The organism is Pseudomonas sp. 67(2021), from assembly GCF_017491835.1.
In the GTDB taxonomy this organism is placed as follows: Bacteria; Pseudomonadota; Gammaproteobacteria; order Pseudomonadales; family Pseudomonadaceae; genus Aquipseudomonas; species Aquipseudomonas atacamensis.
Genome location: NZ_JAFGYL010000014.1, coordinates 57,672 through 113,764 on the forward strand (window position 1 = coordinate 57,672; position 56,093 = coordinate 113,764).

Sequence of the window (56,093 nt, forward strand, 5' to 3'; positions counted from 1 at the left end):
TTGCAATTCGCCCAGCCGCGCCCGCGTGGTGGGCAGATCGTCCGGGAGAATTCCGCCATCAATCACTTCACAACTCAGACGCTGCAGCCAACTGCACAGAAGTACGCGATTGCTGTTGTAGATCTGGCCCGGCCCCAATGCCTGGCCGGGTTCAACCAGCTCGTCGCCGGTGGACAAAACAGCGACGCGAGGTTTGCGCACGACATTGAGGCCGGCACAGCCAAGCGAAGCAGCCAGGCCTTGCTCAATCGGTCCGAGCCGGGTTCCAGCTTGCAGTACCAATTCGCCGACCGTGGTTTCCTGCCCTTGCGGACGAATGTTCTGCCCGGCCTTCAAAGGCTCAAGAAAGCGCACTCGGCCATCGGCCTGGACTTTAGCATTTTCCTGCATCTCGACACAGTCGGCGCCCGGCGGCAGCGGTGCCCCGGTGAAGATGCGTGCGCAGGTGCCTGGTTCCAAAGGAAGTGGAGATTGCCCGGCGAAGACCTTTTGACTGACCGGCAGCGGCTCGCCTTGCCAATCCGCCAGGTTCAAGGCGTAGCCGTCCATGGCGCTGTTCGGCCATGGCGGCAGATCCAGCGTCGAGATCAAATCTTCCGCCAGCACCCGCCCTTCGACTTGAGCCAGCGGCAAGTGCTCGCGCTCGACAATGCGCGACGCATCGGCCATGGCCAGCAAACGCTCGAGCGCCGTTTCGACAGGCAGCAAACTGCCGGTCTTGCCCGGCTTACCCACGGGATTCACAAGGCGCCGCCTGCTTGAGATGGGTGACGAAGTTGCACGGACGATGACGGGCGTCCAGTTGCTCAGCGAGAATGCCGTCCCAACCGGTGCGCACTGCATTGGTCGAACCCGGCAGGCAGCACACCAGCGTGCCGTTGGCCAGACCTGCCAAGGCCCGAGACTGCACAGTCGAAGTGCCGATATCAGCCACGGAAATCTGGCGGAACAGTTCGCCGAATCCGTCGACCTGTTTGTCGAGCAGGCAGGCCACCGCTTCCGGTGTGCTGTCACGCCCGGTAAAGCCGGTGCCGCCGGTGATCAGCACGACTTGAACCACATCGTCGGCAATCCAATTGGCGACTTGCGCGCGAATTTTGTAGAGATCATCTTTAAGCAAAACACGCTCGGCCAGCGCGTGACCGGCCGCGATCAAGCGATCGACGAAGACCTGGCCGGAGGTATCGGTTTCCAGGGTTCGGGTGTCGCTGACAGTCAGCACCGCAATATTGAGCGGCACGAAAGGTACATCAGCCTTGGCTTTCATAGGCTCTTCCAGTTGTAGGGGAAACAGCCCGGTGTTATATCACAGCGGCTCATTTTTCCGCCGCCCCTCTGGAGAGTCGTCATGCCCTCGAACAACCCGTTGCCACCCTGCTCCGTCCTGCTTCTGGCCGGTGGACGCGGTCAACGCATGGGCGGTCAGGACAAGGGGCTTATCGAGTGGCTGGGCGAGCCGTTGATAGCGCATTTGCAGCGCAAGGTGCGGCCGCTGACCGACGATCTGATCATCTCTTGCAACCGCAATCGCGAGCGTTATGCCACGTTTGCCGATCAACTGGTCATCGATGACGAGGGCGATTTTCCGGGCCCGCTGGCCGGTATTCGCGCAGGGCTGAAAGCGGCACGCCATGCGCATTTGCTGGTGTTGCCATGCGATGTGCCGCGAATCGACAAGGCCTTGCTGCAAGACATGCTGACCACTGCCGATCTGCAACGTGACAAACCTTTAATGCTGCGCCACGGCGAACATTGGGAACCGCTGCTGTGCGTGATTCCGGTGGCGCTGTTGCCGGCATTCGAAGCAGCCTGGAATGCAGGCGAGCGCAGCCCGGGGCGGGTGATGCGCAGTCTCGGCGCCGTCGCGTTGCAATGCCCTGACAACGACCCGCGACTGGCCAACCTCAACACCCCCGAATTGTTACATCTGCACAACACTGTGTCAGACTGACACTATCCAAGGAACTCTCACGCCTTGTTTACGTCTCAAGCTCAGTAACCAGAAGATTTCCCATTCGGAGACACACTCATGACTCAACGGACCCTCGCCACTTTCATGCTCGCACTGGGCCTGGCAACCCTCGCCGGTTGCTCCTCGCCGACAGTGATCACCTTGAATGACGGTCGCGAAATCCAGGCCGTCGACACCCCGAAATACGATGATGATTCGGGCTTCTACGAGTTCCAGCAGCTGGACGGCAAAGAGACCCGCATCAACAAGGATCAGGTTCGTACCGTTAAAGAGCTGTAAGGCTCCGCGTCGTTACCGGATACAGAAAAGCCCGCATTGTCATGCGGGCTTTTTCATGGGCACTCGGAAAGCAGTTTCAGCATTACCACTGCAAGGTGATTTGACTCTCGAACTCCCGCAACTCACCGGTCACCGGGTCGATGAAGCGCAGGCCTTGCGCAAGCAGCTTCAACGGGTTGGCGTAGTCGTCCTCGACATCTTTCAACACCGTCGGATAAAACGGGTCGTTGCAAATACTCGCTCCCAGCGCCGTCATGTGCACCCGCAACTGATGCTTTTTGCCGGTCACGGGATACAGACCATAGCGCCACAGATCACCATTTTTCTCACGCACTTCGACCGCCGTTTCGGTATTGCAGGCGCCAGGCCCTTCTTGCATACGGAAAAACGGCTCGCCATCGATCAAACGGCTCTTGTGCACCAAAGGGAAATCCAGCTCGGGCAGCGCCGGGGCGATCGCTTCGTAGCGCTTGTCGATCTGCCGGGTCGGGAACAATGACTGATAGGCCGAGCGGGTTTGCGGGTTAGCCGAGAAGATCACCAGCCCTGCGGTGTGCCGGTCGATGCGGTGCAGCGGCACCAGATGCGGATTGTCCAGCCGACGGATCAGCCGGCGCAGCAGGGTTTGTTCGACATATTCCCCGGCCGGAGTTACTGGCAGAAAATGAGGTTTGTCGGCCACTACCAGATGTTCGTCAGCGTAGAGAATCGACTCGAGCACCGGGATCGGCTTTTCGTCCGGCACCTCACGAAAGTAATGAATGCGCAGCCCTTCCTTGTAGGGCAAGTCCAGCGCAATCGGCTGACCCTGCGCATCCAGCACCCGTCCGCGAGCAATCCGGTCGAGCCATTGTTCGCGGCCGATGGCACTGAAGTGTTCGCACAGGCAATCGAGTACCGTCAGCCAGGGACCGGGCGGCAAATACAAGGTGCTGGCCTGATTGTGCGCAGCGGAAAATACGGGGCTGGTCATACGAAACAGAAATCCTCAATGCAGGCCGGCATTATCCAACAGTGAGGCAAAGCCACCTAGCGCAGTTTGATCAGGCCGGAATCGACTTGAGGGCCGCCGCTTCGGTGAACTCCTTCAGCCAGCGCAACACATCGACCGCTTCCCAACGCCCAGGATCGTACAACGCGTACAACAGTCCCTGATAACCGACCACATCCAGCTGCTTGTGATAACCGGCGCGTTGAAAAAGGGCTTCGATTTCGGCAAAGCAGGTATTGAAATGCAGCTTGTTGAATGGCGTCTTGCCTTCCGTGACCAGCCCGTCCAGGCGCAATTCGAGGACGGCCTCGCGCACCACGTCCACCGACATCCGGTTAACGCTGCTCTTCAACTGTTCGACATTGACCACGGTTCATCCCTCTGACTCGATTGCTGTATGGACATACAGTAACCGAAGAATTCAGCGAGCGCCAACGCAAGGATGTATCGCTGCGACCAGCGGAAAGGATCAAGGCAAAATCAGCAGCCTAAAAATGCCACTACCTGGTCGCCACTGAACGGCCAATCCAGCTCAGCGCCGGTGTCAACCCGCCGCAGTACCGGGATGCGCAAGCTGTATTTTTCGAACCACGATTCGTCTTCGGCGATGTCCACCAATTCAACCAGCAGACCATGCTCGACGAAGGGCATCAGCTCGGCTTCGGCAACTTCACACAGATGACACCCGAGGGTGCCGAACAGCTGACATTCTGGAGACATGACGGCATTACCGGAAAACAAGTGAGCCCATTCTAGGACGCCACTAAACCCTCGTCGACCCGGCGCCGCCCAAAGGACCCAGCGCTCCCGGCGCAAAATCCTGACGCAAATCATTCAGCGCAAATTGCAAATGCGTCATCCTCGCGGACTTTTTGCCTCTACGCTTCAGAGGCCAACGCCCTGACAGCGGAGTGTCCCGTGTTTGCAAATCTGTTGATCATCCTCGCCTCATCCCTGGTGGTGATTGCCCTGTTCCGGCGCCTGCGACTGCCGCCGGTGCTGGGTTACCTGTGCGTGGGATTACTGGTCGGGCCGAACGCATTCGACTGGGTCAACGAGAGCGAACATCTGCCCGATGTCGCCGAGCTGGGCGTGGTGTTTCTGCTGTTTTCGCTGGGTCTGGAGTTCTCCCTGTCGAAGATGATTGCGCTGCGTCAGGTGGTGTTTCGTCTCGGCAGTCAGCAAGTGCTGATCAGCACAGCGCTGCTCGGCACACTGTTGATGGGCCTGGGCATGCCGCTGATGCCGGCGCTGTTGCTCGGCGCAGGGTTATCGCTGTCATCCACGGCGATCGTGACCAAGGAGCTGGGCAGTCTTGGTGAAGTATTCAGCAGCCACGGCCAGAACGCGGTCGGCGTGTTGCTGTTTCAGGACGTTGTCGCGGTATTGCTGCTGACACTGGTTCCGGTCTTCGCCGGCACCAGCGAGCAGGCCTGGTACTGGGCCTTGCCGTTGACCCTGGGCAAAACCGTGGTGCTGTTCTTCGGCCTGCTGCTCGCCAGTCGCTGGTTATTGCCACGGCTGTTTCATGAGGTGGCGGCTTCGCGCTCTGCGGAGCTGTTCGTCCTGCTGGCGCTGGTGATCGTGCTGCTGACTGCCTGGCTCACGCACTTGCTGGGGCTGTCGCCTGCACTCGGCGCTTTCCTCGCCGGCATGTTGCTCGGGGAAAGCCATTACCGGCACCAGATCGAAGCCGACATCCGGCCCTTTCGCGACATTCTGCTCGGCGTGTTCTTCGTCAGCATCGGCATGCTGATCGACCTGCAACTGTTCGTCAGTCACAGCCTGTTGATCATCGGCCTGACGCTCGGCCTGATGCTGATCAAAGGCATCGTGGTCGCGCTGCTGGTGAAGTGGCGCGGCAGTGACAGCGAAACCGCATGGCGCAGCGGCCTGGCCCTGGCCCAGGGTGGCGAATTCTGTTTTGCCTTGATGGCGCAGATGCAGCAAAACAGCCTGTTGCCGGCCGAACCGGGCGCCCTGCTGCTCGCGGCGACGTTCTGTTCGATGCTGCTCACGCCACTGCTGTTGCGCGCGGCGCCGCGCATCGCCGCCGTGCTGCACCGCAAGCCCAATCAGGAAGCGCAGATCGAACAGATCAGCGCGCTCAACGCCGACCTCGACCAGCACGTGGTGATCTGCGGCTACGGACGCGTCGGCCAATCCATCGGCCGCTTCATGGGCAACGCCGGGCAAGCCTATGTTGCGCTGGACAACGATCCGGTACGGGTGCAGGAAGCCGCATCCGCGGAAAGCGACGTGCATTACGGCGACTCGGCGCGTGGCGATCTGCTTACTGCGGTTGGCCTGTTGCGCGCCAGGCTGCTGGTAATTGCCGTGGATCAGAGCGACGTGGCGTTGCGCATTCTGCGCGAAGCCCGGCGACTCAACCGACAGGTGCCGATTCTGGTACGCACCCGTGACGACAGCCAATCGGCGGAACTCAGAGCCGCCGGCGCCACCGAGGTGGTGCCGGAGCTTCTGGAGTCGAGCCTGATGCTCGCTTCACACGCGCTGATCATGCTTGGCCTGCCCGCGCACAAAGTGCAGGAGAAGGTCGATCAAGTGCGTATCGATCGCTATCGCCTGCTCCACGGTTTCTATCCCGGAGCCAATGATGAGGAAATCTAGTCCTGACTCACCGCGCCGATCTTGTGCAGTGACAGGTCGGCGCCGTAATACTCTTGTTCCTGACTCAGGCGCAGCCCATGCAATGCCTTGATCGCGCCGTAGACGACGAAGCCGCCGACCAGCGCGACCGCGACGCCAAGCGCAGTGCCGATCAACTGGCTGATCAGGCTGACGCCGCCCAGGCCACCCAGCGCAGACTGACCGAAGATGCCGCAGGCAATCCCGCCCCACACGCCACACAAACCATGCAGCGGCCATACGCCCAGCACATCGTCGATGCGCCATTTGACTTGGGCAGCGGTAAAGCACCAGACAAACAAGGCTCCGGCGATCGCGCCGGTTACCAGCGCACCGACCGGATGCATCAGGTCGGATCCGGCGCAAATCGCCACCAGCCCGGCCAGCGGGCCGTTGTGCAGAAAGCCAGGGTCGTTGCGCCCAACGATCAACGCCGCGACGGTACCGCCAACCATGGCCATCAGCGAGTTGACCGCGACCAGGCCACTGACACCTTGCAGGGTTTGCGCGCTCATCACGTTGAAGCCGAACCAGCCGACAATCAGGATCCACGAGCCCAGCGCCAGAAACGGAATGCTCGACGGCGCGAACGCGACAAGGCGCCCATCGCGGTAGCGACCATTGCGCGGGCCGAGCAGCAGAACAGCGGCCAACGCCAGCCAACCGCCCACGGCATGCACCACCACCGAGCCGGCGAAATCATGGAATGCCGCGCCAAACTGCGCCGCCAGCCAGCCTTGCAAGCCGAAGTTGCCGTTCCAGATCAGCCCTTCGAAAAACGGATAGATAAACGCTACGATCAGCGCCGTCGCGCACAACTGCGGGACGAACCGCGCGCGTTCGGCAATGCCGCCGGAAATGATCGCCGGGATGGCGGCAGCGAAGGTCAGCAGGAAGAAAAACTTCACCAGGCCATAGCCGTGGTCAGCCGTGAGCACCGCCGCCGGTTGCATGAAGGTGACGCCATAGGAGATCCAATAGCCTATAAAGAAATAGGCCAGGGTCGAGACGGCGAAGTCGCTGAGGATTTTCGCCAGCGCGTTGACCTGGTTCTTCTGCCGGACCGTGCCGACCTCCAGAAAGGCGAAACCGGCGTGCATCGCCAGTACCATCACCGCACCGATCAGAATGAACAACGTGTTGGAGCTGTGAACCAGCGTGTCCACAGCGCTTTGCAGATTTTCCATGAGGAGGCAGACCCAAGGCTAAAAGGCACCAAAGCGGTTCATGCGGGCATTTCATGCACCAAATTACGACTCACCAGTCATTTAACGGCAGGGTCGATGAACTGATTTGGCGCATGAATCGATGTCCGAACACGAACCGCCGGCAAATGAATTAGAGTTTTTCTGCTTGGACGCCCGGCAACAGCGCACCTACGCCGAGCGACGCACCACGACACAGCAAAAGTTGTACCAGGCATTTGCACTGAACCTTCGCGCAAGGCTCATACTCGAACGCTTCAAAGCCACCTACGGAGATCCACCCATGGCCAGCATCAAGGCAAAGACTGCTCAAGAAATCCTGATGAACGACTTCCAGACTCTGGTCGCCGACACCGAACGCCTGCTCGAGCACACCAAGACCCTCGCTGGTGATCAGGCCGATGAGCTGCGTGCCCAGATTCACGACAGCCTGCTGCGTGCCCGGGAAACCCTGAAAGTGACTGAAGACACCCTGCGCGAACGCGGTCAGGCGGCGGTCACCGCTACTGAAGACTATGTATCGGCCAACCCATGGCAATCGGTGGGCATCGCTGCCGGCGTCGGCTTTCTGATCGGCCTGCTGGCAACTCGGCGCTGATCATGTCGATCGGTGAATCCGGCCCGACTGCGGGCACCGCCTCCTCCACACGTCGCCTCGGCGCTGCCGTTCTGGGCCTGCTGCACAGTCATGTCGAACTGTTCGGCATCGAACTGCAGGAGCAGAAATCACGCACTGTCAGCCTGCTGCTGTTCGCCGGCCTGGCGCTGGTGTTTGCCCTGCTGTTGCTGGTAGGTCTGTCGACGCTGGTGATGATCATCTTCTGGGACACCTACCGCCTGGCAGCGATCATCGGCCTGTGCGTGTTTTACACGCTGGCGTCGATCTTCTGCGGCCTGCGCCTCAAAGCGGCGATTTTCGATGAGTCCTCGCCTTTCCACGGCACGCTCGAAGAGCTGGCCAACGACCGGGAGCGCCTGCTGCCATGAGCCTGCCTGAACTTCCGCACAACAGCTCACGCCGGGAAATGCGCAAGGCGCTGATCCGCCTGCGCATGGAAATGCACCGTCAGGAAATCCGCCACGAAACCGCGCAAGTGTTGCAACCGTTGCAGCGCATGCGTGGCATGAAGCAGAACGTGCAGGACGGTTTCGGCATCAAGCACGCGCCGTTGTGGGGCGTGGCGGCGGTGACGCTGCTGGGTTTCCTCACCGGCAAAGGCTCGAAACGGAGCAGTGGTGGCGGTTTGACGCGACTGCTGCGTCTGGGCACGACGCTTGGGCCGCTGATCAGACTGGTCATGCACAGCTCGGGCAAACGCTGAAGCGCCCTTCTGGCTACATTCTTGCAATAGCGCCGGGATGAATCTCCTTATCGGGAGATTCCATCCCGCGTGCCTATCCGGCAAGCGCGGCCAAACCAAAAACAAGATTAAGGACTTGCCGTGATCGACGGGCAACCGCTCGCCTGTTTTCAGCCTTTTATCGATACCGCCACCGGCCGCATCGCTGGTGTCGAAGCACTCGGTCGCTTGCGCCAGAGCGATGGTCAACTGACCTCGGTCGGGCCATTGTTCGCCGACCCACGGACACCGGCCACTGCCTTGCGCCGTCTCGATCGGCAGATCCGTGACCACGCCCTCAGCCGCCTTCATGAAGCGCCGGCGGAGTGGTTCCTCAGCCTGAACATGTCGCCACGCTGGATCAGTCGCCTGCGCGCCGATCAAGCGCTGCCAAGCCTCAAGCAATTGGCGCGACACCAGGTTGATCCGCAGCGCATCGTTTTCGAAATCACCGAACTGGGCGGTAACAGCGAACGCCTGGCCCACGTGGTCGGGCGCTACCGTGGCGCAGGGGCGAGAATCGCCATTGATGATTTTGGCGCAGGCTATTCGCAGCTGGATCGGGTACTGGCCCTGCAACCGGACATTCTCAAGCTCGACATGCGCCTGTTTCAGGCTGCGGCCCTCGGCGGACCGAGCAGCGATGTGGTCAAGGCCCTCGCGCAAATGGCCGAGAAAACCGGCTGCTGGATCATCGCCGAAGGCGTCGAAACCGAAGCGCAGCTGAATTTTGCTCTGGAATGCGGTTCGCGCTACGTGCAGGGTTTTCTCTTCGCCCGGGCGCAGGAAGAGTTCTTCGCTACGGATGCTTTCGTCGCGCATTTCGCGCAATTGCGGCAACGCTACGTGAAGCAGAAACTCAGCGAGCGCGGGCGGTTGATGCAAATGCGTCAGCAGCTCAGCGAACTGATGGCGATTCTGCAGCAATGGGCGCAGGCCCGCGCCCCGCTCAGTGCATTGCCGCAATTGCAGGCGTTTCCCTGGCTGCTGCGCTTTTATCAGTGCGACCGCCACGGCACGCAACTGACGCCCAACCTCGAATGGCGCCATGACGGCTGGTTTGCCGATGATCGCTATCTGGGGCACAACTGGTCGTGGCGACCGTACTTCTATCATCTGCTGGCCGAAGGCTGGGAAGAACGCCGCCTGACCCTGTCGAACACCTATCGCGATGCCACCAGCAACCAGTATTGCCTGACTGCGGGGCAGTTTTTCGATAACGGCGAACGGCTGTTGCTGATTGATATCGATGCGGCGGGTCTGTAGTTCCGCTTGCAGGCGCGCAGCCGAACCGGGAAGCTAGGGCGATCAGTCACCAGACGGAGAGAATCAGCCTTGGATTGGCCAACCCTGCTCAACCGCGAACGCCTCGGCAAGCCGCTGCACAGCCCGCAAGAACTCGGCCGCAGCCCTTTTCACAAAGACCATGACCGCATCATTTTCTCCGGTGCCTTCCGCCGCCTCGGGCGCAAGACCCAAGTGCACCCGGTCACCAGCAACGATCACATTCATACCCGCCTGACCCACTCGCTGGAAGTCAGCTGTGTCGGCCGTTCGCTGGGCATGCGTGTCGGTGAAACCTTGCGCAGCGCGCTGCCAGACTGGTGCGACCCGGCCGACCTCGGCATGGTCGTGCAATCGGCTTGCCTGGCGCATGACATCGGCAATCCGCCGTTCGGCCATTCCGGCGAAGACGCCATCCGCCACTGGTTCCAGCAAGCCGCTGGGCGTGGCTGGCTGGACGGCATGAGCGAGGCCGAGCGCGGTGACTTTCTCAACTTCGAAGGCAACGCCCAGGGCTTTCGCGTGCTGACGCAGCTGGAATATCACCAGTTCGACGGCGGCACGCGCCTGACCTACGCGACGCTGGGCACCTATCTGAAGTACCCGTGGACCGCGCGCCACGCCGACTCCCTCGGCTACAAGAAACACAAGTTCGGCTGCTATCAGAGCGAGCTGCCGCTGCTCGAACAGATCGCTCACAAGCTCGGCCTGCCGCAAATCGAAGACCAGCGCTGGGCACGCCATCCATTGGTGTACTTGATGGAGGCGGCCGATGACATCTGCTATGCGCTGATCGATCTCGAAGACGGTCTGGAAATGGAGTTGCTCGAATATGCCGAAGTCGAGTCACTGCTGCTCGGTCTGGTCGGCGACGATTTGCCGGAAACCTATCGCCAGCTCGGCCCGCAGGATTCCCGCCGGCGTAAGCTGGCGATCCTGCGCGGCAAGGCCATCGAGCACCTGACCAACGCGGCGGCGCGGGCATTTGTCGAACAGCAGGATGCTCTGCTCGCCGGCACGCTGCACGGCGATCTGGTCGAACACATGCACGGGCCGGCGAAGCGCTGCGTGTTGAACGCCAAGGACATCGCGCGCAAGAAGATCTTCCAGGACAAGCGCAAGACGCTGCATGAGATCGGCGCGTATACCACGCTGGAGATTCTGCTCAATTCGTTCTGCGGCGCCGCGCTGGAGCAGCACAACGGGCGCACGCCGTCGTTCAAGAGCCGGCGCATCCTCGATTTGCTTGGCAACAATGCGCCGGATCCGCAGGGTTCGTTGCACAGCTCGTTTCTGCGCATGATCGATTTCATCGCCGGTATGACCGACAGTTACGCCAGTGACATGGCACTGGAAATGACCGGGCGTTCAAGTCACTGAGTCTTGAGGGGGCAGCCGGTCACTGATCTGACCGGCTGACCACCATGAGAGTTTTGCTGAATGCCCCTGTGAACCAGCTGAGATTCAACTACGTTTGACCCATTAACCCGATCAAATAAACACCGCTGATTAAACACAACTTTAAACATCGACAAATAATTGAATATCAATATTGACCTTCGGATCATTTCAATCTTCGGCCAATTGATTGCTCGCCCTTCCTTACGCCGAACCTAATTTCAACGTAGTCTCTTTCCTCATTACGCGTAGGATTAATCCGATAACGTAGTCGCGACACTACCAGTCCATGCGAGTGCTCATGCATCTGAGCTAAGGTGCGCGCTTTATTCATGCTTGCATGGGACTCTATTTATGAACTCCGTTTTTATTGTGGACGATCATCCAGTCATCCGCCTCGCCGTGCGAATGCTCCTGGAACATGAAGGCTACAAGGTCGTCGGCGAGACCGATAACGGTGTCGATGCCATGCAGATGGTCCGTGAATGCATGCCCGACCTGGTCATTCTCGATATCAGCATCCCCAAGCTGGACGGCCTCGAAGTACTGGCCCGCTTCAACACCATGGGTTCCAATTTCAAGATTCTGATTCTGACGGCGCAGTGTCCTACGCTGTTCGGCATTCGTTGCATGCAATCCGGCGCATCGGGATATGTCTGCAAGCAGGAAGACTTGAGCGAATTGGTCAGCGCAATCAAAGCGGTACTTTCCGGTTATAACTATTTCCCCAGTCAAGCGCTTAATCCGGTGCGCGCCGACGACACTCGATACGCTGAACTTGAACTGTTCAAATCCGTCAATGACCGCGAACTGATGGTATTGCAGTTATTTGCTCAGGGACGTACCAACAAGGAAATAGCCAAGGGCATGTTTCTGAGCAACAAAACCGTCAGCACTTATAAGCAACAATTCATTATGTTCACTTCACTACGGAGGCTAGCGAGCCTGAAAGCAGTGCTGCTAAATGGTAATCGCTTACTAACTCGCGGTAAGGCTACCGCAGTTCCAGCATGTGAGTGACTGATCAACTGACCACCGCTATCATCGCTGGCTATCCGCCACGAATGGATCGCGGCTGTATGCGAGAGGGTTAGTGATGACGGGGATATGGGAGCCAGTGAATGGCGTGTTTTGGAGTACAGCTCCGCTACTGCCCGGCCTTGACTGGGTAGGAAGTCTTGGCAATTCAGCATTCTTCACGACAGTTTTCGGAGCACTTGCAGGGGCATTCGCTGGTGCTTGGGCAGCTCAACGCACCGCAGAGCGGAATAAACTACGAGAAGAGCTACAAAAAGAGCTTAGCAACACAAACGCTGCAATCATGTTGGCTTATACGACATCGAATCTAGCAATGTCTCTGAAGAAACAGCACATCAGCAAAATGAAAAAATCGTACGATGCTGACTGTGAAAGACACGAGAAACACGTACAAAAAGCCCGCTCTGGACAAGCCGTAAGTGCGTTCGAGCTCGTCGGTAACTTTCTAAAGTTACAGGCTCTGTCCCCCCCACTAATACACCTTGAGAACATCGTGATGGGGCGACTGTCTACAGCAGGGCGTACACTTGTTTCTATGTCGGCCCTTTCCGACGCTATTGGAAATTTGAACTACGCCATTTCCAAGCGCAATGATCTGATGGAAAAAATGCAGCATAGCCTTCCAGAAGGAGCTCGCATTGAGCATTTCTACTTGGGCATACCCTACTCAGAAGGGAAGACCAATGGTGAATATGGCGGCTATATAAAGGCGATGGCGGCTTACAATGACGACGCTATATTTTTCGGCTGCAAGCTCTGCGAAGACTTGCAAGCTCACGGTGCCCGCTTGTCCAGCAAATACAAGAAAAGATTCGGCGGCGACGCTCCGAGAATCGTCAAGACGGATCTGACACAAGCTGAAAACGAAGGCTTGATCCCGAAAGATGATACCTATGAAAGCTGGCTGTCAGGCTACCGAGCACCGGAAGAAGCAACACTTCGTTGGTGGCAGTGGTTCAAAAAGGTCTCGCGATACATGGCACGCCGAGGAGAAAAATAAAAGCACTCTCCGTGGGCGCCGTTATCGTAGTGGCGCGTGCCGCTCACTTCCCCCTTGCCTTTCGTCTGTTTGCTTGGGTTCGCCTTCTAGAGGTAATCCTGCATATTAACCGGTTCTTGCTCACAACTTCACGTTTGTCGATAATTTCATCAACACGTCTTCATTGCCGGATTCGCAAAGTTCGTTTTCTTCGTAAGCGCTGCCCCGGCAAGCAGTGCCCAACCTGCTCAGCCCGCAATGCCTGTGCAATCCCATAAGGGCTGGACGGTCAACGATCATCGATGACTAGGGGGCCGTGTTAGAAATGTCACTGCCCCGCTGAAAAATTTCCGATGCACTTCGATAAACGGCGAGTTTTCCAGTGGGAAAATAATCTGGTGGTTTTGTCGGAGGTGCTTAACAAAGAGCGTAGTAGGCAGGCGACGGGGGACGTAATCTGAAAATAACCTGTTGCTCCTGGCTCTAGATTTCCAGCACAGCATGTCTAGAGCACTCCCCCCTTACGACAAAGTCGAGCACCAGAGAATCAGACGTTGCTTGAGCGAGCATCACGAAGCTGACCGCAAAACTACGCCGACACTTGTGTATGCCTACGGAGCTGACGAAAAGACGTGACGGCGAACGAGAAAATAGCCGTCGCAGGGCATGATTTTTTTATGATAGGGTTCGCGCCCCCAAAAATCCGCTAAAGCATTCTTCCCAGCGAAAAAAGAGTGACAAACGGTCTGACTCAGTAAGCTCGCGGCCTACACGGGAATTCCGTGTTTCTCACACAATTTACGCACAGGGTTATCCACAGGCAGTACGTTGTAAGCCCCCCTGAAACGCATTATCTTGTAGCCGGCAGCAAAAAAAACCCTACATTTAGGGTTTGCGGCTATTTCGGGCCTCAAATCTGAGGCTGGGGAAGGGAGTAAAGCTTGCAGGTGAATACGGTATCGGTCGCCACAACTAAAGCCGTATCCACCCGCACCAATCCAGAACCTAAAACCGAAATGAATCGTCGGCCCTGACGGTTGATCATTGAGCCAAAGATGAATGTGTTTAGCAACCACTCATTCGGCCCGTTGGTCTCCTAGGGAACGACAAACCTAACGTTGTACCAATGGAGATCTCGGGTTATGCCGACTCTACTCATCACCTGCAACGCAGGTAAATTGGGCGTTAAGCGCCAGCAAATGATCGCTGAAATCTATAAATTTTCGGCGACAAGGCTTACGCCGTCTGTTTACGTAATTCAGACGGACTGTTCGCCGAGGGAGGTTTTCAAACGGCTCAAACCGTACATTGAGCACGACGAGAGCCTATACGTTTCGAAGATTGATAGCACCGTTGGTCACGGGGATTCAGACGTGAACAAATGGCTTGAGATGAATCTCAACGGTGGAACCCTCCACTAAACGACGAAGCCCCGGAAACGGGGCTTTTTGTTACCCACACCTATGAGCCCGAGGTACAGATAAGCGTACCTGGCCCAATGTGTGACGTGATGGCACGGATATGGCGACATCGGTAAGCTAACCTTTCATGTAGCCGGAGAGCACTCAGGAATGGATAGGACCAACGAAAGGATCGAGCAACTGACGACCTTGCATAAGGAGTCGGCGAACAAGCTCGATTATTTCATTCTCGGTGCAACGCTAGCGATCTGTGCCTACCTCGCTCAAACAAACCCGTATGGCCGCATCGGCATAAATTCGGAAACCTTTCTGCTGGGATCACTTCTGGTCTTTGCTGCTAGCGCTATCTGCGGATTCAAGCGCATCGAATCGACTGTAACGTCGATAGGACTCAACATCTTCGCGCTCCAGCACGAAGACCCGGCCCTCCGGCAATACTTCCTCGGCCTGCTGAAAGAACGCAAGGCTCCCTCGCACTACTATGTCGCACGTAACTATCTACTGATGCTGGGATTACTCGTCTACCTCATTACGAAGGTGTGGTCTGCCTACCAGAGCCACGGTTGGATAATGACGAACTAAGCTGCATTCAAATCTACCGAGGGGGGCATCATGAAAGCAGGGACAGCAGCAGCGATATCACTGGCAGGGCTGATACAGTGCGGCGGCGCCATGGCTGATGGTAATGACCTACTCGCGGACTGTTCGGAGGCAATACGCTTTCAAGAAACGAGAGTGAGTGATCCTTCTGCCTCCAGCTACTGTAACGGTGAAGTCAGCGGCGTAATGAACACGATGTATTTGCTGAATGAATTTTTACCGAAAGACATGAAGACCTGTTTTCCTCCCGACATAAAGACAAAACAAGCCGTGCGTATTGTCGTTAAGCACTTGCAAGACAATCCAACCATCCTTCATCTACCAGCCTCACATCTAATCTTGGGCGCATTACACGGCGCCTACGCTTGCAAGTGACAAGGGTAGATATTTCCAGAAACTGGCCCGCCCACCGAGACAAGTGCAACTCTTGCAGCGCTTCGAATTCATGGTGAGAAAATAAGGCTGGTGTGACTTTCTCATTGTTGCCCGCGCTGCTTAACGGCGTGCGATGGGGGCTCGTCTGATCTTGAGCTTTCTCAAAATAAGCTCTCCACCAGAGCCGCTACAGCGCTCTCATTGCGCTCGTGCAATTCACCTCAACGCAGACCATCCAGATGCAACAAAGCCCGTACTGGGCGGGCTTATGGACAGCGTCAGCAAGGCTAGTTCTTCATGGCACGTTGCACGCTGCTCAGGCTTACGCCAAGGGCCTTTGCCACCTTGCGGAATGAGGCACCCTCTTCTGCCATTGCCTTGCGAATGGCTTCGTCATCAACAGTCTTCACACGCCCCTTGTAGACGCCTGCTGCCTTGGCCTTCTGGATGCCCTCTGCCTGACGCTCACGGATCAATGCACGCTCGAACTGAGCAACGCTACCTAGCAGGCCCAGCATGAGTTCCTGCATAGGACTGGCTTCACCAGTGAAGTGGAGTCCCTCCTTGTGGAACTGCACTGCAACACCCTTTGCAGTCATGCCTTTAACCAGAGACAGCAAGTCTTCCAATGAACGAGCCAGACGGTCGATGCTGTGGACGTGAAGAACATCACCTTTGCGGATGTGACGGAGCATCGCCTGCAACTCTGGACGGTCTGTTGTAGCGCCTGACACCTTGTCAGTGAACACTTCATCCAGTGCAACGCCGTCCAACTGACGATCTGTGTTTTGTTCAGTAGATGAAACCCGTACATAGCCAATGTTCGACATACCGCCCTCTGTATTCATTTGCCTCTAGAGGTTCAGAGTATTGCCGTATTCACAACATAAATCAAACCCTATTGAATACACATTCTGTATTCACCGACGAGTGGTCGATAGGGTGTACCCAAATGAATGCGATGGACATCTGGAGACGTCCCTTTACCGAATTCACTTGCCGTCGAGGGATTCGAGCAGCTTCTTCCCATCGAATATATAAGTCAGTGTCTGAGCAAACTTGATAGTGCGACCCAAGCGAACACAGATATCTTTTGCAGACACCGGCTTTTCGAGCCGAACAAAGCCATCAAGTCGCTGGAATCTAGTTTTGCCGGGGACACCAAAATGATCACGCTCCTCGGTCTCACCATTGGCCTTACCGTAGCCCACGATGCCCTTGCCGGACTCATAAAGAAACACGACGTCATCTTTCTTAATACGGTCAATCTTTTCCTTATAACCATCCTCGAACGCCGCCGCGATGCCGTCTGTGATCATCCATTCATGGTCTTCAGAGCTGTTTGCTTTGTTCGTGTTCAATACGTAATGGAACAGCCTTCCATCATCCCTAGGCGGCGGCGGAGCCATCTGATTGGCAGCATCTGACTCAACCTTCTTCCACGCTGGAAGTACGTACTCGACGATCAAGTCGTGTATCAAATCTTGCCGTGTAAGGTCGTAGACATTCGCCAGCTCCTTGATTGCCGCATCCTCTTCCACAGTGACTCGTATGGTCATCGACTCAGTCAAAGCAGCCCTTTTCCGCTTGGCTTCCAACTTCGAGAAAAAATCGCTCATAAAAATACTCCACATAGATTATCCAAAGACCCAGAATAGGCCCAGATCGCATTCTATGCAGAGTCTGTATAGAATCTAAACAGATTCTTTCAAGATTTTTTGATGATTTCCTACTCGCGGTTAAACGCATATTGACCTTATTCATGCCCCTCACCGATTGATTCCCCCGTCGCCGAACAGCCTACATAAGTCCTGGGGCTTCTATTGCTTTGATAGCGGCGATTGGCGGAGCTTGAGAATCCCAGCGGCGATGGCGGATGCATTCGCATCGAGCGTCTGTAATGCAGTGACAGCGTTCTCATGGACTTCGCTTGAGCAACTGGCTTTAGCCCACAAGGCCACCTCTTCGATTGCAGCAGCCAGAGCGTGCTGATTGTGCAGCAGGAGGGTTAGGACGTCTGCTATCGCTATATGGGCGTCTGTGCTGTCTGGCATGACCATCATCCTTGATTGTGGAAGTCACAGAGTAGGCCAAGAGCGTAGTCACTTCTTGCTGGCATGAGCAACAGGAGAACTGGGCTGGTCATCCTCAAACGTCTGGGCTAGAAGACAGCGGAGGTGATCCTCGCCCAACGGCATGATTTGCACACCCAAGAAATGACGCTCACCCAAGGCTTCACTTTCCAGCGCCATGACATGACCTTGTCACAGTAGCTCGTCGATTAGGATGACATCATCGGGTCTCGAAGTGGTTGTCGCACCAGCAGCAGTCTTCTGCCAACTGGTGCTTTCGTTGATCGTCCAATGTTTACACCTTATGGGAGGGCTGAGAACTGGATGACCATTTGCTGGCTGGATCATCAAAGCCCTTCAAGCAACTCGGATAACGTCATCCCCAACCCTTCAGCAAGCACCTTGGCCGCATCAAGGCTGGGGTTGGCGGTGCCAGTTTCAATTCGTGACATGTACGTCCTTACGAACCCGCACCGATCAGCAAAAGCTTCCTGACTGAAGCCCTGAGTGGTGCGTAGTTCTCGGATTCGTTGGCCGAAGCCCTTTCTCAGATTCTGGTTTGGCTGCATGCCCGAATGATGGTCGGATGCATTCCAATCGTGAACACATCAATTGATGACACACCAACTGATACATTGATATTCTCGTTGCTTACCTAGCTAGCACCTGACAGGGATGCCCCATGAACGATCGACTGTATTACCTGACCAGCCAAAAGAAGAATACAAATCACATCTTGCACCTGTTGCTGTGCATACCGACCTGTGGCTTCTGGTTGTTGGTGTGGGGTATCACGATGCGGAGCAACGACAGACACAACAGAAAGATTGACTGGCAAATCAGTCAGATCATGGAGAGTAAGGTACAAAGTGGGAAACAACACAGTTGGGTTGAAGCTGATCTAACATCCAAATGGTAATCCTGATCAGTAGCGGATTCATCTAAGCGACGCATCGAGGATTTCAACTACTGTGGCTCTGCCAGTGTGTTTGCACCGAAAACGAGAGTTTTCAACGAAACTCAGCCATGGCGTTACCGCCGACAATCCTCCGGATGTACTCCAGCAACAAACAACATTCCACAAATCCAGCTCTTCGCTTTTGATCTTGATCTTGCTCTTGTCTGTTGGTGCAAAATCGAATCGGGACGTATTCGGTAGTATTCCCGTCAACGTTCGCTGAAAGTTATCGCGCGTTACCTTCAGTGCAGCAGATCAAGAGCAAGAGCCAGGGTATGTGTTAATCCTTTTATTTTACTGATGTACTGATCCGGAATCGGAACGATGCAACTTCAGTCTTCAAAGCAGGTTATCCCACTCAGACGTCAACGTCTGGAGTAGTTCTTAATATCTGTCGTTAACTTGGTTTACTGACCCCCCCATAGTTGTCCGGAGGGGGCTTATCTCAACTGTCCATCTGCTCCATCTGCCATTTCCGGATAGTGGTTCTCGATACGCCTGTCTGTCGTACGATCGACTTTATGTGCTCACCATGTTCGAGAAGTCGTAGCACCTCTTGTCGTTTCGGGTGCTCCTTTCGTCCTCGCGGTCTTGCTTCAGTGGAGTCGGTCAACCAGAGCAGATTGAAATCAAGCTTCAAATCTAGCCGTTCGAGTATTGCTGGATGACGCTCCAAATACAGTGCGATTCCCCTCATTGCCACCCTTGCAGCTTCGACAACTCGTTGCAACTGCCTGGTGCTCATCGGTTCGTGATCGTGATTCAGCAGGTGTTGTGAAGCGCTTGCAACTGAAATCTCAGGTTGGTGGAGCAGTCTGGCGACATCAGTAGGAGATACGCTGTATTTGCCGTTGATCACTCCTGGCCCTGTATTAATCGCACCTTGGACGTAGTCGTCCAGCCAAGGAGTCGGCACTCCTTCCATCTTTGCAGCACGGATAATTTCGTACAGGGGGTTTCTTAGTACCGATGGCGCTCTACCTTTCCCCGTTGTTATCTCGGCAGCCACCGACTCACGAGCGGTGGGCAAGGTGGTAACTGTTGGAGCATGATTGGCGTTTGTGGATACGTAAACAATGGCGATTGGACTTCCGCATTCATCCACAACAAACTTGATTGTATCTTCCTTGGATGGGGTGAGATAGTCGAATGGTTCGGGAGCGTATTCAGAGCGAGTGTAGCTGCATAATACCTCGCCTGTAATTTTGTCGCAGACAAAGTCATCAATAACGCTGGTACGATGATTTGTAAGTGTGGAACGGATTTCGGAAGTTTTAACTCCGATATGAATTACTTTATTGCGGGCGATACTGGTCATCGTCTTTTCTCCTGTTCAAGATCATTTCATAGGCTTTACCTCGGGTATTGCCGGTTTTGGTTTGGTAAATGGCACGCACAAAAAAGCCCCAATCTAAAACACTGTTGTAAAAGTGTTCGAGTGAGGCTCTTCGAGGTGTCGATCTGTCATTCGAGACAGGTGAAGAATATTACACAACCCGCCATCCCCTGTCAATCTAAAAAGTTGACGCGGCGTGAACTAGTTGATCTAGGAGATGGGTCTTGCACTATCAGTCTCAATCGATTTCTCGCCCATCGGTGTGCAAATCTTTGATGAAACCGATTTCCGGTGAGGAATCCCCCCTTTGCTTGGTTCGAAGGCTCGTTCAGCCCCGTAAATACGGGATGAAACTGATGTTGGGGATTGAAATCTGGCAAAAGTAGGCGACGTTTTTAACGAGTTCTGGAAGGTTTTGAAGGGGTTTTCGAGCCCCCCCTTCGCCTGACCTACCATCCATTTCACTCTGGTGTTTCGTACAGGCGTCGCAGGTCTTCATAATCCGCCTCATCCCACATCGATGCCCCCGCCACTTCCTCAAACGGCTCCCAGTACGGGTAATCTTCCTCTGGCCCTTTCTGGATTAACATGAGCTTGTCACCCTGAATCAGCCTGTATCGGTTTTTCTTTCGATCAACACCAGCGTATCGATATGCACCAGAGCCCGAAACGAGGCGACCGTCAGGATGAATCGTGATTGTGTAACCGACTCTCCTGAGCATAGCGGAGAGGCGCTGAGGATCGTTTCGCTCAAGCTCCCACACTTTGCCCTGCTGGATCCATCCTTTGGCTGACGGAACTACAGTGGCTTTGAGCACTGCTAATTCTCGCTCGGTGGCTTCCCGTGCTCCCTGCACTTGCTGGAGCTGGGACAACACTTCGGGAATGGCACCTACCGTGAGAATTGCAGAGGATAGCTCCTGCATCTGCTTTGAGATTTCAAGTAACTTGACCTCGGCCGCAATGATCGCCTTCTCATTCACGCCGCTGTGGCCACGATTCACAACTTCTAAGGCAGCAGTGACAGATGTGTATTTGTACACCGAATCAATGATTTCCTTCGGAATCACTTTCTTGTTGTCGCAACCTTTAAGTTCCTGCCGCTTCCTGCACCTCATGGAAACCTGAACGCCTCCGATGGTGCGCATGATGAAATTGTGGCCGCAGCATCCACACTTCACCAACCCCACAAGAAAATGAGCTGCTGTCTTTGCCCGCGGCGTCGTCTTGCGTTTCTCGCCCTCAATCTGCGCGAGCTGAAACAGCGAGATGTCTACGATTGGCTCGTACACGTGAGACCCATTCCAGCGCCCTATCGCAGCCTCATTGCGAAGCCAGCCCTCTACACCTGGCCCAGACGTTTTAGCCAGTGCAGCGATACCAGACTCACGCATCCGTTTCGCGATGACAGCCTTACCAAGCCCTGAGGCATACAACTCGAAGGCCTGTTTCACCTGAGCTGCAATCTCTTGGATCACGACACCATGTGAAGTAAGCCATACGGGCGTAATACGTTTTGGCGTCTTGCCTTCGGCCGCAAGCTTACGGCGAGAGTCATAGGAGGCCGTGAGACGACGACTCAAGTTATCGCTGTACTGGCGGGCAGCTTGGATTTTACCCAACAGAATGTAGATGGAACCGCCGTCCAGGCTCTGGCGTGTGTAAACAACGTTATCGTCAAGGGTAATGATGGATACGCCAGCGTTCAGAATCGGAGCGATCACTCTTGTAAGCATATCCAGAGTGTCTAGACGTCCCGCCCTATCGATCGACTCAACTAAGACAGCATCCCCCGTTTGAATCACACCAGCCTTTACAGCTGTCAGCAACTCAGCAAAGCCACCACCATCCTTGATGTGATCTCCCTTCCACCCGCTCTTGCCCAAATCTTGGAACGTCACGTTACCTAGAGCGTACTCAGGGTGCCGAAGAATCCAGCTACCAACCATTGCTTGCTGACGCTCAAGGCTTGAACCCTTCTTTTGAATGGCACTGGAGAATCGTGCGTAGCTGAATGCTGCAGGCATGGCGCTCTCTGGTTAATGCATGACTCTTGAGTATACATATGAAGATCTTACAAAAAGCGTCTGATGCAAAAACTCAAAGCCAGATCCCTTGTAGAACTTATCGAGATGGCCAAACGTAACGCACTCGTGTGAGACTCCGCATGCCCAGCCGTGTAAAGGACTACCTGATTGCCTTGAGCGCTGTTCTGTACCTGAGCGCCAATGCCCTCGCCGCGCCAAGCGCTTCACCGGACTATGCATTGCTCAGCCGCTCGGCCACCGAGGCCGTGCAAACTGTCCTGCAGCCGTCACAACGGCAATGGCTGCAGACTCGCAGCGAACTGAAACTGGGTACCTCCGCACCTGATTACCCGCCATTCGACATGACCGTCAGTGGCCAGGACTACGAGGGACTGACCGCCGATTACGCAGGGATTCTCGGTCAGGCCACCGGTTTGCCGATTCGCGTGCAACGCTTTCCCTCGCGCGAGGCTGCAATTCGCGCCTTGATCGATGGCCAGATCGACCTGCTTGGCACAGCCAACGGCTACGAAGCAGGCAATGCCAACCTCGCGCTTTCCAGACCCTATGCGGTCGATCAGCCGGTACTGGTAACCCGCGAGGACGAAACCCGCTCGCTGACCGAAGGCCTCGCCGGCCTGCGCCTGAGCATGGTGTATCACTACCTGCCGGTGCCCGAGATCAAAGCGCTGTATCCCAAAGCGCTGATCACCTGCTATCCGTCCTACCAGAACGCTATCAACGCGGTGGCCTTCGACCAGGCCGATGTGTTTCTCGGCGACACCCTCTCCACCCATTACATGATCAACAAGGGCTATCTCAACAACGTCCGTATGGCCAACTTCGGCAAGCAGGAAGCCCATGGCTTCAGCTTCGCCGTGCGGCGCAGCAATCCGCAGCTGCTGGGCATCATCGACACGGTGCTCGCAGCGATCCCGAGCAGTCAGCGCGACGACATCGCCAAGCGCTGGAGCGCCGGCAGCGACCTGCTGCTCACTGACAGAAAACTGCAGCTGACAGATCGTGAGGAAAACTGGCTCAAGCAGCATCCCGTCGTCAGCGTGGTGGTCAATGAAGCTTACGCACCGTTGACCTTCTTCGACAGCGCCGGCAATTTCCGCGGCATCAGCGCCGACCTGCTCGAGCTGATCCGCTTGCGTACCGGCCTGCGTTTCGAGGTTCAGCGCAGCCGCAACGATGCGGAAATGATCAGGCAGATCGACAACCACAAAGCCGATCTGATTGCCGCCCTGCTGCCCAGCGCCGAACGTGAAAAAAACCTGAGCTTCAGTCGCCCGTATCTGGAAAATTCCTACGTGCTGCTGACCCGCAAAAGCGCCGACAGCCCGACCAATCTGGGCCAACTCAAAGGCAAGCGTCTGGCGATCGCCCAAGGCAATCCGCTGGTCGCCTACTTGCATGAGAATTTCCCGGGCATCGAACTGATCGAAACCCCCGACACGTTCAGCGCCGTGTCGATGCTCGCCGAGAACCATGTCGCCGGTGCGGTGAACTCGCTGGTGATCGCCAACTATTTCATCTCCTCGCGCATATTCGATCGGCCACTGCAAATCACCACCACGATCGGCACCAGTCAGGCAGCCTTCTCGCTGGCGACCGCACGTGACAACACCGAACTGGCCTCGATCATCAACAAGGCGCTGCTGAGCATCGCTCCCGAGGAGCTCGGCGTGATCAACGGCCGCTGGCGCGGTTACTCCACGGCATCACAGAACATCTGGCAAAACTACCAGCGCCTGTTCTACCAAGTGGTCGCAGCCGCCGGCCTGATCCTGCTGCTGTTGTTGACCTGGAACGCCTACATGCGCCACCAGATCAAACAACGCCAGGCTGCCGAACGTGCACTGAACGATCAACTGGAGTTCATGCGCTCGCTGGTCAACGGCACGCCGCACCCGATCTACGTGCGAGATCGCCAGGGTCTGCTGCAAAGTTGCAACGACAGTTATCTCGAAGCGTTCAACGCCAGTCGCGAGGACATCATCGGCAAAGGCGTGATGCAGGGCACCCTGAGCAACGCTTGCGAGGCCGAGGCATTCCAGGCCGATTACCAGAGAGTCATTGCCGAAGGCATTCCGTTGATCCTCGACCGGCCTCTGCACATCGGCAGCCGCCGTTTGACGATTTACCACTGGATTCTTCCCTACCGCGACTCCAGCGGTGACGTTCAAGGGATTATCGGCGGCTGGATAGACATCAGTGAACGCCGCCAATTGTTTGAAAAACTGCGTGCAGCCAAAGAACAGGCGGACGAGGCGAACCGGGCCAAAAGTACCTTCCTGGCAACCATGAGCCATGAGATCCGTACGCCAATGAACGCCGTGATCGGCATGCTCGAACTGACCCTGCGACGCATCGATCCGCAACACCCCGATCGCGCTTCGATCGACACGGCCTACCATTCGGCCAAGGATCTGCTCGGGCTGATCGGCGATATTCTCGACATTGCCCGCATCGAATCCGGGCGTCTGAGCCTGTCCCCGGAGTGGATCAATCTGGTCGACACAGTGACCTCCGTTGCACGCATCTTCGACGGCCTCGCGCGGCAGAAAAACCTTGCCTTGCAAGTCGTCTTCAACCCGCCGCACCCGGCTGTGGATGTGCATCTGGATCCGCTGCGCTTCAAGCAGGTGCTGTCCAACCTGGTCAGCAATGCCATCAAGTTCACCGACAGTGGCCACGTGCGGATCACCCTCGACCTGATCCCGGCAGACGCTGCTGGTCGAACATTGATGCAGCTGACCGTGCAGGACAGCGGCTCAGGCATCAGCGCCGAAGATCAACAGCGCTTGTTCGAGCCATTCTCGCAGGCGGAAAACGGCAGTCGGCAGGCAAAAAACGGCGCCGGACTGGGGCTGGTCATCAGTCGCAACCTGTGCGAAATGATGGGCGGACAACTGCAGTTGAGCAGCCAGCCCGGCATCGGCACTCAGGTGTGCATATCGCTGCCGCTGGACAGCCTGCCGGCAAAGGCGAATCCGCCGAAAAGCGAACCGTTGATCAAGCCCGCGACCATGCCGTTACATGTCCTGGTTGTCGACGACCATCCGGCCAACCGTCTGCTCATGTGTCAGCAACTGGAATTTCTCGGACATCGCTTCAGCATTGCCGAAGATGGCTGCAGCGGCCTTGAGCGGTGGAAGGCCGATCATTTCGATCTGGTGATCGTCGACTGCAACATGCCCTTGATGAACGGCTACGAGATGACCCGTGGGATTCGCCAGCTTGAACTGCAAAACCATCGCCCGCCGTGCACCGTGCTGGGTTTCACCGCCAATGCCCAGCCGGAAGAAGTCCAGCGCTGCAAGCTCGCCGGCATGGACGACTGCCTGTTCAAACCGTTGAGTCTGACCCTGCTCGGACAGTGGATCGACGGCATCACGCCGGCTTCACCGGCCTCGGTGTTCGACCTGCAAAGTCTGAGCTTGCTGACCGGTAACAACCCGGCGCAAACCCGACGCATGCTGGTGGAGCTGCTCAAGAGCAGCCGCCTCGACCGCGAGGAACTGCTCAGGCTGTCGCCCGAGGATGATCGCGAAGCGCTGGCGGTGGTTGCGCACAAGATCAAGGGCGCAGCACGCATCGCGCAGGCCTCGCGGCTGATTGAATGTTGTGACGAGCTTGAGACCGCTTGCGAGCAAGCGCTCGCGCCACAGGAGATTGCCCGTCGCTGGGCGGCAACCAGCCAGGCGATGCTCGAACTGGCGCAGGCCCTGCAGCAGCAATTGACCCTGGCCGATCAAGGCACAGTCAGCGAGTCTTAACTATGCTTGGACGCTGAGCAGTGAGTTAAACATTCATGGAGAGCCTGCAATGCACAGCCCACTGCGCCCCGAGCAACGCCGGTTGCCGCTGCACGTGCACATCAGCGTCATGTTCACCTTTCTTTTATTGCTTACGGGCGTGGTGCTGGGCCTGTTCAATTACCACCAGACCACGCAGATCATCCTGTCGAGCAGCGAAAAGCTGTTTGACCGCATCGAGCAGGATGTACGCCTCGATCTGCAGGCAACCTATCAACCGATCCGCAACCTGCTGAGCCTGCTGGCGGACACCCCGGCGGCCCACGCGAGCGATCTGCAACAACGCCTGCCGTTGCTCAAACCCTTCAGCCAGTCGCTCACCGATAACCCGGCGCTGGCGTCGTTGTATCTGGGTTACGCCAATGGTGATTTCTTCATGGTGCGCGCGCTGCGCACGGCGGAACTCAAGGCACAGCTTCAGGCGCCGGAAGCGGCGGCCTATCAGGTCTGGAGCATCGAGCACGAGCCGCAAGGCACTGTACGCTCGCAATCACTGTTCTTTGATCAGGCGCTGACGCCGCTCAGCCGCCGCGATCATCCGGACGAGCCGTACGATCCGCGCAGCCGCACCTGGTTCAGCGACGCCCTGCAACAGGCCGGGCAAATCACCACCGAGCCCTATGTATTTTTCTCGACCCACAATGTCGGCACCACGCTGGCACGGCGCAGCGGCGAGAACGCGGTGATCGGCGCCGACCTGACCCTCGCTTCGCTGTCGACCGCCCTGGGCAAGCACCGTGTCACGCCTTCGACAGAGATCGCACTGTACGACACCGATGGCAACGCCGTGGCCTATCACGACAGCCATCGCCTGATCGTCGATGACCGCACTGCGCGTCTGGCCAGAGCGGCCGATCTCAGCCCTGAGCTGAACGCGCTGCTCAGCTCCGACACTATCGGCAAGCGTCTGCAAGTAAACGACCGGCAATGGATCGTCGCGCGCACCAGCATTGAGGAAGGCGGGCCGAAAGGTCTGCAACTGGCGCTGCTGGTGCCGGAAGACGAATTGCTGGTTGATGCGTTCCGGATGCGCTGGCAAGGCGCGCTGATCACCCTGGCCATCCTGTTGCTGTGCCTGCCATTGGGCTGGGTGATTTCGCGGATTCTGGTCAAGCCGCTGCATGCGCTGGTCAAGGAAGCCGACGCGATCCGCAGCTTCGACTTCAGTTCTCCGCTGGCGCGCCGCTCGCCCGTACTGGAAGTCGATCAATTGAGCCTGTCGATGGCGCGGATGAAAGAAACCCTCGGCAGTTTCTTCCGCATCACCGACAGCCTTTGCGCCGAAACCCGTTTTGCCCCGCTACTCGAACGCGTGCTGTTCGAAACCGTGCAGATCGCTCAGGCGCAGGCCGGTCTGATCTACCTGCGCGAGGCCGACGGCGCGCGCATGGAACCTTATGGACTGGTCATCGATGGCGTGCCGCAGAAGCTGGAGGCGTTCGACATTGAGGGACGCGAGCTGCATAAGAACACCGGCCCGGCGTGGTTCGAGCAACTGGCCAGCGCCAACAATACCGTCAGCCATCTGGGCTTCGATCAGGCCGGCGACTTGCAGAAAATCCTCTTGGCCATGGAATCACCGCGCATTCACTTGATCGGTATCCGCCTGCACAACCAGCACGACGAAACCATCGGCCTGCTGATTCTGCTGGTCAATGACAGCGGTGCGCCGGGCGATCTGGAAAAGCTGCGCCCCGATCGTATCGCCTTCTTGCAGGCGGTGTCCGGCGCGGCGGCGGTGAGCATCGAAAGTCAGCGTCTGCAAGCGCGGCAAAAACAACTGCTCGATGCCTTCATCCAACTGCTCGCCAGCGCGATCGATGCCAAGAGCCCCTACACCGGCGGCCATTGCCAGCGGGTGCCGGAATTGACGCTGATGCTCGCCCAGGCTGCTGCGGCAAGCCAGGACCCGGCGTTCAGCGCTTACCAACCGAGCGAGGATGAATGGGAGGCGTTGCACATCGCAGCGTGGCTGCACGATTGCGGCAAGGTCACGACGCCGGAATACGTAGTCGACAAGGCCACCAAACTCGAAACCATCAACGACCGCATCCACGAAATCCGCACCCGCTTCGAAGTGCTCAAGCGTGACGTGTGGATCAACTACTGGCAGACGCTGGCAAGCGGTGCAGACGAAGCGGCGCTGGCCCGCGCCCGTGATAGTGAGTTGCTGATGCTCGACGACGACTTCGCCTTTGTCGCCCGCTGCAATCTCGGTGGCGAGGCCATGGCCGAGGCCGATCTGCTGCGCCTTGAGCAAGTCGCGCAACGCAGATGGCTGCGCACACTTGATGATCGCCTCGGTGTGTCCTGGGAAGAAAACCGCCGCCAGGCAAAAACATCGGCGCCGACACTGCCCGTCAGTGAAAGACTGCTTGCCGACAAACCCGAGCATCTGATCGAACGCGACAAGAACGAGCTGATCCCCGAGGACAACCCCTGGGGCTTCAAACTCGATGTACCCGCGTACAAGTACAACCGCGGCGAGTTGCACAACCTGAAGATCGCCCGTGGCACGCTGACCCGCGAAGAGCGCTACATCATCAACCATCACATGGTGCAGACGATCATGATGCTCAGCCACCTGCCCTTCCCCGGTCACTTGGACAGCATTGCCGAGATCGCCGGCGGCCATCATGAAAAAATGGACGGCACCGGGTATCCGAAACGGCTGAAGCGCGAGGAAATGAGCCTGCCGGCGAGGATGATGGCGATTGCCGATATTTTCGAAGCGCTGACTGCCGCCGATCGCCCTTACAAGAAAGCCAAGTCGTTGAGCGAGGCGCTGGGGATCATGGCGACCATGTGCCGTGAAGCGCACATCGATGCGCCGTTGTTCGGCCTGTTCATCAATGAGGGTGTGTACATGCAGTACGCGACGCGGTTTCTCGATCCCGCGCAAATCGACAGCGTGGATACGGCCAGCCTGCTGCACAAGGCTGGCCTCAGCGGTTGATCAGCAGTCGGTCAGGCGCAGGAAAATCGCCGCCAGTTGCTCGATGCCGGCCTGATCTTCGGCGCCGAAACGCGCCAGCTTCGGGCTGTCGAGGTCGAGCACACCGATCAGGCGTCCGTCCTTGACCAAGGGCACTACCAGTTCGCTGTTGGACGCGCTGTCGCAGGCGATGTGGCCCGGGAAGGCATGTACATCCTCGACGCGCTGGGTTTGCAGGCTGGCAGCAGCAGCGCCGCACACACCGCGCCCGAACGGGATGCGCACGCAAGCGATCTGGCCCTGAAACGGGCCGAGCACCAGCTCTTCGTTGCGATTGAGGTAGAAACCGGCCCAGTTCAGATCATCGAGCTGGTTGAACAGGAACGCGGAAAACTGCGCGGCATTGGCGATGAAGTCGCGTTCGTCCGCCAGTAGCGATTCCAGTTGCGCGGCCAACATACCGTAGCCTTCGAGGCCCTGGCCGCTTTGTTGCAAATCAATCATGCCTTGTGCTCCAGCAATTTCAGTCCCACCCAGTAGCGGGCGAATTGATACGCGCAACGTCCGTTGCGATTACCGCGGCCGGTGGCCCAGCGCACGGCGAGGATGTCCAGTGCTTCGTCGCGCTGCCAGCTCAGGTTGGCCTTGGCGGCCAACTGGCCGATCCAGTGCTCGACGACGTTGAGAAAATGTTCCTGGGTAAACGGGTAGAACGACAGCCACAGACCGAAACGATCAGACAGGGCGATCTTGTCTTCCACCGCTTCGCTCGGGTGCAACTCGCCGTCGACGCGCTTCCAGTTTTCGTTGTCGCTTTCCTTTTCCGGCACCAGGTGGCGGCGGTTGGAAGTGGCGTACAGCAAGACGTTGTCGGGTGCCTGCTCGAGCGAACCGTCGAGCACGCTTTTCAGCACGCGGTAGTCGCCTTCGCCGGATTCGAACGACAGGTCATCGCAGAACAGCACGAAACGTTGCGGCAATTTGGCGACTTGCTCGACCACCCGTGGCAGGTCAGCCAAGTGATCGCGTTCGATCTCGATCAGACGCAGGCCGGCAGCGGCGTGCTCAGCCAGCAACGCACGCACCAGCGAAGACTTGCCGGTACCGCGCGAGCCCCAGAGCAAGGCGTGGTTGGCCGGCATGCCATCAAGAAATTGTTGTGTGTTGCGCCCCAACTGCTCCAACTGCCGGTCGACGCCGATCAGGTCGGACAGACGCATGTCGAGGCTGACTTCCAGCGGCAACAGGTAGCCGCTGCGACCGTCACGCTGCCAGCGCGCTGCCAGGCATGTGTTCCAGTCAATAACGGGGCGCGGTGCCGGCAACAGTGGTTCGATTCGCGCCAGAACCGACTCGGCGCGTTCAAGAAAAGCATTCAATCGGGAATCCACGTCTTCTCCTCGGGCACTTTCACAGTGATGATGACGATCCAGCGACGACACACAGATAAAATCGCCTCAGCAAGCCTTGTTACAAGGCGATTCGGGAACCTCGGTATCCCTGCATGATCGACTATGCTTGAGCAGCGAAGGGAAACGGAAGTGGTTCAACAACCCATGGATATCAAATTCACCCACCGGCTGTCTTACAAGCAAGCCAGGCTTACCGTGCTGGTCGGGTTCATTCTGGGCACCCTGCTCAGTCTGCTGCAGATCGGCATCGATTATGCCAGCGAAGACGCTTCCATCAACCGGGAAATCCTCGCACTGCTGGAAATCAGCCACAATCCGGCCTCGCGCATCGCCTACAACATCGATGCCGAACTGGCGCAGGAGCTCACTCTCGGCCTGCTGCGCTCGCCGGCGATCATCGCCGCGCAATTGATCGACAACAACGAGACCGTCCTGGCCAACGTCAAACGCCCGGAACTGCAGAGCAGCTATCGGCTGATCAGCGACTTCCTGTTCGGCGCCAAGCGTCATTTCGAAGATCGCCTGTACCTCGACCATTTGCCCAACGAATCCCTCGGCGTCCTCAAACTGGAAGTCGACACTTACGCCTTTGGCAGCCGCTTCTTGCGCCGCGCGGAAGTCACCCTGCTCAACGGTTTCGCCCGCAGTCTGCTGCTGACCGGCATCCTCCTGGCGTTGTTCTACGTGATGCTGACCAAGCCGTTGGTGCGGGTCATCCGTGAACTCAGCGGCCGCGACCCGCGCAGCGCCGAGCCGACCACGCTTGAGTGCCCGGCCGGCCACGGCAACGATGAAATCGGCGTGCTGGTCAAAGTCGCCAATCAGCAGTTCGAAAACATCGCCACCGAAATCCAGCAGCGGCGAACCGCAGAAAACCGCCTGACCGAATACCTCGCGCAACTGGAAGACATCGTTTCGGCGCGCACCGCCGAGCTCAAGGCAATCAACGCCCGCCTCAGTCAATCCAACGAAGAGCTCGAAGTGGCCCGCCGCACAGCGCTGGACATGGCCGAAGCGCGTTCGGCGTTTCTGGCCAATATGAGCCATGAAATCCGCACACCGCTCAACGGTTTGCTGGGGATGATCGCACTGTCACTGGACGGCCCGCTCAACGCCGAGCAGCAGCAACAACTGTCGATCGCCCACGACTCGGGCAAGGTGCTGGTGGAACTGCTCAACGATATTCTCGACCTGTCGAAATTCGACGCCGGGCAACTGGAGCTGGAAAACATCCCGTTCGACCTCGGCTCGCTGATCGAGGACACCGCCAACCTGCTCTCGCAGAACGCCGCGCCGAGCGTCGAGCTGACCTGCCTGATCGAGCCGCACTTCCCGGCGCTGGTGCTGGGCGACCCGACCCGGGTGCGGCAGATCGTCAGCAACCTGCTGTCCAACGCGCTGAAATTCACCCGTTTCGGTCGGGTCGATGTGCGCCTGTCGGCACACAAGGGTGGCGTGCGCATCGAAGTCTGCGACACCGGCATCGGCATCGCCCAGGAAGCGCAGGTGAAAATCTTCCAGCCGTTCACCCAGGCCGGAGCTGGTATCACCCGTCAGTACGGCGGCACCGGGCTGGGGCTGGCGCTGACGTACAACCTGTGCGAGGCGATGCAGGGTCGACTGACCATCAGTTCCGAAAGCGGCTTCGGCAGCCAGTTCTGTGCCGAGCTGCCACTGCCCTGCCACACTCGCGCCCTCCCTCCGCAGCCGTTACGCGGCAAGGTTCTCGCCATCACCGCTGCCAGCAGTGGCCTGGCGGAATTGCTGAAAAGCCTGTTGCCGGTGTGGGGCCTGGAATACACGCAGCGCACTATTGATGATTCGCTGCTGGGCCTGAATCCGGATGTGCTGATCACCGATTGTCCGGAATGCCTGTTCGGTCTGCGCCCGAGCATCACCGCGCCGATTCTGCTGGTGACTGCTTACGGCAGTTTTCTGCCCAGCGAAGAAGCCGCCGCCCTCGCCCCCTTGCAGCAGCAAGCCCGGCCGCTGGCGCGCAACGCGCTGTACCAGCATCTGCGACGGATTCTGCAACCGGAGGTCGCCGCCCTCACCGAAGCGCAAGCGGACGCCTCGCCGTCCGCGCGCCGGGGCAAGGTGCTGCTGGTCGAGGACAACCCGGTCAATCAACTGGTGGCAAAAGGCATGCTCGGCAAGCTTGGCTGCGATGTGGTGGTGGCGGGGCATGGCGCCGAGGCGCTGGATCAGCTGGAGTTTGCCGACTTCGATCTGGTGCTGATGGATTGCAATATGCCGGTGATGGATGGCTATGAAGCCAGTCGGCAGATTCGCCAGAGCGGGCGCTGGCCGAATCTGCCGATTGTCGCGCTGACCGCCAATGCCATGTCCGAGGAACGCGAACGCTGCCGCGCGGCGGGCATGAGCGACTATCTGGCCAAACCGTTTCGCCGCGAAGAACTCGCCGCGCTGCTCGATCAGTGGATGCCGACTATGCCAGCGCTTTGATTTGCCCGAGCAAATGATCGAGGCCGGCGCGCAAATCATTGAGCCGGTCCAGATCAACGCCACTGTCGCAGAGCAGGCGCGCTTTCAGCGGACCGACCCGCTCGCGCAATGCGGCTCCGGCAGGCGTCAGGCTCAGATGCATCTCACGTTCGTCGCGCGCCGAGCGCCTGCGCTGGACCAGATCGATCTGCTCCAGACGCTTGAGCAATGGCGTCAATGTCCCCGAGTCCAGCGCCAGACGCTCGCCCAAGGCCTTGACCGTCGGTTGCTCCGGCGCAGCATCCTGCCATTCCCACAGCACCAGCATCGCCAGGTACTGCGGGTAGGTCAGGCCCAACTGATCGAGCATCGGCTTGTAGGCACGAATCACCGCCCGCGAGGCCGCGTACAGCTTGAAGCACAACTGGCTGTCGAGCTTCAGCGAATCACTCGGCTGACTCATTTCAGCAAAGCTTCGATCTCGCCGCTCAGGTCCTGCGGCTTGGTCGTCGGGGCGAAACGCTTGACCAACTGGCCATCCTTGCCGATCAGGAACTTGGTGAAATTCCACTTGATGCCCTGCGAGCCGAGCAGGCCCGGGGCGCGCTTCTTCAACTGCACGAACAGCGGGTGAGCATCGGCGCCGTTGACGTCGATCTTCTTGAACAGCGGGAAGCTGACGCCGAAATTCAGTTCGCAGAATTCGCTGATGGCGCCCTCATTGCCCGGCTCCTGCTTGCCAAACTGGTTGCACGGGAAACCCAGTACCACCAGCCCTTGATCCTTGTAGGTTTGCCAGAGTTCTTCGAGGCCCTTGTATTGCGGAGTGAAGCCACACTTGCTCGCGGTATTGACCACCAGCACCGCTTTACCGGCGAAATCGGCCAAGGTCTTTTGCTCACCCTTGATGGTGGTGCACGGAATATTCAGCAGGTTGTCGCTCATGGGTCGGCTCCGCAATGGTCAGGAAGGCGCAAACATAACGAGCAATTGAATTGTGTGCAATCTAATTGCTCGATAAAAAGGCGACGCAATGTCGCCTGCTTTGGTTATTCGCGCGGCTCGAGATTCAGGCACACCGAGTTGATGCAATAACGCAGGCCGGTGGGTGGCGGGCCATCCGGGAATACGTGCCCCAGATGCGCATCGCAGCGCGCGCATTTCACTTCGGTGCGAATCATGCCGTGGCTCGTGTCGCGGATCTCAGCCATCGCGCTATCGCCGATCGGCGCGTAAAAGCTCGGCCAGCCGCAGCCGGAGTCGAATTTGGTCTTCGAATCGAACAAAGGCTCGTTGCAGCAGACACAGTGGTAGACACCGTCGGTTTTGGTGTCGTTGTATTTGCCCGAGAACGGACGCTCGGTGGCACTCAGACGGCAGACGTTGTACTGCTCGGGGTCGAGCATGGCACGCCATTCTTCCAGGGTTTTCTGCAACTTTTCCATCATCACACCTCAGCGGCTGAAAAAGCCCGATCTGTACCTTTTCCACGGATCGGGCGGCACGTATGATTGCGCCTCGTCACGCGCCAGTCTGGCAGCCAGACCGGGCGCATTCAAACGGATTCTGAGCGCTAAAGCGCCAGACCTCCGCCTGTGCGAAGACGCAGCAATCCCAGTACGGTTGTCCATTTGCCGCCTGGATCGTTCATTTTCGGGATCACATCGCCATGCAGTTCAGCAAATCGAACAAGCTCGCCAACGTCTGCTACGACATTCGCGGCCCGGTGCTCAAGCACGCCAAACGACTGGAAGAGGAAGGCCAGCGCATCCTCAAGCTGAACATCGGCAACCCGGCGCCGTTTGGTTTCGAAGCGCCGGACGAAATCCTCCAGGACGTGATCCGCAACCTGCCGACCGCGCAGGGCTACAGCGATTCCAAAGGCCTGTTCAGCGCGCGCAAGGCGGTGATGCAGTACTACCAGCAGAAGCAGGTTGAAGGTGTCGGCATCGAAGACATCTACCTGGGCAACGGTGTGTCCGAGCTGATCGTGATGTCGCTGCAGGCGCTGCTCAACAACGGCGACGAAGTGCTGGTGCCAGCCCCGGACTATCCGCTGTGGACCGCTGCCGTCAGCCTCGCTGGCGGTAACGCTGTGCATTATCTGTGCGACGAAGGCGCCGACTGGTTCCCGGATCTGGCCGACATCAAGGCCAAGATCACCCCGAACACCAAGGCCATGGTGATCATCAACCCGAACAACCCGACCGGTGCGGTGTACTCGAAGGAAGTGTTGCTGGGCATGCTGGAAATCGCCCGGGCGCACAATCTGGTGGTGTTCTCCGATGAGATCTACGACAAGATTCTTTATGACGACGCCGTGCACATCTGCACCGCTTCGCTGGCCCCGGACCTGCTCTGCCTGACCTTCAACGGCCTGTCGAAATCCTACCGCGTGGCCGGTTTCCGCTCCGGCTGGATTGCCATTTCCGGGCCGAAACACAACGCGCAGAGCTACATCGAAGGCATCGACATGCTGGCCAACATGCGCCTGTGCGCCAACGTGCCGAGCCAGCACGCGATCCAGACCGCGCTGGGCGGCTACCAGAGCATCAACGATCTGGTGCTGCCACAGGGTCGCCTGCTGGAGCAGCGCAATCGCACCTGGGAGTTGCTTAACGATATTCCCGGCGTCAGCTGCGTGAAGCCGATGGGCGCGCTGTACGCGTTCCCGAAAATCGACCCGAAGGTCTGCCCGATCCACAACGACGAGAAATTCGTGCTTGATCTGCTGCTTTCCGAGAAGCTGCTGGTGGTGCAGGGCACGGCATTCAATTGGCCGTGGCCGGATCACTTCCGCGTGGTCACCCTGCCCCGCGTCGATGATCTGGAAATGGCCATCGGCCGCATCGGCAACTTCCTCAAGTCCTACCGCCAGTAATGGGCCAGCAGTGCGCAACGGATTGGCTGTTGCGCACTGTCTGATTCAGCAACACATCTTTGTTCCGCGCCTTTGCAGCCCTTCTACACTTGCGATGCGAGCCGTACAGACGTATCTGACCTAATGGCGGCGGGGCGAAAGGCTGTGTCATCCGTGTCGGAATCGAGGGTGGGAATTTTCTTTTTGCTCAGGAAACCGCTGTAGGACACAGTTTGAAATAGTCACTCGGTTGAATAGCCCGGTGCCGCACCTTATATACCCCGCAGTACGCTACATCTTTAGCTTGAGGAGAGTTCTACAACCATGATGCGCATCCTGCTGTTTTTGGCCACTAACCTGGCGGTCGTGCTGATAGCCAGCATCACCCTGAGCCTGTTCGGCTTCAACGGGTTCATGGCGGCCAACGGGGTCGACCTCGACCTCAGTCAGCTGCTGGTCTTCTGTGCGGTCTTTGGTTTCGCCGGCTCGCTGTTCTCGCTGTTCATCTCCAAGTGGATGGCGAAGATGAGCACCGGCACGCAAATCATCAGCCAGCCACGCACCCGTCATGAGCAATGGCTGCTGCAAACGGTCGAGCAATTGTCCCGCGAAGCCGGGATCAAGATGCCTGAAGTCGGGATTTTCCCGGCCTACGAAGCGAATGCTTTCGCTACCGGCTGGAACAAGAACGACGCGCTGGTCGCGGTCAGCCAGGGCCTGCTCGAGCGATTCTCGCCCGATGAAGTGAAAGCCGTACTGGCCCACGAAATCGGTCACGTCGCCAACGGCGACATGGTCACGCTGGCGCTGATCCAGGGCGTGGTGAACACCTTTGTGATGTTCTTCGCGCGGATCATCGGCAACTTCGTCGACAAGGTCATCTTCAAGAACGAAGAAGGCCAGGGCATCGCTTACTACGTGGCGACCATCTTCGCCGAACTGGTGCTGGGCATCCTCGCCAGCGCAATCGTCATGTGGTTCTCGCGCAAGCGCGAATTTCGTGCCGACGAAGCCGGCGCCCGCCTGGCCGGTACCAGCGCGATGATTGGCGCTCTGCAACGCCTGCGTGCCGAACAGGGCCTGCCGGTGCACATGCCCGACACCCTGAACGCCTTCGGCATCAACGGTGGCATCAAACAGGGCTTCGCCCGCATGTTCATGAGCCACCCGCCGCTGGAAGAGCGTATTGACGCACTGCGTCGTCGCGGTTGATTCCTTCGCTGTAAGAAGAAGGCCTGCAGAGATGCAGGCCTTTTTTATGCCTTGAGAAAATTGGTTGTTTTATCTGGCCCATCGCTGGCAAGCCAGCTCCCACAGGTTCAGCGCTAATCACAAATGTTGTGTGCAACCCGGACCTTGTGGGAGCTGGCTTGCCAGCGATGGGGACCGAACGGCTAAGACAAAACTATCTGGATGAAACCCGATAAACCCGCTCCACCAACCACTCAACCCCGCCCTGCAGAAACTTGGGGCTCTCAGCCAGAATATCCCGCTCTTCCAGTTTCTCCAGCTGCCAACCCTGGCCCAGCAGCCGCTGCGCCTCATCATCATTCACCGCAAACGGCGGTCCCGGGATCTGCGACTGATCGTAATCCAGGGTAATCACCAGCCCTTTCATCTCCGGCGCCAGCAACTGTTGCAAATGCCCCGCGTAGCGCTGGCGCATCGCGTCCGGCAAGGCAATCAGCGCGGCGCGGTCGTACAGCGCGGTGCAACCGGCAACATCCTCTGCCGTCAGCGCGAAAAAATCACCGCACCACAATTCGAACGCAACAGTGCGATAAACCTTGAATGCGCCCTGCTCGCTGATCTGCGGCTGCAACTGATGTTCGCTGAAAAACTCCTCGACAGCCTTTTCCGCTAGCTCCACTCCAAGCACCTGATGCCCCTGCCCGGCAAGCCAGAGCAGATCCAGACTCTTCCCGCACAGCGGCACCAGCACACGCGCCGACGGTGCAATCGCCAGCTCCGGCCAATAGCGCTGCAAATACGGGTTGGCCTCGGACTGATGAAAGCCGATCTGGTTCGAATCCCATTTCTTGTACCAAAACTCAGGCTGCATGGATCACTCCCGAAAAACCGATGAAAAACCGCAGGAACTTATATTGGATTCAGATCGATGATCTGACTGAAGATGGCTCATCTTAGCGCTCAGGAGCCCGTCCATGTTGCCCAGCCTGTTTATCTCCCACGGTTCACCGATGCTGGCGCTGGAGCCCGGTGCCAGCGGCCCGGCACTGGCGCGACTGGCCGCCGAACTGCCGCGTCCCAAAGCCATCGTCATCGTTTCTGCACACTGGGAAAGCCACGAGTTGCTCGTCAGCAGCCACCCGCGCCCGCAAACCTGGCACGACTTCGGCGGTTTCCCCCGCGCGCTGTTTGAAGTTCAGTACCCGGCCCCGGGCAATCCGCAGCTGGCCGCCGAAGTGGCTGAACTGCTGAACGCCCATGAATTGCCGGCTCGGCTCGATCCGCAACGACCGTTCGATCATGGTGTCTGGGTGCCGCTGTCGTTGATGTATCCGCAGGCCGATATTCCGGTGGTGCAAGTCTCGCTGCCGAGTCGTGGCGGGCCGGCGTTGCAGACGCGAGTTGGCCGTGCGCTGGCGAGCCTGCGCGAACACGGCATTCTGTTGATCGGCTCCGGCAGCATCACCCACAACCTCCGCGAGCTGGACTGGCATGCCGGCCCGGAAAGCATTGAACCGTGGGCGCGGGATTTTCGTGACTGGATGATCGACAAGCTGGCGGCCGACGATGAAACGGCGCTGCATGATTATCGCCAGCAGGCGCCGAATGCGGTGCGCAGTCACCCGAGTGATGAGCACTTGTTGCCGTTGTATTTTGCTCGCGGTGCTGGCGGGAATTTCAGCATTGCTCATCAAGGCTTCACGATGGGCGCGCTGGGCATGGATATCTATCGTTTCGGTTAACAGCAAAAGATCGCAGCCTTCGGCAGCTCCTACAGTGGATCACATTCCAAAATGTAGGAGCTGCCGAAGGCTGTGATCTTTTGATCTTGAGAGCAGGCAAAAAAAATCCCCGAACCAGTCGGGGATTTTTTATGTTCGATCAATCAGCCCGAGGGCGGATCAATCTTCGCGGTAGCGACGCAGCTTGAGCTGCTTACCGGCCACGCGAGTGTCCTTCAGTTTGGTCAGGAGTTTTTCCAGACCTTCTTCCGGCAGCTCGACGAGGCTGAAGCTGTCACGCACCTGGATGCGACCGATCGCTTCACGGGCCAGACCGCCTTCGTTGAGGATGGCGCCCAGCAGGTTTTTCGCAGCGATACCGTCACGCGCACCCAACGCGGTACGGCAACGAGCACGGCCTTCGCCCAAAGGCATTGGCGCGCGACGCTCGCGGTCACCACGATCAGGACGATCACCGGAACGCTCAGGACGGTCGCCACGCGGTGCGTTGTTCGGCACCAGTGGACGTTCCTTCTCGATCGCGGCCAGGTTCAGCGCTTGACCGTTGGTAGCCTTGCGCAGCAGCGCAGCGGCCAGTGCACGCGGGGTGCAACCGATGTCGGCAGTCAGGCGATCAAGCAGTTCACCGTGAGTCGATTCGGCATCAGCAACCAGCGGCGACAGGCTGTTGGTCAGTTTCTTGATGCGTGCATCGAGAACGGCTTGAGCGTCTGGCAGGCGTACTTCGGCAACTTTCTGACCGGTTACGCGCTCGATCACTTGCAGCATGCGGCGCTCACGTGGAGTCACCAGCAGCAGTGCACGACCTTCGCGACCGGCACGGCCGGTACGGCCGATACGGTGCACGTAGGATTCCGGGTCGTACGGCATGTCAACGTTGAACACGTGAGTGATGCGCGGAACGTCCAGACCACGGGCAGCAACGTCGGTCGCGACAACGATGTCCAGGCGGCCATCCTTGAGCGAGTCGATCACGCGCTCACGCTGGTTCTGGGCAATGTCACCGTTCAACGCAGCGGCTTTGTAGCCTTTGGCGTCGAGGGCGCTGGCCAGGTCCAGGGTCGCTTGCTTGGTGCGCACGAACATGATCAGCGCGTCGAAGTCTTCGACTTCCAGCAGGCTGAGTACGGCCGAGGTTTTCTGGTCAGCGTGAACCAACAGGTGAGCCTGTTCGATCGCGGTAACGGTCTGGGTCTTGGTCTGGATCTTGACGTGTTGCGGATCGCGCAGATGGCGTTCGGCAATGGCGCGGATCGACTGCGGCAGGGTCGCCGAGAACAGCACGGTCTGGCGGGTCGATGGCAGAGCCTTGAAGATGACTTCCAGGTCATCCATGAAGCCCAGCTTCAACATTTCGTCAGCTTCGTCGAGAACCAGATGGTTCACGGTCGACAGGACTTTCTCGTCGCGACGCAGGTGGTCGCACAGACGACCCGGAGTAGCGACAACAATCTGTGCGCCATTACGGATTGCCTTGAGTTGCGGGCCCATCGGCGCGCCGCCGTAGACAGCCACGACGGTAACGCCTGGCATTTGCTTGGCGTAGGTTTCAAAAGCGGTTGCTACTTGCAGCGCCAACTCTCGGGTTGGCGCCAGGATCAGGGCTTGCGGTTCGCGCTTGGCAGGATCGATGCGGTGCAGGATAGGCAGTGCGAACGCGGCGGTTTTACCGGTACCGGTTTGCGCCTGGCCAATCATGTCCTGGCCGGCCATGATGATCGGGATCGATTGCTGCTGAATCGCCGAAGGCTCTTCGTAGCCAGTCGCTGCGACGGCTGCAAGAATATTCGGGTTGAGATTAAAAGCGGCGAATCCGCCGGTTTCCTGGGTCATGGGTCTGCCTCTAAGTGCATCCGCAAAGACCCATGCTCCAAAGCTGCGCATGCCGTGTTGAGACTCAAGAGTCGCCCTGGCAGCTTTGTCGGCGGGGATTTGCGAAAACGAATGAATGAAGATGAATCGTCAAGGAAGAGCCCGCAATGCGGACGTGCAGCCGAAGCTGACTTCGGGAAATGCGCTACCTAAACGCGGCCCGGTTAAAGGCCGGCGCGCACTATACCGGATTTCGCCCGAAAAGGGAGCTTTTTTTGTGGCCTTTATCCGTGTGTCACCGCCGTGTAACGGGGTTTTGCGGATAATCGCGCAACGGTCTATTTTGCAAAGGCCCGGCCCTGCGGGCGATGACGCTTAAACGGTTCACCGACCTGCGGCAAAGCGCCGCGCACCCGCCCTTCCCGCTTGAGGATTTAGCCATGAATCAGCCCTGCGCCGGCCGCGTCAGCCGAGAACGTCGTGGTCATGTGCACTTGATCGGCCTCGATCGGGCGGCCAAGCGCAACGCTTTCGATATCGACCTGCTCAACGATCTGAGCCTGGCCTACGGCGAATTCGAAGCCGACCGCGAAGCGCGGGTCGCCGTGGTGTTCGGCCATGGCGAACACTTCACCGCCGGGCTCGATCTGGTCAATGCCAGCGCGGCGCTGGCCGAAGGTTGGCAGGTTCCGAGCGGCGGCTGCGATCCCTGGGGCGTTTTCGTCGGCCCACGGGTGAGCAAACCGGTCATCGTCGCCGCGCAGGGTTACTGCCTGACCATCGGCATCGAGCTGATGCTGGCGGCGGACATCAACCTGTGCGCGAGCAATACCCGCTTCGCGCAGATGGAAGTGCAGCGTGGGATCTTTCCGTTTGGCGGCGCGACTTTGCGTTTCCAGCAGATTGCCGGCTGGGGCAACGCGATGCGCTGGTTGCTCACCGGCGATGAGTTCGATGCCCACGATGCGTTGCATCTGGGCTTGGTCCAGGAAGTGATGGCCAGCGAAGATTTGCTGCCCCGCGCGATCGAGCTGGCCGAACGGATTGCCCGGCAGGCACCGCTGGGCGTGCAGGCGACCTTGATGTCAGCGCGACAGGCGCGTTATGAGGGTGAGACAGCGGCGGCGCAGGCATTACCGGCGCTGGTGAAGAAGTTGCTCGCCACTGAGGATGCCCGGGAGGGGGTGCGGTCGTTGGTGGAGCGGAGGCCAGGGATTTTCAAAGGCATCTGATGAGTGCCCCCCCTGTAGGAGCTGCCGAAGGCTGCGATCTTTTGATTTTGATCTTCAAAAAATCAAGATCAAAAGATCGCAGCCTTCGGCAGCTCCTACAGTTGACCGATTCGCCACTCAGGTTGCGGGGCGAATACTGTTGATCAACGACTGCAACGAATAACCCAGCTGCGGCGCCAGCGCTTCGGCTCGTTGGGTCAGCGCCTGCATGTCCAGCGCCTGATCGAGATCCGCCGGAACGATCAGAATCACGTTGCCCTCCTTCACCGGCAACTCCCAGTAGTGCCGGTGATAGAGCCCGCGCAACAACGCTGCGCCCAGCGGCTTGCCATCGTCGGTGGCCCACTGGTTGATCACCAGCCAGCCGCCCGGATTCAGGCGCTTCTGACAATCGCCGAGAAAACTCCAGGCCAGATGCCCGACACCGGGACCGACATCGGTATAGAGGTCGACGAAAATCAGATCCGCCGGCTCGGCAGTCGGCAGCAATTCCAGCGCATCGCCGACGCGGATGTACAAACGCGGATCATCATCCAGACCGAGATATTCGATGGCCAGACGCGGCACGTCCGGGCGCAGTTCGATGGCTTCGACGTCTTCCAGCGGCAGAAACTTCAGGCAAGCCTGGGTCAGCGTGCCGGCGCCCAAACCGAGAAACAGCGCACTCTCCGGCTGCTCGTGGCATAGCGCGCCGATCAGCATCGCGCGGGTGTAGTCGTACTCCAGCCAGCTCGGGTCGGCGGTGAACACGCAGCTCTGCTCGATCGCATCGCCGAACTCGAGAAAGCGGTAATCGGCCACTTCCAGCACGCGAATCACGCCGAACTCATCCTGTACTTCGGCGAGCAGATGCTCGACGCGCTCCTCAGTCATTTCGTCTCCTGATGGTCACCGGGCGCGGTGACGCGATGGCACCGCTGTGGCGCCGTGGCAAAGCGGCGATTGTCGGCGATGGGGCGGGAGCAGGTCACGCACTAATTGCTGCTAACATGGCGCTTCCCTGCGTATGAACTTCGAGACCGTGATGAGCCAACCGTGGAGCCCTGACAGCTGGCGCGCCCTGCCGATCCAGCAACAACCGCAATACCCCGACGCCTCGCACCTGCGCCAGGTCGAGCAGACCCTGGCCAGCTATCCGCCGCTGGTGTTCGCCGGCGAAGCGCGCGAGCTGCGCCGCCAGTTCGCCGAAGTCACCCAGGGTCGCGCGTTTCTGTTGCAGGGCGGCGATTGCGCGGAAAGTTTCGCCGAATTCTCCGCCGCGAAGATCCGCGACACCTTCAAAGTGTTGCTGCAAATGGCAATCGTCATGACCTTCGCCGCTGGCTGCCCGGTGGTCAAGGTCGGGCGCATGGCCGGCCAGTTCGCCAAACCGCGTTCGGCCAACGACGAAACCATCGGCGGCGTAACCCTGCCGGCCTACCGTGGCGACATCGTCAACGGCATCGGCTTCGACGAAAAAAGCCGCGTGCCGGATCCGGAGCGTTTGCTGCAGTCCTATCATCAGTCCACAGCGACCTTGAACCTGTTGCGCGCTTTCGCCCAGGGCGGTTTTGCCGACCTGCATCAAGTGCACAAGTGGAACCTGGATTTCATCGCCAACTCGGCGCTGGCCGAGAAGTACAGCCACCTCGCCGACCGCATCGATGAAACCCTCGCGTTCATGCGCGCCTGCGGCATGGACAGCTCGCCGCAACTGCGCGAAACCAGTTTCTTCACTGCCCACGAAGCGCTGCTGCTGAACTACGAAGAAGCCTTCGTACGCCGCGACAGCCTGACCAACGATTACTACGATTGCTCGGCGCACATGCTGTGGATCGGCGACCGCACCCGCCAGCTCGACGGCGCGCACGTTGAATTCCTGCGCGGGGTGAACAACCCGATCGGGGTCAAAGTCGGCCCGAGCATGAACCCTGATGACCTGATCCGCCTGATCGACGTGCTCAACCCGGACAACGATCCGGGCCGCTTGAACCTGATCGCGCGGATGGGTGCGAACAAGGTCGGCGATCATCTGCCGGCACTGATCCGCGCGGTCCAGCGCGAAGGCAAGCAGGTGCTGTGGAGCTCCGATCCGATGCACGGCAACACCATCAAGGCCAGCAGCGGCTACAAGACCCGTGACTTCGCGCAGATCCTCGGCGAGGTGAAGCAGTTCTTCCAGGTGCACGAAGCGGAAGGCAGCTATGCCGGCGGCATCCATATCGAGATGACCGGACAGAATGTCACCGAGTGCATCGGCGGCGCGCGACCGATTACCGAGGATGGCTTGTCCGACCGTTATCACACCCACTGCGATCCACGGATGAATGCCGACCAGTCGCTGGAATTGGCGTTTTTGATTGCCGAGACTCTGAAGCAAGTCCGCCGTTAGACAGCGTCGCCCCCGTTCGCGAGCAGGCTCGCTCCCACATTTGCAATGCGTTTCCCTGTGGGAGCGAGCCTGCTCGCGAAAGCGCCGGCTCAGGCAACCTCAATCCGCGCCAATGCCACCCGCAACCGCCCCGCACTCTCGCGCTGACAATTCAACTGCACCCGCGCCAACCCCAACCACTGCGCCATCCGCCGCAAATTCAGCGCCAGCGCCAGCATGCCCTCCTCGTCCAGCCCCGGCTCTTCCTCGTGCACCGCATGCACCGCCAACTGCCCCGCTGCCCGTTCGGCGCGCAGATCAACCCGCGCGGCGATCCGCTCGTTGTGCAAAAACGGCAGCACGTAATAGCCGTAAACCCGCTTGGGCTGCGGTGTATAGATTTCCAAACGATAGCGGAAATCGAACAAACGCTCGGTACGGCTGCGTTCCCATATCAGCGAATCGAACGGCGACAGCAGCGCACTGGCAATGACCTTGCGCGGCACTTTGGGCTCCGGCAGGCAATAGGCGATCTGCCGCCAATCGGCGACTTCACACATCTGCAATTGACCAGCTTCAACCAACTCAGCCAGACGCGGGCGCGCATCCGCAGGGCTTAGGCGAAAGTAATCACGCAGGTCTTTTTCCGTACCAACGCCCAATGCTTGCGCCGCATGCAACAGCAAACCGCGTTGCGCCTCGGCCTCGTCCGGCGTGGGCTGTTGCAGGATCGCAGCAGGAATCACCCGCTCGGGCAAATCGTACAAGCGCTCGAAACCGCGTCGCCCCGCCACTGTGACCTCACCGGCGGCGAACAACCATTCCAGCGCATGTTTCTCGGCACTCCAGTCCCACCATGGCCCGGCCTTGTCTTCGCGGGTCGACAGACTGCCGGCACCCAGCGCGCCCCGCTCCTCAACCGCAGTCAGCACACGACGGATGGTTTCCTGCTGTTCGCGACCAAACCTCGCCAATTGCTGATAGATGTCTTCGCCACGCTTGGCCCGTTGCATACGCCAGCCCAGCAACGGGTACATCGACAGCGGCAACAGCGACGCTTCATGGCCCCAGTATTCGAACAGCGTGCGCCGCCGCCCCGAACTCCAGGCAGCCTGGTCGAGCAAGTCAGAGGGGTAGGAACCGAGACGGGAAAACAGCGGCAGGTAGTGCGAGCGCACCACGGCGTTGACGGAATCGATTTGCAGCAGGCCCAGCCGTTCGATCAGCCGGTTGAGATGACTGGCATTGACGTTCGGCGGCTGGCGCCCGTTGAACCCTTGGGCAGCCAGCGCCAGACGTCGCGCCTGTTTGAGGGAAAAGGACACTGTCGCGGGCATTTATTCCTCCATGTCTGCTCGCAACCTACCTCACCTGAAAGGGGTTTGTGTAGCGATAGCCTCATCATTTATGCATCGGGTCGTCCCAGAACGGCCGCACGGTTTCATGCTCGACATCGGCGCGGCTGATGCCGATGTCCTTCAGCGCCTCATCGCTCAGACCGGCGAGCATTTCCCGTTCGCGATGCAGCTCATACCAACGGCTGAATTTGTGCAGCAGATCGGACACGATATGGCCGTGGCCGGACAGCTGTTCTTCGCTTGCATACTCTCTTTGACCTTTCATCGTCTTGCCTCCTTTTGTGGATGGCTCAAGTCTCGCGCTGGCGCTAAGATCAATCCAACGAATGTTTCTGATGGCATGCATCACGGAGATTCATCAATTGTCCGCCTACCCCAGTATCGATACCGATGTCCTGCGCACCTTTGTCGCGATTGCCGATCAGGGCGGTTTCACCCGTGCCGGCGAGATGGTCAACCGCACCCAGTCGGCGGTGAGCATGCAGATGAAACGCCTGGAAGAAGACGTGTTGCAGCGCCAGCTGTTCGAGCGCGATGGCCGTCAGGTGCGCCTGACGGCTGAAGGCCAGGTGCTGCTCGGTTACGCGCGGCGCATCCTCAAACTGCACAGTGAGGTGTTCAACACCCTGCGCGAGCCGCACATGGTCGGCACCGTGCGCATAGGTACGCCGGATGATTATGTGATGCGTTTTCTGCCGGGGATCCTGTCGCGGTTCGCGCAGTTCTATCCGCTGATCCAGATTGAAGTGCATTGCGAATCGACCAAACAACTGTTGCAGCGCACTGATCTGGACTTGTCGATCGTCACCCGTGAGCCGGGCAACGAGATCGGCCAGTTGCTGCGCAAGGAGCGCTTTGTCTGGGCCGAAGCGCAGAACTTCAGCGCTCACGAACAGACGCCGCTGCCCCTGGCGATGTTCAACAGTGATTGTTTCTGCCGCCTGTGGGCGTGCAATGCGCTGGACGCGATGGGCCGCGATTACCGCATCGCCTACAACAGCAGCAGCCTGTCGGCGCTGATGGCCGTGGTCAGTGCGGGGCTGGCAATCACCGCGCAGCTGGAAAGCCTGATCACCCCGGACATGCGCATCCTTGGCGCCGCCGAAGACCTGCCGCTGTTGCCCGAGGCGAGCATCATGCTGATCCGCAATCTGAACAACCCGTCGCCGATCACCGAGTGCCTGGCCGAGCACATCGTCGAGGGCTTCAAACTTTAAACGCGAGCATCACCGCACACAGCACGAGGAAGCCGCAGAACAGCCCGCGCAGGAGTTTTTCCGGCATGGCGTGGGCAACTTTCACCCCCCAACTGATGCTGAGCAGACCACCGACCGCCAGAGGCAGGCCGATCATCCAGTCGACTTCGTGGTGCACCGCGTAGGTCACCAGGGTTACGCCAGTGCTCGGCAGGGCCAGCGCCAGCGACAATCCCTGAGCGACCACTTGGCTGGTGCCGAACAGGCTGGTCAACACTGGCGTGGCCACCACCGCGCCGCCGACGCCGAACAAACCGCCCATGGTCCCCGAGGCGGCGCCGAGCACGCCCAGCCACGGCCACGAATAGCGCATCTCGGCAGTCGGCGCTGGGCGCGGACCGAACATTTTCAACAGGTTGTAAGCCGACAGCGCCACCAGAAAGGCAACAAATCCGATACGCATGGTCTGCGCATCGATGCCCACCGCCCAGATCGAACCGAGCCAGGCGAAGCAGAAACCCATCACCACCAACGGCAGCGCATGGCGCAATTCGATGCGATTACGCTGGTGATAACGCCACAGCGCCAGCATCACATTCGGTACCACCATCACCAGTGCCGTGCCTTGGGCGATCTGCTGATCAAGCCCAAACCACACGCCAAGCAACGGAATCGCAATCAAGCCACCGCCAATGCCAAAGATCCCGCCCAATGTGCCCAAGGCGGCGCCGAACAGCAGGTACAACAGAAAATCCATCACAACGGTAATCCTCTAACGACAGGCGGCCAATGCTACGCACTCGCGCCTAGCGGGGAAACGCATAGCAACGCACAATGGCTGTGCCGATTTTGCACAAGCGTGATTTCCATGAATCCCAACCAATTGACCGATCAGCTCGGCCTGTTTCTCGATGTGCTGGAGAGTGGCAGCTTTTCTGCCGCTTCGCGCCGCCATCCGCTGACGCCTTCCGCTGTAGCCCGGCGCATCGACAGCCTGGAAAGTGCCGTCGGCAGTCAGCTGTTCGTGCGCAGCACCCATGCCGTGCTGCCGACTTCGGCCGGCCTGGCCTTTGCCGAGCGGGCGCGACGGATCATCGCCGAGTTGCAGCTGGCGCGTGCCGAAGCGGTGTCATTGAGCAGCGCACCGGAAGGCCTGATCCGCATCGATGCGCCAGCAGCCTTCGGGCGGCGGCATCTGGCGCCGGTGATTGCCGATTTTCTCCTGCTGTATCCGGGACTGGATGTGCAGATGCACCTGATCGACAGCTTCAGCGACATGGCCGGCAGCAGCCTGGGCAAGGTCGATCTGGTGCTGCGTACCGGCCAATTGGCTGACTCGCGCCTGGTCGCCACGCCATTGGCGAGCATGGTCCGCGTCGCCTGCGCCAGCCCTGACTATCTCAAGCAGCGTGGCGTGCCCGAGCACCCGGCGCAGTTGAGTAAACACGACGGGCTCGACTGGGAGGGCCTTGCGCCGCCCTTTGCCTGGAAATTCGAAGTGGACGGGCAAATGCAACTGCACCGACCATCACGGGTGCGCCTGAGCGCCAACAATGCGGAAGCCCTGGCGTGTGGCGCGGCGGCGGGTCTGGGCGTCGCACACCTGCCGACCTGGCTGGCCAGCGAATACTTGCTGCGTGGCGAACTGGTGCCACTGTTCTGCGAAAACGGCCTGCCGCCGCCGGAGTCCACCGGTATTTACGCGCTGCGCATGGAACAGCAGGTCCATTCGCGCAGTCGGTTGTTGCTGGAATACCTGAAAACCCGCTTCAGCCCGGTGCCGCCGTGGGATCTGGCGTTGCAACGGCAATTCGCCCGGCACTGACGCCGGACATATTTATCTGGCGCCTTAAAGATTCGAGCGCTAGATTAAAAAACGATCAACGATCAAGGCTTTGACAATGACTTGCGAACGCGACAACTGCGACGACCTTCTGCTCGACAATCAGGCGTGCTTCGCCCTGCACTCGACCTCGCTGATGATGACCAAGGTCTACAAGCCGCTGTTGCAGGCGCTGGGCCTGACCTATCCGCAATATCTGGCGATGATGGTGTTGTGGGAGAAGGACGGCTTGACTGTCGGAGAAATCAGCGCACGCCTGCTGACCGATCCGGGATCGCTGACGCCATTGCTCAAGCGTCTGGAAGCCGAAGGCCTGCTCAGCCGCACCCGCAGTCGTGAAGATGAGCGGGTGGTGATTGTCGAACTGACCGCAGCGGGCCGCGCCTTGCGTGACAAGGCGCAGACCGTGCCGCAGTGCATCCTTGGCGCCAGTGGCTTCACCCTTGAACGTCTGCAGAAATTGCAGGCAGAGCTGCAAGCTCTGCGCGGACATCTGCAAGACAGCCTGAATTAAGCCCCACTACATTCCCCTGTGGGAGCGAGCCTGCTCGCGAAAGCGTCCGATCAGACAGCGAGTCGTTGAATGTTCCACCGCCTTCGCGAGCAGGCTCGCTCCCACAGTGATTTCAGCGCCAACAAAAATATTTTTCCCGCCTGCATTCCCTCGTCAAGCGCTCTAAATCAAGCCTTACCCGCCCCTTCCACGCTATGCCCTTCAGCAAAGCGCGATTTTTGTTAAAAATTTATCTTGCGCGCAAAACATTAGCGCTATACATTCTCTTCACACCTACTTAGCGCGCAAACAATTAGCGCGCATAACCACAACCAATGAGGCTCACACCATGCAAACTCTCTACACCGCAATCGCAACTTCCACTGGCGGCCGTGACGGTCGTGCGATCTCCAGCGACAACGTACTCGACGTCAAACTGGCCACCCCGAAAGAACTCGGCGGTGCTGGCGGTGCGGCGACCAACCCTGAGCAACTGTTCGCTGCCGGTTACTCGGCCTGCTTCATCGGCGCACTGAAATTCGTCGCCAGCCAGACCAAGCGCAAGATTCCTGACGACGCTTCGATTACCGCCCATGTCGGCATCGGCCAGATCCCTGGCGGTTTCGGTCTGGACATCGATTTGCAAATCAGCCTGCCGGGCCTGGAACAAGCCGATGCGCAGTCGCTGGTCGACGCCGCTCACCAGGTCTGCCCGTACTCCAACGCCACCCGTGGCAACGTCGATGTGCGCCTGCACGTGACTGTGTAATCACTCAAGCCCCCGGCCCGAACAAGGAAAATGAACATGAACACCTTCAGCAAAGTCTTGACCGGTACCCTTCTCGCCCTGTCGGTACACAGCGCTTTCGCCGGTGATGTCGAACACAACACCCAGGCATTCCTCGATGCGCTGAATTCAGGCAGCGGCAAGCCGATCGAGCAGCTGTCGCCCAAGGATGCCCGCGCCGTGCTGGTCGGCGCGCAGTCCGGGGTCAAGTTGACGTTGCCCAAAGCCGATGTCAGCGAGAAAACCATCCAGGTCGATGGTCAACCGCTGAGCCTGACCATCGTCCGGCCGGCCGGGGTCAAGGGTGAGCTGCCGGTGTTCATGTTCTTCCACGGCGGCGGCTGGGTGCTGGGGGACTTCCCGACTCACGAACGTCTGGTGCGCGATCTCGTGGTCGGTTCGGGTGCGGCGGCGGTGTTCGTCAATTACACCCCTTCGCCGGAAGCGCATTACCCGGTGGCGATCAACCAGGCCTACGCTGCGACCAAATGGGTGGCGGAACACGGCAAAGAGATCAACGTCGATGGCAAGCGCCTGGCCGTGGCCGGCAACAGCGTCGGCGGCAACATGGCCGCAGTGGTTGCGCTGATGGCCAAGGACAAGGGCACCCCGGCGATCAAATTCCAGGTACTGCTGTGGCCGGTGACCGATGCCAACTTCGACACCGGTTCGTACAACCAGTACGCCGAAGGGCACTTCCTCACCCGCAACATGATGAAGTGGTTCTGGGACAACTACACCACCGACGCCAAACAGCGCAACGAGATCTACGCTTCACCGCTGCGCGCCACCACCGCACAGCTCAAAGGCCTGCCGCCAGCCCTGGTGCAGACGGCCAGCGCCGACGTGCTGCGTGATGAAGGTGAAGCCTATGCGCGCAAACTCGACGAGGCCGGGGTTCCGGTAACGTCGGTGCGCTACAACGGCATGATCCACGATTACGGTTTGCTCAACGTGGTCAGCCAAGTGCCTGCGGTGCGTTCGGCGATGTTGCAGGCGTCTGAAGAACTGAAGCAACACTTGAAGTAACCACCGTCCCACAGGGTTCCGAGCGTTTCTAACAGGCACAAAAAAACCCGACTCAATGGTCGGGTTTTTTCTTTCCGCAAAAAGCAGTGCTTATTTCGCACGGCCTTTGTAGGAACCGCCTTCGCGGGTATCGATCTCGATCATGTCGCCGATTTCGATGAAGTCGGCAACCGACAGCTCGGTACCGTTCTTCAGTTTGGCAGGCTTCATCACCTTGCCGGAAGTGTCACCGCGAGCGGAGCCTTCCGTGTAGTCAACCTGACGCACGATGGTGGTCGGCAGTTCTACGGAAACCAGACGCTCTTCGAAGAACACGGCTTCGCAAACGTCGGTCATGCCTTCTTCAACGAAAGGCAGAACGCTTTCGATGTCTTCGGCGTTCAGCTCGTACATGGTGTAGTCAGTGGTGTCCATGAACGTGTAAGTGTCACCGCTGATGAACGACAGGGTGGCTTCTTTACGATCCAGGATCACGTCGTCCAGTTTGTCGTCCGCACCGTAAACGGTTTCGGTCTTGTAACCGGTCAGCAGGTTCTTCAGCTTGGTCTTCATGATCGCGCTGTTACGGCCCGACTTGGTGAATTCAGCTTTCTGAACCAGCCAAGGATCGTTGTCGATACGGATCACGGTACCGGGTTTGAGTTCTTTACCAGTTTTCATTGCGAATATCCGAATTTGGATGGGATTTACAAAAATCTAGGCCGCGTATCATATCCAATTTACATAAAACTGTACCAGCGCCGTGGCAAGATCCGCCTGCAAGGCCTGTTCCAGACACCATGCTTCGGCGTTCTCCTCGAGTTCCGGCCAATGATTTCGCACCGCCAGCCAGTGCTCGCCGATCGGTTGACCGGCACTCCACGCTCGCCACAGACCGTTCATCGCCTGCGCCGCAGCGGGTGAAAGGCCGTGAGTGTAGAGCGCGAGAAAAGCATCGAGCTTGTCCAGATGGATGTCATCGTCCTGCTGATAGATGTGCCAGAGCAGCGGCCGCCCCGCCCATTGCGCGCGAACGAACGAGTCTTCACCGCGCACCGCGTTGAAATCGCAGCACCACAGCAGATGGTCGTATTGGTCCTGCCGGACGAACGGCAGCACCTGCACCGTGAGCGAATCGCGCACGTGAATCGCGCCGACCGTCAGGGTTTCCACCTCCAGCCAGCGCGCCACATCGCCGAGAATCCGCCCTTCCGGAACCATCAGGTGAGTCGGCCGTGCATCGGCCGCCAGCACATCCAGCCAACTGGCCAACCCGGGGTTTTCATAAGCAAACAGCGAGATCAGTTGCGCGTCCGGAGCAGGATCGATACCCAAGGCTTGCAGGAAATGTCGCTGGGCCGGCCGATCCTGCTGAAACTGGCGACGCTGTTCGAGCAGTCCGCGTTCGCGCAGCAGGCCACCGGTGCCCGGTTTGAAGCCTGGAAAGAAAAAGAACTTCTGCACCGTTTTGTATTTTACCGACGGCAAGCCGTGGCAGCCGGTAACCCAGTCTTCGGCGCTGAGATAATCGAGGTTGAGCCACAGCGGTGGCGTTTCCCGTGCGGCCATGCTGTCCATGTAATCAGTGGGCAACTGACAGGCGAAGGCGGCGATGACTACGTCGGCCGCCTCGGCGTGCAGCCATTCGCTCGGCCACTGACGCACCTCGACGCCCTGCTGCCATTGCTGCACAACATCGACATCGATCTCAGGACAGAGGCGCTCGAACGCGCGCAGATCATCCACCCACAGGCGCACCGGCAAGGCATGCTCGGCCACCAGCTGCCGGGCCAGGCGCCAGGTCACGCCGATGTCACCGAAGTTATCGACCACGGTGCAGAAAATGTCCCAGCGGGGTTTCGCTTCAGGCATGCCGTTCTCCCGTTGGCAAAAAACCTCGATTGTCCGCATAAATGCGCTCGCGCAGAAGAGCCGACGGCGATTAATCTTCGTGCGACAATCGCCGCTTGCCCGCAACCATCCGCCAGGAGGCCGCCATGCCCTTCCGCCCCAATCCGCGTCGTCCCTTGCCTGTTCAGCTTAGCGCGCTGCATCTGACCGGCAGCATTGCGCTGGGCCTGTGGCTGGGGTTCCTGGCGATTGCGCTGACCTGCTGGCTGCTTTCGCGCTTTATCTTTCCCGAGCAACTGGCCCCTGTCGCGCAAGCGGTGCAGCAGCGCGTCAGTCCGCCGGCTGTGGCGCCCGTGCAGGTTCAGCCGGACATTCCGCCGCAAAGTCCGCTGTTCCAACAGTACGAAGAAAACCTGCGCAAGAATGAACAGCAGGCCCGACTGGATCAGGCGCGCGCCAATTCGCGTAACGCGTCCAATCCGAAATGCCAGTTCTGGCTGCAGCAGGACCAGACCGCGCCGACCGAAAAGAGCCGCGCCAACGTTTTGCAATTCTGCGATTGATCATGAACAAACACAGCGTCCACCAGTTGATTCTCGACAAGCTGCGCATCGACCTCGACATCGCCGAGCGCGCCGCGCAAACCGCTTACGAAACCGCGACCCACGAAGAAAACATCGCCGAAAACAAATACGACACGCTGGGGCTGGAGGCGTCGTATCTGGCGGCGGGTCAGGCGAAGCGGGTTGAGGAAATCCGTCAGTCACTGGCGCTGTGTCAGAACCTGACGTTGCGTGCCTACGATGAAAATCGCGGCATTGAAGTCGGCGCCCTGCTCGGTCTGGAGGACGAAAAGGGTCGCGAGCAATGGCTGTTTCTGGCGCCGGATGCGGCGGGGCTAAAAGTCGACGTGGTGGGTCAGCCGGTTACCGTCATCACCCCGCGCTCGCCGCTGGGCAAAAGCCTGCTGGGCAAGTTCGAGGGCGATGAGGTGGAGATTCTGGTGGCGGGCACCCGGCAACAATTTGCTGTCACCGAGGTGCTCTGAAGCGGGTGTTTAGTGAACGGGCAGTTCGACGCCGTCGAACAGCTCTTCGAGCTCTTGCTTGTTGTGGCACTGAATGGCCTTGGCCATGACTTCGCGGGTCAGGTGCGGGGCGAATTTCTCGATGAAGTCGCACATGAAGCCACGCAGGAAGGTGCCACGACGGAAACCGATCTTGGTGATGCTCGACTCGAACAACTCGCTGGCATCCAGTACCACCAGATCGTTATCGAGTTTGGTATCGACCGCCATTTTAGCCACGATGCCTACGCCCAGCCCCAGGCGCACGTAGGTTTTGATCACGTCGGCGTCAGCAGCGGTGAACACCACTTTCGGCGTCAGGCCACGATGGCTGAAGGCTTCGTCGAGCTTGGAACGGCCGGTGAAACCGAACACGTAAGTAACAATCGGATATTCGGCCAGCGCTTCGAGGGTCAGCTTCGGCAGCTTGGTCAGCGGGTGGCCATGGGGTACGACCACGCAGCGGTTCCAGCGGTAGCACGGCATCATCACCAGATCACCGAACAGCTCCAGCGCTTCAGTGGCAATGGCGAAATCGACGGTGCCGTCAGCGGCCATTTCGGCGATCTGCATCGGCGAGCCCTGATGCATGTGCAGGGCCACGTCCGGGTATTGCTTGATGAAATTGCTGATCACCGGCGGCAGCGCATAACGTGCCTGGGTGTGGGTGGTGGCGATCGACAGGGTGCCCTTCTTCTCGTTGGAGAATTCCTGGGCAATCTGCTTGATGCTTTCGACTTTGCGCAGGATCTCGCCAGCGGTGGTGATGATACGCTCGCCGGCCGGGGTAACGCGGGTCAGGTGCTTGCCGCTGCGGGCGAAGACTTCGACGCCCAGCTCGTCTTCCAGCAGGCGGATCTGCTTACTGATGCCCGGTTGCGAGGTGTACAGGCTTTGAGCGGTAGCGGAAACGTTGAGGTCGTGGTGCGCCACTTCCCAGATGTAGCGCAGTTGTTGAAGCTTCATATCAATCCCTCAAAGCAGGTAGACGCCACGGGCATCAGCGACGGTATATAACTATATTAATGGTTCGAAGAATAAATCTAGAACTTTTTTATCAAAACGCCATTATTCCTGCTTCAGCGATCCTCACGCCGCCGGCGTTCCATCAGCGGCACCAGATAGACCGGCACCTTGGCCAGTTGCAGGACCCGCGCCGCCGTGCGCCCCAACGGCGTTTCCGCACCGACACCATGGCTGTGACTGCCGACAATCAGCAGATCGACCGAGAGCTTGTGCACCTGGTCGAGAATCACCTGCGACGGATCACCCTGCAGCACGCGCACCGCGCGAATGCGCTGCAGATCCTGTTCGCCGTCGTCCCCCAGTTCTTCACGAAAGCTGTCGAGCACCCGTTGTTCGATATTGGCGATGACTGTTTTCAGACCCTGACTATGGAATTCGTTCAATGCCTGTTCGTCGAGATAGCTTTGCAGCACCGACTCGGCAAACAGGCCCATGGGTTCCACCGCGTGTACTACATACAGATCGGCATTGAAGGTGCGCGCCAAGGCCAGGGCATGCTGCATCACGAACGGTGCGTACAGACCGAGGTCGGTGGCATACAGCATTGAGCGAATCATGGGACCTCCTCGCGAGCCAACGATGGCGGAGATTGATTCAGCTTAGCAGTGCCTTGGCGAGTACGACGTGCGACGCAACGTCCTGAATAAAAAGGCTCTAGATCGGCGGTTCGTTGCTGATGCCGTGGGGCACGTGGCCGGTGGCGACCACTTCGCGAGCCAGTTCGCAATGACCGGTCTGGTCATCGAAGAACACGTCGGCGGCGAAGGCTTCGAGGAACGCCGATTTGGTCAGGCCACCGAGAAACAGCGACTCATCGAGACGAATATCCCATTCCCGCAAGGTGCGAATCACCCGCTCATGGGCCGGCGCCGAACGCGCGGTCACCAGCGCCGTGCGGATCGGGCAATCGTCATCGGGAAACTCGCGCTGCAACAGATTGAGCGCTGCCAGAAAGCCTTTGAACGGCCCACCACGCAATGGCTCGCGTGCCGATTCGCGTTCCTTGGCCTGAAACGCTTCCAGGCCGCCGGACTGATAGACGCGCTCGGACTCGTCCGAGAAGATCACCGCATCACCGTCGAAGGCGATACGCAATTCATCGCTGGCCGCGCGGCTCGCGCCACCGGAGAGAATCGTCGCGGCGGCGAACCCGGCGTCCAGCGCCGCACGCACGTCTTCGGCGTGGGTCGAGAGAAACAGGTCGCAGCCAAACGCTTTCAGATACGGATACGGACTGCGCCCGCCGACGAACGCCGCACGAGAAATCGCCAGGCCGTAATGATGAATCGAATTGAACACCCGCAGCCCGGTGTCGGCGCTGTTGCGGGAAACCAGAATCACCTCGACCCGCGCGCGGCCGAGACGGCTGTTCAGGCTCAGGAGTTTTTCCACCAGCGGGAACGCATCGCCCGGCGCGAGGATTTCGTCTTCGTGCTCAATCTGATATTGCCGATAGGCTTCGACGCCGCTCGACAGGTAGACCTTGTGGCTTTCGCTCAGGTCGAACAAGGCGCGCGAGGAAATCGCCAGCACCAGTTTGTCATCGATGTTATTGGCCATGCCTTCCCCCAGAACAACCGACTCAGGTATTGCGTCGGTCGATAAAACCCAAATGGCGATACAACGCCTCGATGCGTGGCAACTCGCAGCCCGCCGCTTTCGCCGCCGCCAGTGGCCGGGCGTAGATCGCCTCCAGCTCCAGCGGGCGTTTGTGTGCAAAATCGTGGTACATGCTCGG

At 58.7% G+C, this 56,093-nt stretch carries 56 protein-coding genes and 1 pseudogene (2 of these 57 cut by a window edge); 28 read left to right on the forward strand and 29 right to left on the reverse strand.

What is annotated here, in order from left to right:
• Positions 1-744 carry the 5' portion of a gephyrin-like molybdotransferase Glp gene (gene glp / locus J5M66_RS17650; RefSeq protein ID WP_207807731.1) on the reverse strand. It extends 483 nt beyond the left edge of the window, so the window shows 744 of its 1,227 coding nt (coding positions 1-744); it begins with the start codon at positions 742-744; its stop codon lies beyond the left edge, outside the window.
• Positions 728-1,267 carry a molybdenum cofactor biosynthesis protein B gene (moaB, locus tag J5M66_RS17655; RefSeq protein ID WP_016770598.1) on the reverse strand — a complete coding sequence of 180 codons (540 nt, stop codon included), beginning with the start codon at positions 1,265-1,267 and terminating at the stop codon, positions 728-730. The genes glp and moaB overlap by 17 nt, the downstream gene beginning before the upstream one ends.
• An 81-nt stretch (positions 1,268-1,348) precedes the next feature.
• Here moaB and mobA point away from each other — a divergent pair, with 81 nt between their 5' ends.
• Together mobA and J5M66_RS17665 are read left to right on the forward strand one after the other, a co-directional pair.
• Positions 1,349-1,951 carry a molybdenum cofactor guanylyltransferase MobA gene (mobA, locus tag J5M66_RS17660; RefSeq protein ID WP_122700122.1) on the forward strand — a complete coding sequence of 201 codons (603 nt, stop codon included), beginning with the start codon at positions 1,349-1,351 and terminating at the stop codon, positions 1,949-1,951.
• 78 nt (positions 1,952-2,029) lie between these two features.
• Positions 2,030-2,251 carry a YgdI/YgdR family lipoprotein gene (locus J5M66_RS17665; protein ID WP_016770600.1) on the forward strand — a complete coding sequence of 74 codons (222 nt, stop codon included), beginning with the start codon at positions 2,030-2,032 and terminating at the stop codon, positions 2,249-2,251.
• 82 nt (positions 2,252-2,333) lie between these two features.
• On the opposite strand, the gene J5M66_RS17670 is transcribed toward J5M66_RS17665, so the two are convergent.
• From J5M66_RS17670 to J5M66_RS17680, 3 genes are all read right to left on the reverse strand, one after another.
• Positions 2,334-3,224, reverse strand: coding sequence for a pseudouridine synthase (locus J5M66_RS17670; RefSeq protein ID WP_207807732.1), 891 nt, complete (start codon positions 3,222-3,224; stop codon positions 2,334-2,336).
• Positions 3,225-3,294: 70 nt separating this feature from the next.
• Positions 3,295-3,612 carry a hypothetical protein gene (locus J5M66_RS17675; RefSeq protein WP_016770837.1) on the reverse strand — a complete coding sequence of 106 codons (318 nt, stop codon included), beginning with the start codon at positions 3,610-3,612 and terminating at the stop codon, positions 3,295-3,297.
• 110 nt (positions 3,613-3,722) lie between these two features.
• A complete protein-coding gene (locus tag J5M66_RS17680; protein ID WP_122611525.1) occupies positions 3,723-3,962 on the reverse strand; it encodes a glutaredoxin family protein in 240 nt (79 codons plus the stop codon).
• A 198-nt stretch (positions 3,963-4,160) separates the two neighbouring features.
• Here J5M66_RS17680 and J5M66_RS17685 point away from each other — a divergent pair, with 198 nt between their 5' ends.
• Positions 4,161-5,873 (forward strand): monovalent cation:proton antiporter-2 (CPA2) family protein, encoded by a 1,713-nt coding sequence (locus tag J5M66_RS17685; RefSeq protein ID WP_016770839.1) that lies wholly within the window; start codon positions 4,161-4,163, stop codon positions 5,871-5,873.
• On the opposite strand, the gene J5M66_RS17690 is transcribed toward J5M66_RS17685, so the two are convergent.
• Complete coding sequence (locus J5M66_RS17690; RefSeq protein WP_041478438.1) at positions 5,870-7,078, reverse strand: ammonium transporter; 1,209 nt, start codon at positions 7,076-7,078, stop codon at positions 5,870-5,872. The genes J5M66_RS17685 and J5M66_RS17690 overlap by 4 nt on opposite strands.
• Positions 7,079-7,379: 301 nt before the next feature.
• Between J5M66_RS17690 and J5M66_RS17695 the strand changes: the two genes are divergently transcribed.
• The 9 genes from J5M66_RS17695 to J5M66_RS17735 all read left to right on the forward strand — a co-directional run bounded on the left by J5M66_RS17695 (position 7,380) and on the right by J5M66_RS17735 (position 15,531).
• Positions 7,380-7,694, forward strand: coding sequence for a YqjD family protein (locus J5M66_RS17695; RefSeq protein ID WP_016770842.1), 315 nt, complete (start codon positions 7,380-7,382; stop codon positions 7,692-7,694).
• A gap of 2 nt (positions 7,695-7,696) precedes the next feature.
• A complete protein-coding gene (locus J5M66_RS17700; protein ID WP_008079909.1) occupies positions 7,697-8,083 on the forward strand; it encodes a phage holin family protein in 387 nt (128 codons plus the stop codon).
• Complete coding sequence (locus J5M66_RS17705; RefSeq protein ID WP_016770844.1) at positions 8,080-8,418, forward strand: hypothetical protein; 339 nt, start codon at positions 8,080-8,082, stop codon at positions 8,416-8,418. Before J5M66_RS17700 ends, J5M66_RS17705 begins: the two co-directional genes overlap by 4 nt.
• A 120-nt stretch (positions 8,419-8,538) precedes the next feature.
• Positions 8,539-9,702, forward strand: a complete 1,164-nt coding sequence (locus J5M66_RS17710) for an EAL domain-containing protein (RefSeq protein ID WP_122611524.1) — start codon at positions 8,539-8,541, stop codon at positions 9,700-9,702.
• A 69-nt stretch (positions 9,703-9,771) separates the two neighbouring features.
• Complete coding sequence (locus J5M66_RS17715; RefSeq protein WP_016770846.1) at positions 9,772-11,100, forward strand: deoxyguanosinetriphosphate triphosphohydrolase; 1,329 nt, start codon at positions 9,772-9,774, stop codon at positions 11,098-11,100.
• A gap of 372 nt (positions 11,101-11,472) precedes the next feature.
• Positions 11,473-12,138, forward strand: a complete 666-nt coding sequence (locus J5M66_RS17720; RefSeq protein WP_243432939.1) for a response regulator transcription factor — start codon at positions 11,473-11,475, stop codon at positions 12,136-12,138.
• Positions 12,139-12,235: 97 nt separating this feature from the next.
• Positions 12,236-13,156, forward strand: coding sequence for a hypothetical protein (locus J5M66_RS17725; protein WP_207807733.1), 921 nt, complete (start codon positions 12,236-12,238; stop codon positions 13,154-13,156).
• 1,550 nt (positions 13,157-14,706) lie between these two features.
• Positions 14,707-15,138 (forward strand): hypothetical protein, encoded by a 432-nt coding sequence (locus J5M66_RS17730; protein WP_207807734.1) that lies wholly within the window; start codon positions 14,707-14,709, stop codon positions 15,136-15,138.
• Between the two features lie 30 nt (positions 15,139-15,168).
• Entirely contained in the window at positions 15,169-15,531 is a 363-nt protein-coding gene (locus J5M66_RS17735; RefSeq protein ID WP_207807735.1) for a Rap1a/Tai family immunity protein, read from the forward strand.
• A gap of 287 nt (positions 15,532-15,818) precedes the next feature.
• On the opposite strand, the gene J5M66_RS17740 is transcribed toward J5M66_RS17735, so the two are convergent.
• From J5M66_RS17740 to J5M66_RS17760, 6 genes are all read right to left on the reverse strand, one after another.
• A complete protein-coding gene (locus J5M66_RS17740; protein WP_207807736.1) occupies positions 15,819-16,361 on the reverse strand; it encodes a recombinase family protein in 543 nt (180 codons plus the stop codon).
• Between the two features lie 162 nt (positions 16,362-16,523).
• Entirely contained in the window at positions 16,524-17,150 is a 627-nt protein-coding gene (locus J5M66_RS17745) for a hypothetical protein (protein WP_207807737.1), read from the reverse strand.
• 201 nt (positions 17,151-17,351) lie between these two features.
• Complete coding sequence (locus tag J5M66_RS26995; protein ID WP_243432940.1) at positions 17,352-17,585, reverse strand: hypothetical protein; 234 nt, start codon at positions 17,583-17,585, stop codon at positions 17,352-17,354.
• A 365-nt stretch (positions 17,586-17,950) separates the two neighbouring features.
• On the reverse strand, positions 17,951-18,172 hold the full coding sequence (locus J5M66_RS17750) for a helix-turn-helix transcriptional regulator (protein ID WP_243432941.1): 222 nt from the start codon (positions 18,170-18,172) through the stop codon (positions 17,951-17,953).
• Between the two features lie 834 nt (positions 18,173-19,006).
• Complete coding sequence (locus J5M66_RS17755) at positions 19,007-19,879, reverse strand: helix-turn-helix domain-containing protein (protein WP_207807738.1); 873 nt, start codon at positions 19,877-19,879, stop codon at positions 19,007-19,009.
• Between the two features lie 479 nt (positions 19,880-20,358).
• Positions 20,359-21,924, reverse strand: coding sequence for a recombinase family protein (locus J5M66_RS17760; protein ID WP_207807739.1), 1,566 nt, complete (start codon positions 21,922-21,924; stop codon positions 20,359-20,361).
• Positions 21,925-21,969: 45 nt separating this feature from the next.
• Here J5M66_RS17760 and J5M66_RS17765 point away from each other — a divergent pair.
• The 3 genes and pseudogenes from J5M66_RS17765 to J5M66_RS17775 form a co-directional block, all read left to right on the forward strand.
• A pseudogene (locus J5M66_RS17765) lies at positions 21,970-22,056 on the forward strand (DNA-binding response regulator); the annotation flags it as partial.
• Positions 22,057-22,064: 8 nt separating this feature from the next.
• The gene (locus J5M66_RS17770) at positions 22,065-25,709 is read left to right on the forward strand and encodes a transporter substrate-binding domain-containing protein (RefSeq protein ID WP_207807740.1); all 3,645 of its coding nucleotides are present in this window, start codon (positions 22,065-22,067) and stop codon (positions 25,707-25,709) included.
• A 49-nt stretch (positions 25,710-25,758) separates the two neighbouring features.
• Complete coding sequence (locus tag J5M66_RS17775) at positions 25,759-28,704, forward strand: HD domain-containing phosphohydrolase (RefSeq protein ID WP_207807741.1); 2,946 nt, start codon at positions 25,759-25,761, stop codon at positions 28,702-28,704.
• On the opposite strand, the gene J5M66_RS17780 is transcribed toward J5M66_RS17775, so the two are convergent.
• On the reverse strand, positions 28,705-29,187 hold the full coding sequence (locus J5M66_RS17780; RefSeq protein ID WP_016770850.1) for a GAF domain-containing protein: 483 nt from the start codon (positions 29,185-29,187) through the stop codon (positions 28,705-28,707).
• Positions 29,184-30,074, reverse strand: a complete 891-nt coding sequence (locus J5M66_RS17785) for an ATP-binding protein (protein WP_122880976.1) — start codon at positions 30,072-30,074, stop codon at positions 29,184-29,186. The genes J5M66_RS17780 and J5M66_RS17785 overlap by 4 nt, the downstream gene beginning before the upstream one ends.
• Positions 30,075-30,239: 165 nt before the next feature.
• Here J5M66_RS17785 and J5M66_RS17790 point away from each other — a divergent pair, with 165 nt between their 5' ends.
• Positions 30,240-32,561, forward strand: coding sequence for a response regulator (locus J5M66_RS17790; protein WP_207807742.1), 2,322 nt, complete (start codon positions 30,240-30,242; stop codon positions 32,559-32,561).
• Here J5M66_RS17790 and J5M66_RS17795 read toward each other — a convergent pair.
• The 3 genes from J5M66_RS17795 to msrB form a co-directional block, all read right to left on the reverse strand.
• The gene (locus tag J5M66_RS17795) at positions 32,545-33,003 is read right to left on the reverse strand and encodes a MarR family transcriptional regulator (RefSeq protein ID WP_125917343.1); all 459 of its coding nucleotides are present in this window, start codon (positions 33,001-33,003) and stop codon (positions 32,545-32,547) included. The genes J5M66_RS17790 and J5M66_RS17795 overlap by 17 nt on opposite strands.
• Complete coding sequence (locus J5M66_RS17800; protein ID WP_016770854.1) at positions 33,000-33,485, reverse strand: glutathione peroxidase; 486 nt, start codon at positions 33,483-33,485, stop codon at positions 33,000-33,002. Before J5M66_RS17800 ends, J5M66_RS17795 begins: the two co-directional genes overlap by 4 nt.
• 104 nt (positions 33,486-33,589) lie before the next feature.
• Positions 33,590-33,985 carry a peptide-methionine (R)-S-oxide reductase MsrB gene (gene msrB, locus J5M66_RS17805; RefSeq protein ID WP_016770855.1) on the reverse strand — a complete coding sequence of 132 codons (396 nt, stop codon included), beginning with the start codon at positions 33,983-33,985 and terminating at the stop codon, positions 33,590-33,592.
• Positions 33,986-34,209: 224 nt separating this feature from the next.
• Here msrB and J5M66_RS17810 point away from each other — a divergent pair, with 224 nt between their 5' ends.
• Together J5M66_RS17810 and htpX are read left to right on the forward strand one after the other, a co-directional pair.
• Positions 34,210-35,421 (forward strand): pyridoxal phosphate-dependent aminotransferase, encoded by a 1,212-nt coding sequence (locus J5M66_RS17810; protein ID WP_016770856.1) that lies wholly within the window; start codon positions 34,210-34,212, stop codon positions 35,419-35,421.
• 303 nt (positions 35,422-35,724) lie between these two features.
• On the forward strand, positions 35,725-36,612 hold the full coding sequence (gene htpX / locus J5M66_RS17815; RefSeq protein WP_007908619.1) for a protease HtpX: 888 nt from the start codon (positions 35,725-35,727) through the stop codon (positions 36,610-36,612).
• A gap of 193 nt (positions 36,613-36,805) precedes the next feature.
• On the opposite strand, the gene J5M66_RS17820 is transcribed toward htpX, so the two are convergent.
• The gene (locus tag J5M66_RS17820; RefSeq protein ID WP_207807743.1) at positions 36,806-37,462 is read right to left on the reverse strand and encodes a thiopurine S-methyltransferase; all 657 of its coding nucleotides are present in this window, start codon (positions 37,460-37,462) and stop codon (positions 36,806-36,808) included.
• Positions 37,463-37,565: 103 nt separating this feature from the next.
• Here J5M66_RS17820 and J5M66_RS17825 point away from each other — a divergent pair, with 103 nt between their 5' ends.
• The gene (locus J5M66_RS17825) at positions 37,566-38,333 is read left to right on the forward strand and encodes a class III extradiol ring-cleavage dioxygenase (protein ID WP_122700130.1); all 768 of its coding nucleotides are present in this window, start codon (positions 37,566-37,568) and stop codon (positions 38,331-38,333) included.
• A 159-nt stretch (positions 38,334-38,492) separates the two neighbouring features.
• Here J5M66_RS17825 and J5M66_RS17830 read toward each other — a convergent pair whose 3' ends face one another.
• The gene (locus J5M66_RS17830; RefSeq protein WP_016770859.1) at positions 38,493-40,166 is read right to left on the reverse strand and encodes a DEAD/DEAH box helicase; all 1,674 of its coding nucleotides are present in this window, start codon (positions 40,164-40,166) and stop codon (positions 38,493-38,495) included.
• Positions 40,167-40,585: 419 nt separating this feature from the next.
• Between J5M66_RS17830 and J5M66_RS17835 the strand changes: the two genes are divergently transcribed.
• Positions 40,586-41,377 (forward strand): crotonase/enoyl-CoA hydratase family protein, encoded by a 792-nt coding sequence (locus J5M66_RS17835; protein ID WP_073472434.1) that lies wholly within the window; start codon positions 40,586-40,588, stop codon positions 41,375-41,377.
• A gap of 117 nt (positions 41,378-41,494) precedes the next feature.
• On the opposite strand, the gene J5M66_RS17840 is transcribed toward J5M66_RS17835, so the two are convergent.
• Positions 41,495-42,250, reverse strand: a complete 756-nt coding sequence (locus J5M66_RS17840) for a spermidine synthase (RefSeq protein WP_039759897.1) — start codon at positions 42,248-42,250, stop codon at positions 41,495-41,497.
• Between the two features lie 151 nt (positions 42,251-42,401).
• On the opposite strand from J5M66_RS17840, the gene J5M66_RS17845 reads away from it, so the two are divergent.
• On the forward strand, positions 42,402-43,748 hold the full coding sequence (locus J5M66_RS17845; RefSeq protein ID WP_207807812.1) for a 3-deoxy-7-phosphoheptulonate synthase class II: 1,347 nt from the start codon (positions 42,402-42,404) through the stop codon (positions 43,746-43,748).
• Positions 43,749-43,837: 89 nt separating this feature from the next.
• On the opposite strand, the gene J5M66_RS17850 is transcribed toward J5M66_RS17845, so the two are convergent.
• Positions 43,838-45,064 (reverse strand): winged helix-turn-helix domain-containing protein, encoded by a 1,227-nt coding sequence (locus tag J5M66_RS17850; protein WP_207807744.1) that lies wholly within the window; start codon positions 45,062-45,064, stop codon positions 43,838-43,840.
• A gap of 64 nt (positions 45,065-45,128) precedes the next feature.
• The gene (locus J5M66_RS17855; RefSeq protein ID WP_024013770.1) at positions 45,129-45,350 is read right to left on the reverse strand and encodes a DUF1127 domain-containing protein; all 222 of its coding nucleotides are present in this window, start codon (positions 45,348-45,350) and stop codon (positions 45,129-45,131) included.
• 97 nt (positions 45,351-45,447) lie between these two features.
• On the opposite strand from J5M66_RS17855, the gene J5M66_RS17860 reads away from it, so the two are divergent.
• Complete coding sequence (locus J5M66_RS17860; protein ID WP_174823892.1) at positions 45,448-46,302, forward strand: LysR substrate-binding domain-containing protein; 855 nt, start codon at positions 45,448-45,450, stop codon at positions 46,300-46,302.
• On the opposite strand, the gene J5M66_RS17865 is transcribed toward J5M66_RS17860, so the two are convergent.
• Positions 46,292-47,041: a sulfite exporter TauE/SafE family protein gene (locus J5M66_RS17865; RefSeq protein WP_207807745.1), complete on the reverse strand. Its 750-nt coding sequence runs from the start codon at positions 47,039-47,041 to the stop codon at positions 46,292-46,294. The genes J5M66_RS17860 and J5M66_RS17865 overlap by 11 nt on opposite strands.
• Positions 47,042-47,149: 108 nt before the next feature.
• On the opposite strand from J5M66_RS17865, the gene J5M66_RS17870 reads away from it, so the two are divergent.
• The 4 genes from J5M66_RS17870 to J5M66_RS17885 all read left to right on the forward strand — a co-directional run bounded on the left by J5M66_RS17870 (position 47,150) and on the right by J5M66_RS17885 (position 50,433).
• A complete protein-coding gene (locus tag J5M66_RS17870; protein WP_122611512.1) occupies positions 47,150-48,106 on the forward strand; it encodes a LysR family transcriptional regulator in 957 nt (318 codons plus the stop codon).
• Between the two features lie 76 nt (positions 48,107-48,182).
• Entirely contained in the window at positions 48,183-48,638 is a 456-nt protein-coding gene (locus tag J5M66_RS17875; RefSeq protein WP_073472431.1) for a MarR family transcriptional regulator, read from the forward strand.
• Positions 48,639-48,966: 328 nt separating this feature from the next.
• Positions 48,967-49,386 carry an organic hydroperoxide resistance protein gene (locus tag J5M66_RS17880; RefSeq protein ID WP_207807746.1) on the forward strand — a complete coding sequence of 140 codons (420 nt, stop codon included), beginning with the start codon at positions 48,967-48,969 and terminating at the stop codon, positions 49,384-49,386.
• Positions 49,387-49,422: 36 nt separating this feature from the next.
• Entirely contained in the window at positions 49,423-50,433 is a 1,011-nt protein-coding gene (locus J5M66_RS17885) for an alpha/beta hydrolase (RefSeq protein WP_024013773.1), read from the forward strand.
• Positions 50,434-50,523: 90 nt separating this feature from the next.
• Here the strand turns inward: J5M66_RS17885 and J5M66_RS17890 are convergent, their stop codons facing one another.
• Complete coding sequence (locus J5M66_RS17890) at positions 50,524-51,093, reverse strand: elongation factor P (RefSeq protein ID WP_003226785.1); 570 nt, start codon at positions 51,091-51,093, stop codon at positions 50,524-50,526.
• A gap of 48 nt (positions 51,094-51,141) precedes the next feature.
• A complete protein-coding gene (gene earP, locus J5M66_RS17895) occupies positions 51,142-52,284 on the reverse strand; it encodes an elongation factor P maturation arginine rhamnosyltransferase EarP (protein WP_207807747.1) in 1,143 nt (380 codons plus the stop codon).
• Between the two features lie 125 nt (positions 52,285-52,409).
• Here earP and J5M66_RS17900 point away from each other — a divergent pair, with 125 nt between their 5' ends.
• Together J5M66_RS17900 and J5M66_RS17905 are read left to right on the forward strand one after the other, a co-directional pair.
• Positions 52,410-52,826, forward strand: coding sequence for a hypothetical protein (locus J5M66_RS17900; RefSeq protein WP_207807748.1), 417 nt, complete (start codon positions 52,410-52,412; stop codon positions 52,824-52,826).
• A 2-nt stretch (positions 52,827-52,828) separates the two neighbouring features.
• The gene (locus tag J5M66_RS17905) at positions 52,829-53,311 is read left to right on the forward strand and encodes a GreA/GreB family elongation factor (protein ID WP_071173126.1); all 483 of its coding nucleotides are present in this window, start codon (positions 52,829-52,831) and stop codon (positions 53,309-53,311) included.
• Between the two features lie 9 nt (positions 53,312-53,320).
• On the opposite strand, the gene cysB is transcribed toward J5M66_RS17905, so the two are convergent.
• The 4 genes from cysB to J5M66_RS17925 form a co-directional block, all read right to left on the reverse strand.
• Positions 53,321-54,295, reverse strand: coding sequence for an HTH-type transcriptional regulator CysB (gene cysB, locus J5M66_RS17910; RefSeq protein WP_016770873.1), 975 nt, complete (start codon positions 54,293-54,295; stop codon positions 53,321-53,323).
• A gap of 113 nt (positions 54,296-54,408) precedes the next feature.
• Entirely contained in the window at positions 54,409-54,912 is a 504-nt protein-coding gene (locus J5M66_RS17915; RefSeq protein ID WP_016770874.1) for a universal stress protein, read from the reverse strand.
• A 97-nt stretch (positions 54,913-55,009) separates the two neighbouring features.
• A complete protein-coding gene (locus tag J5M66_RS17920; protein ID WP_024013777.1) occupies positions 55,010-55,915 on the reverse strand; it encodes a 5'-nucleotidase in 906 nt (301 codons plus the stop codon).
• A 22-nt stretch (positions 55,916-55,937) separates the two neighbouring features.
• A protein-coding gene (locus J5M66_RS17925) for a putative 2-dehydropantoate 2-reductase (protein ID WP_207807749.1) crosses the window boundary here: on the reverse strand, positions 55,938-56,093 show its 3' portion. Its footprint extends 801 nt past the window's final position; the window shows 156 of its 957 coding nt (coding positions 802-957); its start codon lies off the right edge, out of view — the gene reads right to left on this strand; the stop codon is at positions 55,938-55,940.

Excerpts from the sequence above, each read along its gene's own strand:
- J5M66_RS17915 (WP_016770874.1), bottom strand. The coding sequence starts at position 54,912 with ATGATTCGCTCAATGCTGTATGCCACCGACCTCGGTCTGTACGCACCG.
- msrB (WP_016770855.1), bottom strand. The coding sequence starts at position 33,985 with ATGGAAAAGTTGCAGAAAACCCTGGAAGAATGGCGTGCCATGCTCGAC.
- J5M66_RS17890 (WP_003226785.1), bottom strand. The coding sequence starts at position 51,093 with ATGAAAACTGGTAAAGAACTCAAACCCGGTACCGTGATCCGTATCGAC.
- J5M66_RS17670 (WP_207807732.1), bottom strand. The coding sequence starts at position 3,224 with ATGACCAGCCCCGTATTTTCCGCTGCGCACAATCAGGCCAGCACCTTG.
- J5M66_RS17735 (WP_207807735.1), top strand. The coding sequence starts at position 15,169 with ATGAAAGCAGGGACAGCAGCAGCGATATCACTGGCAGGGCTGATACAG.
- J5M66_RS17875 (WP_073472431.1), top strand. The coding sequence starts at position 48,183 with ATGACTTGCGAACGCGACAACTGCGACGACCTTCTGCTCGACAATCAG.
- J5M66_RS17840 (WP_039759897.1), bottom strand. The coding sequence starts at position 42,250 with ATGACTGAGGAGCGCGTCGAGCATCTGCTCGCCGAAGTACAGGATGAG.
- moaB (WP_016770598.1), bottom strand. The coding sequence starts at position 1,267 with ATGAAAGCCAAGGCTGATGTACCTTTCGTGCCGCTCAATATTGCGGTG.
- J5M66_RS26995 (WP_243432940.1), bottom strand. The coding sequence starts at position 17,585 with ATGCCAGACAGCACAGACGCCCATATAGCGATAGCAGACGTCCTAACC.
- J5M66_RS17825 (WP_122700130.1), top strand. The coding sequence starts at position 37,566 with ATGTTGCCCAGCCTGTTTATCTCCCACGGTTCACCGATGCTGGCGCTG.
- earP (WP_207807747.1), bottom strand. The coding sequence starts at position 52,284 with ATGCCTGAAGCGAAACCCCGCTGGGACATTTTCTGCACCGTGGTCGAT.
- J5M66_RS17835 (WP_073472434.1), top strand. The coding sequence starts at position 40,586 with ATGAATCAGCCCTGCGCCGGCCGCGTCAGCCGAGAACGTCGTGGTCAT.
- J5M66_RS17695 (WP_016770842.1), top strand. The coding sequence starts at position 7,380 with ATGGCCAGCATCAAGGCAAAGACTGCTCAAGAAATCCTGATGAACGAC.
- J5M66_RS17680 (WP_122611525.1), bottom strand. The coding sequence starts at position 3,962 with ATGTCTCCAGAATGTCAGCTGTTCGGCACCCTCGGGTGTCATCTGTGT.
- J5M66_RS17720 (WP_243432939.1), top strand. The coding sequence starts at position 11,473 with ATGAACTCCGTTTTTATTGTGGACGATCATCCAGTCATCCGCCTCGCC.
- J5M66_RS17900 (WP_207807748.1), top strand. The coding sequence starts at position 52,410 with ATGCCCTTCCGCCCCAATCCGCGTCGTCCCTTGCCTGTTCAGCTTAGC.
- J5M66_RS17820 (WP_207807743.1), bottom strand. The coding sequence starts at position 37,462 with ATGCAGCCTGAGTTTTGGTACAAGAAATGGGATTCGAACCAGATCGGC.
- J5M66_RS17850 (WP_207807744.1), bottom strand. The coding sequence starts at position 45,064 with ATGCCCGCGACAGTGTCCTTTTCCCTCAAACAGGCGCGACGTCTGGCG.
- J5M66_RS17920 (WP_024013777.1), bottom strand. The coding sequence starts at position 55,915 with ATGGCCAATAACATCGATGACAAACTGGTGCTGGCGATTTCCTCGCGC.
- cysB (WP_016770873.1), bottom strand. The coding sequence starts at position 54,295 with ATGAAGCTTCAACAACTGCGCTACATCTGGGAAGTGGCGCACCACGAC.
- J5M66_RS17770 (WP_207807740.1), top strand. The coding sequence starts at position 22,065 with ATGCCCAGCCGTGTAAAGGACTACCTGATTGCCTTGAGCGCTGTTCTG.
- J5M66_RS17855 (WP_024013770.1), bottom strand. The coding sequence starts at position 45,350 with ATGAAAGGTCAAAGAGAGTATGCAAGCGAAGAACAGCTGTCCGGCCAC.
- J5M66_RS17730 (WP_207807734.1), top strand. The coding sequence starts at position 14,707 with ATGGATAGGACCAACGAAAGGATCGAGCAACTGACGACCTTGCATAAG.
- J5M66_RS17800 (WP_016770854.1), bottom strand. The coding sequence starts at position 33,485 with ATGAGCGACAACCTGCTGAATATTCCGTGCACCACCATCAAGGGTGAG.
- J5M66_RS17885 (WP_024013773.1), top strand. The coding sequence starts at position 49,423 with ATGAACACCTTCAGCAAAGTCTTGACCGGTACCCTTCTCGCCCTGTCG.
- htpX (WP_007908619.1), top strand. The coding sequence starts at position 35,725 with ATGATGCGCATCCTGCTGTTTTTGGCCACTAACCTGGCGGTCGTGCTG.
- J5M66_RS17665 (WP_016770600.1), top strand. The coding sequence starts at position 2,030 with ATGACTCAACGGACCCTCGCCACTTTCATGCTCGCACTGGGCCTGGCA.
- J5M66_RS17905 (WP_071173126.1), top strand. The coding sequence starts at position 52,829 with ATGAACAAACACAGCGTCCACCAGTTGATTCTCGACAAGCTGCGCATC.
- J5M66_RS17750 (WP_243432941.1), bottom strand. The coding sequence starts at position 18,172 with ATGCAGCCAAACCAGAATCTGAGAAAGGGCTTCGGCCAACGAATCCGA.
- J5M66_RS17880 (WP_207807746.1), top strand. The coding sequence starts at position 48,967 with ATGCAAACTCTCTACACCGCAATCGCAACTTCCACTGGCGGCCGTGAC.
- J5M66_RS17775 (WP_207807741.1), top strand. The coding sequence starts at position 25,759 with ATGCACAGCCCACTGCGCCCCGAGCAACGCCGGTTGCCGCTGCACGTG.
- J5M66_RS17795 (WP_125917343.1), bottom strand. The coding sequence starts at position 33,003 with ATGAGTCAGCCGAGTGATTCGCTGAAGCTCGACAGCCAGTTGTGCTTC.
- J5M66_RS17745 (WP_207807737.1), bottom strand. The coding sequence starts at position 17,150 with ATGAGCGATTTTTTCTCGAAGTTGGAAGCCAAGCGGAAAAGGGCTGCT.
- J5M66_RS17755 (WP_207807738.1), bottom strand. The coding sequence starts at position 19,879 with ATGACCAGTATCGCCCGCAATAAAGTAATTCATATCGGAGTTAAAACT.
- J5M66_RS17810 (WP_016770856.1), top strand. The coding sequence starts at position 34,210 with ATGCAGTTCAGCAAATCGAACAAGCTCGCCAACGTCTGCTACGACATT.
- J5M66_RS17870 (WP_122611512.1), top strand. The coding sequence starts at position 47,150 with ATGAATCCCAACCAATTGACCGATCAGCTCGGCCTGTTTCTCGATGTG.
- mobA (WP_122700122.1), top strand. The coding sequence starts at position 1,349 with ATGCCCTCGAACAACCCGTTGCCACCCTGCTCCGTCCTGCTTCTGGCC.
- J5M66_RS17780 (WP_016770850.1), bottom strand. The coding sequence starts at position 29,187 with ATGATTGATTTGCAACAAAGCGGCCAGGGCCTCGAAGGCTACGGTATG.
- J5M66_RS17740 (WP_207807736.1), bottom strand. The coding sequence starts at position 16,361 with ATGTCGAACATTGGCTATGTACGGGTTTCATCTACTGAACAAAACACA.
- J5M66_RS17790 (WP_207807742.1), top strand. The coding sequence starts at position 30,240 with ATGGATATCAAATTCACCCACCGGCTGTCTTACAAGCAAGCCAGGCTT.
- J5M66_RS17690 (WP_041478438.1), bottom strand. The coding sequence starts at position 7,078 with ATGGAAAATCTGCAAAGCGCTGTGGACACGCTGGTTCACAGCTCCAAC.
- J5M66_RS17705 (WP_016770844.1), top strand. The coding sequence starts at position 8,080 with ATGAGCCTGCCTGAACTTCCGCACAACAGCTCACGCCGGGAAATGCGC.
- J5M66_RS17700 (WP_008079909.1), top strand. The coding sequence starts at position 7,697 with ATGTCGATCGGTGAATCCGGCCCGACTGCGGGCACCGCCTCCTCCACA.
- J5M66_RS17760 (WP_207807739.1), bottom strand. The coding sequence starts at position 21,924 with ATGCCTGCAGCATTCAGCTACGCACGATTCTCCAGTGCCATTCAAAAG.
- J5M66_RS17830 (WP_016770859.1), bottom strand. The coding sequence starts at position 40,166 with ATGACCCAGGAAACCGGCGGATTCGCCGCTTTTAATCTCAACCCGAAT.
- J5M66_RS17845 (WP_207807812.1), top strand. The coding sequence starts at position 42,402 with ATGAGCCAACCGTGGAGCCCTGACAGCTGGCGCGCCCTGCCGATCCAG.